The organism is Commensalibacter communis (assembly GCF_947179105.1).
Classification (GTDB): Bacteria; Pseudomonadota; Alphaproteobacteria; order Acetobacterales; family Acetobacteraceae; genus Commensalibacter; species Commensalibacter communis.
Genome location: NZ_CAMXCK010000007.1, coordinates 57,672 through 115,342 on the forward strand (window position 1 = coordinate 57,672; position 57,671 = coordinate 115,342).

Sequence of the window (57,671 nt, forward strand, 5' to 3'; positions counted from 1 at the left end):
AAAGCAGGGGCAAGGCCAGAGCAAATCCATATGATTGCAAAAGCAGATGGTTCCGTTCAAAAAAATGTGGTTCAAGTAACGATCCAATAACATACTATTTAATAATAAAGCGCTTTACATCTTAATAATAAAGCGCTTTACATCGTTATGCACTTGGGAAAGAGTCTTTATTATCTTTATAGGAGTAAGCTTCAGTGACAGAGCATGCGAGACCAGCGCATCCTTTTTACGCATATTGTCAGACCGCATTACAAGAAATCGAAGAGCAAGGACGTTATCGCCGATTTACCTCGTTAAGCAGACGATCCTCACAATATCCTGTATACGATCAAGGAAACATCAAACAATCTGAAAAACCAGTAACAGTATGGTCGTCCAATGACTATCTAGGAATGGGTGTTGAACCCGAAGTCATGAATGCAGCCATCTCTGCGATCCAAGAATATGGTGCGGGTTCTGGCGGAACCCGTAATATTGCAGGGACACATCCTTTGCATGTAGCTTTAGAAGCTGAATTAGCCGATTTGCATGGAAAAGAAGCTGGCTTATTATTCGTGTCTGGCTACGTTTCGAACCATGCCAGCCTGCAAACGATCTTGACCAGCATGTCTGGCGACTGGATAACGTTTTCTGATCAGCAAAACCATGCCTCTATGATTGCTGGAATCAAAGGCGCTAAAAACTCGCAATGTATTATTTTTAAACATAATGATTTAACTGATTTAGAAGAAAAACTTGCCTCAGCACCCACATCTGCACCTAAATTGATCGCATTTGAAAGCGTTTACTCAATGGATGGGGATATTGCTGATATTAGTGCAATTTGTGCATTAGCACGCAAATATAATGCACTGACCTACCTTGATGAAGTTCATGCGGTTGGATTATACGGCAACCAAGGTGGTGGTATTTCTGAACGAGATCAAGTCGCAGATCAAGTCGATATAATCGAAGGCACCTTGGCCAAAGGATTTGGCGTTCATGGTGGATATGTGACTGCGAAAAAAGAAATCATTGAATATTTAAGGTTGGCTGCTTCTGGCTTTATTTTTACCACTGCACTGCCCCCATCGATTGTTGCCCCAGCCCTGGCCAGCATCAAGCTGGTTCGCCAACAGCATTGGCGGCGCGAGAAATTATTTGAACGCGTTCATACGTTTCAAAAGAAGCTAAAAGCCGCTGGTATTCCCTTTATACAAACAGAAAGCCATATTGTGCCCGTCATGATTGGGGATGCTGAACGCTGTAAAGAAATCAGCAGACGCTTGTTGGGCGAATATGCTTTGTATGCAACTCCGATTAACTATCCGACCGTTCCAAAAGGAACAGAAAGGTTACGGTTAACGCCTAATCCATTTCATACTGATACCATGATGGATGATATGGTCAACGCATTAAAAGCACTGTTATAAAATAAGAAAGCGACTATACTCTTTCGAGTTAGTCGCTTTTTTTAACTCAACCCTATCAAGTAATTAATTACTTTCCGCAGGTGCAGCAGATTTATCTTTCAAAATCGTTTTCAGCGTATCATAGCTGACTGCACCAGGAATAATCTTAGACGCATTAATCACCAATGCTGGCGTTCCGTCAATGCCCAAGTCACGCAATAATTTAACATTGTCTTCTAATGCTTGCGTTACAGAGGCTGCTTTCATGTCTTGGACTAAGCGATCACCATCAAGCTTTTGTTGTTTAGCAATCGTTTTAATAGTGTCTTCAGTAATTTCTTCTTTTGAATCCATGATTGCTTTCATCATCAAAACATACCCATTTTGACGCGCAGCAGCAGCAATGGCTCTTGATTGAAGTTCACTATCTTTTCCAAGAATAGGAACCACTTTAAAGATAATTTTTACATTTTTGTCATCTTTTGCCAATTGAATCAGCTCAGGAAGCACTTTTTTACAGTAAGGGCAACGTGGATCAAAAAATTCTACGATCGTATTTTTAGCATTTGGATTGCCGATAATTCCGTCGGTTGGTAACACATTGTTCAGAACATTCTTCTTATCAGCAAGTGTTTTCGTTGCAGATTCTGCTTTTTGTTGTATTCTGGCTTTCTGAGCAGAAACGACGGCATCTTCTAATATAGTAGGATCTTTTTTTAACGCATCACGAACAATAGAAACGATTTCTTTGCGTTGCTCTGGACTAAAGCTATTCGCATTTTGCGCATGAGCAGAAAGCGACGTAAAAGCTACACCCGATAATAAAGTGAGGGATAGTGGCAAGTAAAAATAGCGCTTTAACGGCGACAATATCATTAAAAATCTCCTAGAATGGGTCAGTAAATTTATTTTAAGTTATATAACATTATACAGGATTATCATTGTTATGTTATAAAAAAAAACTTATCAATAGAATTGGTATTCTATTTACTATTTACGGTAAATTTTAAACCTGATTTTTATCTGGTTATTCATCGGAGAGCAACCGCGTGTCTAAGCGTCATCATACCTTGTATAGTCATTCTTTTTTTAAAGCTTGCACCTTTTTAAAACAGCCTGTTCATTCTTTTCAAACCAGCAATAATTGGTTTAAAAAAACAGGAACGATTGCCTTATGCTCAATCATGGCTTTGTCTGTCACTGCCTGTGGTGGTGGCACGGGGCATAAGCCTTTAAAAAACAAAGCCATGCAAGATCGAGTCACTGGATATGTCGGCAGCATCGCTGCGGATGAACCCCAAGCAGCAATGGTTGCTCGAGATGTTTTGATCAGAGGTGGAAATGCTGCTGATGCAGCCGCTGCACTAGGGTTTGCACTGACTGTAACCCTTCCTTCCCGTGCGTCTTTAGGCGGTGGTGGTGCATGTGTTGCATATCGTCCAGAACAACCTGCTCAATCTTTCCTTTTCCTTCCTCAACCAGGGGCGATCAAAGGAAATGCCGACCGACCCGCTGCAATCCCAATGATGGCACGTGGATTATATTTACTGCAAGCCAGCAATGGTAAAGCTGATATTAACGATATTTTACAAGTAACCAGTAATTTAGCTGCCAATGGCGTTACTGTGTCCGATATTTTTGCAAGTGATTTAGCTTCTGTTCAAGGGCCTTTATTCCAAGACCCAGCCATGCAAAAATTGTTTACTCGCAGAGACGGTGCAACTTTACAAGCGGGTGACATGCTATATCAACCTCGTTTAAAAATTATTTATGATCGCTTAACTACTGCTGGAATTTCTGATTTATATATTGGTTCTTTGGCACATAGTTATATTCTCGGGGCACAAAATGCTGGTGGTGGCTTGAGTGGCGCTGATTTCCGAAATGCGTTACCTGCCACAGCTCCTGCTTTATCCCTTGCGCTTCCCAACAAAGAAACGCTTTATCTAGTCGCCCCACCTGCTGACGGTGGTCTGGGTATGGGCATGGCATGGAAAGTGCAAAGCAACGCTTTGACCACTTCTCAAGGAACGGTTGCCTCTTGGCGTGCCAATAATCCAGTCTCTTTCAGTAAGAAAGATATCTTAGCACAAGAAGAAAAAGCACAAGCGTTACTGAATGAAGGTCAGGCCGGGGACGGAACGTTGCCATCACTTCCTGCATCTACCTCCTTTACCGTGGTGGACAGAAATGGCGAAGCAGTTTCTTGTGCCTTAACTATGAATAACTTGTTTGGAACAGGTCGTATTGCAGGAACAACAGGCATTGTCATAGCTGCTTCTCCGAATGCTGCCCCTCAACCATTATTAACTGCTGGCATTGCCACTTATAAAAATCGCTTCCTTGCTGCAATCAGTGCATCTGGGCAAAATGATGCCGCTGCCGCTGGAGCAGAAGCCTTAAATAACTTACTCAGTTCAGGCAAAAATACAGAAAACTCTGCGATCGCACATCCAAATACACCACAAGGACGCGTGAATGCCGTGTATTGTCAAGATGGATTACCTGGAAATACCAACAAATGCCGTGCTTATACGGATCCTCACGGTGCAGGATTGGCGTTAAGTAAACGATAAATAGTTTATAATTTTATGCTCTTTATAAATGTCACTTTCTGCAAAAATGAAAGTGGCATTTTTTATAGTTATAATGTTTAAGTATTCTAGTCTGACCTGATTTTCTAAACTTATTGAAGGGTTATATTTTTAAAACTTTAGCAAATTCTGCATCGTTAAATTATTGCATCCAGCATATTGATACCTATATATAATCAGATATTAAACGACTATTATTATTACACTTTGGTTTATTATTAATGGGGCATATAAATCCCTTTGTTTTTTATTTTTGCAAAATATCAAAAAGAAATCTTCTCTATTTCTTAAATAGTGAATTAAGACTATACTCTATTCAAAATATATCGTGAAATATCCAACGCTCACGGTCTTAAAATCTCTTTTCTTTGAGTAAGATATAATCGTCAACGTTAATAACAAAAGAGCATTGAATTAAATGGATAAAAATAAAGCATTAGATGGCGCTTTGGCACAAATTGAACGTGCTTTTGGTAAAGGTTCCATTATGAAAATGGGTGAGAAACCATCTATTCAAGTGGAAACCATTTCAACAGGGTCTATTGGATTAGATATCGGGTTAGGAGTTGGTGGGGTTCCCAGAGGGCGAGTTGTCGAAATTTATGGCCCAGAAAGCTCTGGTAAAACAACCATGGCCTTACACATCATTGCCGAAGCTCAAAAATTGGGTGGAACATGCGCGTTTATCGATGCGGAACATGCTCTAGACCCTGTTTACGCTCGCAAATTAGGTGTCGATATTGATAATTTATTAATCTCTCAACCTGATGCTGGTGAACAAGCCCTTGAAATCGTCGATACATTGGTGCGCTCTGGTGCTGTTGACGTTCTGGTCGTTGATAGTGTTGCGGCCTTGGTTCCTCGTGCAGAATTAGAAGGCGATATGGGCGACAGTCACGTTGGACTACATGCCCGTTTAATGAGCCAAGCGCTTAGAAAACTGACAGGATCTGTTTCTCGTTCTAATACTTGTTTAGTGTTCTTGAACCAAATTCGTCAAAAAATCGGTGTTATGTTTGGATCTCCTGAAACAACAACAGGGGGTAATGCCCTTAAATTCTATGCCTCTGTGCGTATGGATATTCGTCGTATTGGTCAGGTCAAAGATAAAGAAGAAATCTCTGGCAACCAAACCCGCGTTAAAGTGGTTAAGAACAAAATGGCTCCTCCTTTCCGTCAAGTTGAATTCGATATTATGTATGGCGAAGGCATCAGTAAAACAGGCGAGCTGATTGACCTTGGGGTGAAAGCTGGAATCGTTGAGAAAGCTGGATCTTGGTTCTCTTGTGACGGTCAACGAATTGGACAAGGGCGCGAGAATGTCAAACAATTCCTGCGTGATAACCCAGAGATGGCGCAAAGTATTGAACAGCGCATCCGTGAAAAGTCTGGAATTGTCAATGATGCATTGATGACCGATGATAGTGAAGACCCCTCAGCAGATCTATTAGATGAATAATTCTGCTTTGGCCTAAAGCGGCATCATTTATCATCATAAAAAAAGCCGATTATTGGATCGGCTTTTTTAATATCAGCATTGACTTTCTATATTATTCTTCTTTTTCTTCAACAACTTCAGTCGTCGAAACTTCTACATTCGTATTGCCAACTAATCCTGCTGCAAATTCTTCAGCCGAGAAATCACGCAAATCTTCAGCTTTTTCACCAACGCCCACAGCATGGATAGGCAACTGAAATTGTTGAGCCAACGCAATCACAATCCCACCACGTGCCGTGCCGTCTAATTTCGTAATAACAAGCCCAGACACATCGACCATTTCTTTGAAAATACGAACTTGTTCAATCGCATTTTGTCCTGTAGTAGCATCCAACACCAGCAAAACAGAATGAGGAGCAGTCTCATCAAACTTCTTTATAACACGAATGATCTTTGCCAACTCTTCCATCAACGCACTTTTGTTGTGTAGGCGACCAGCGGTATCGATAAACAAAATATCCGCAGCTTCATTCTTGGCGCGTTTTAGTGCTTCAAACGCCAATCCCGCAGCATCCGCACCAGGCTTGCCAGAAATCACAGGGGCACCGACACGATCACCCCAAATCTGTAATTGCTCAACCGCAGCCGCACGGAACGTATCCCCTGCCACCATCATGGTTTTTAACCCTTGATCGCCAAAATATTTAGCCATTTTGCCGATTGTTGTTGTTTTCCCAGTACCATTCACCCCAACCATTAAAACGACATGAGGTTTTAACTCTGGATTAGGCTTAAAAGGAACGGTGACAGGCTGTAGAACCCTGGCAATTTCTTTGGCCAACGCGTCTTTGATTTCTTTATCCGTAACCTCTGATCCAAAACGGGTTTTACGAAATGTCTCAATCACATTTTCCGCAACTTCTGGACCGAAGTCAGCGGCGATCAGAACTTCTTCTAATTGGGCTAAGGATTCTTCGTCCAATCGACGCTTTGTAAACACAGAAGTCAGGTTCGTACCTAACTTTTGTGTTGAACGAGATAAGCCTTCTTTTAACCGTGAAAAAAACCCGAGTGCCATTTATCTTCTTTCCACCACTATACCATCAGAATTACCCGCAATTACACGGGCAGAAATTATTTCACCGGGGGTTGCGAGTTCCCCTTGCAAAGTCGCAAATGCAAATTGTTCGGAATGCCCATGATCTGGGGTTTCCATTAAAATATGAACGTCTCGACCAATCAAAGATTCATGAAATTGTTTTGATGAGTGACCCCCTAATTCTCTTAATTTTGCAGCTCTTTCTTTACGTACTGCCACTGCGACCGCAGGCATTTGTGCTGCGGGTGTGTCTTTGCGCTCGCTGTAGGGGAACACATGCAAATAAGGGAAAGCTTGTTCTTTCAAGAAGTCATAGGTTTCTTGAAAATACACATCATCTTCGGTTGGGAAACCTGCAATAATATCGACACTTAACCCAATATCTGGACGAATAGAGCGTAATTTTTGAACCAATTGATCCACATCCGCTGTCAAATGACGACGCTTCATACGTTTTAAAATCATATCAGAGCCTGCTTGCACAGAAAGATGCAAATGAGGCATTAAACGAGGTTCAGTTGCCAAGAGTTTCCATAATGTCTCGTCAAAACCAATCGGGTCTATTGACGATAGACGTAAGCGTTGTAACTCTGGCACGGCTTTTAAAACAGCCTTACATAAATCCCCCAAAGCCAGCCGATCGTCTTTGTCACTTTTCCAAGAGGCAATATCAACCCCTGTTAACACTACTTCTTTGTAATCCCGTTCCACCAATGCTCTGGCTTGATCGATTACGCCCTCAATCGTTACAGAGCGAGACGGCCCACGACCAAAAGGGATCACACAGAATGTACAACGATGATCACATCCTTGTTGGATTTGCACGAACGCTCTGGTGCGACCTGTAAATTCTGTTACAACTTGAGCAGCCGTTTGCTTAACAGACATAATATCAGAAACTTGATTTCCAGAAGCAATTGCTTCGTTCGTCCAATTTTCTGCCTGTAATTTATCCTCATTCCCCAAAACTTGAACCACGCCAGGAAGTTCTGACCATTTTTGAGGATTTAATTGTGCGGCACATCCCGTGACGACAATTCGCTTTTGATCATCTTTACGATTCAAACGTCGAATAGCTTGTCGTGCTTGTCGTTCTGCCTCGGCAGTCACCGCACAAGTATTCACAACAACAACATCCCCCAGCCCGTCTGCGTATTGCCCCATTACTTCACTCTCGTAACGGTTCAAACGACAGCCAAAGGTCAGAATTTGAGGTTTTTGCGGTGTCTTATCGCTCATAAAGGATAATTATCCAAATCAAATTGACCTGTGAAGGAGAAATGAACTGCGCCAGTCATTAACACATTGTTGGTTTCTTCGTCCCACTCAATAATTAAATTGCCACCGTCCATTTTGACTTCACAATAACGATCTGCAAATCCACGACGAACCGCATTTACCACAGACGCGCACGCACCAGAACCACAAGCCAAGGTCAATCCTGCCCCACGTTCCCAAACACGTACACGCATGCTTTGGCGATCCAGCATTTGCACAAACCCAATATTGGCACCTTCTGCAAATAAAGGATCTTTTTCCAACATTTTGCCAGAAAAAACAGGATCAACTGTCGATAAATCTTCTACAAAGAATGTCGCATGAGGATTCCCCATAGACACGGCTGCTGGATCGCCTGACAAAGGCAGATTCAATGTATCCACGTCACGAGACAATGGAATATCTTGCCATTTCGTTCTGGGTTGTCCCATATTGACTTTCATCGTATGGTTATCGATCACCTCTACTGGCAGTAATCCTGCATTGGTTTGCAAGGTAAATTCTTTACGTTGATATTTATGATGCAGCCAACCAGCAACGCAACGTGATCCATTACCACATGCGCCAGCTTCATCGCCGCCTTCGTTAAAAAAACGCACATAGATATCAGCGTTACTGTCCTTTGGTTTAGAAAGAACGATTAATTGATCACAACCAATCCCATAACGACGATCGCATAAAGTTTTGATTCGACGTTCATTCAATTCGATATTATTAACAGAATTATCGATAATGACAAAATCATTGCCAATACCGTGCATTTTATAAAAAGGAATGTTCATTATTCTTCTAAATACAGTTATAGACTATAAATTCAATTTACCAACAAATTATAAAAAGCGCTAACTTTTTACATCATGAACCACTTAAAAGATTTTCATCCCCGATCTTTCGACATCGCAAGTAACGAAAGTGACCTTCAATATTTTACAAAGCACTCTGTTCCTCCTATGTTGGATCAAGGTGGTTATAAGGCAATCGAAGCCTTATATCACACTCTGATACAAGAAAGCGATACTATTCTTGATCTTATGTGTGGTTCCGACAGTCATATGCCCAGTGAGGTTCTTTGTGAAAACTTGATCGGCATTGATTTAAACCCTCAGGCTCTAAAAGAAAATAGTGCGTTAACTCGCAAAATCACACAAGACATCAACGATAAACCAGAGCTTCCCCTGAAAGATAATAGTGTAGACTATATTTGTTTATGCTGTGTTTTTGAATATCTGCGTCATCCGTTTACCACACTGGAAGAGTGCTTACGGGTATTAAAACCTGGTGGGCGGATTATTATTTCCTTTACCTCACGATTTTTACCATTGCGTGCCACGGCTTTGTGGCAAGCATTAGAGAATCAAGATCGTCAAGGGCTGATTAAAGTATTGTTGACCCGCGCAGGATTTACAGACTGCGATCAAGGTGAAGTCCACCCCCCAGAGGATCAGACAGTTTGGAAAGATCCGATTTATAGTGTGGTGGCGAGGAAGGCTTAAATCAATATTTTTATTAGGGAGATTTAATCATGTTTTTAGTTTCTACATGCCCACACTGCCAAAGTAGTAAAGTAACTTTAAATGTCAGAGGAGCCCATCAAAGCTTTTCTGACCCTAACAATATTTATATTTTTGCAATATGCAAACATTGCTATGAGCCTACTATATTTTTAATACACGACACCCCTCATACTGCCTCATTAACTCCAGATCAAATTATTGCACACGACCATACAAGTTTAGAAGATTTCTACACAATCGAAAAAATCATTCGCCTACCAGAAAATATATTATATCAATGTCCAGAACATGTCCCTGATAGCATTAAAGCCAAATTTAATGAAGCTGCAAAATGTCATGCGTATGACTGTTTCTGTGCAAGCGCTGCAATGCTACGACTTTGCTTAGATACAGTTACAAGAGATTTATTGACGGAAGAAGCAGATAAAAAGAAAAGTTTATATAATCGAATAAACACTCTATTTAATACCAGAATTTTCTCTGAAAGATTACACGTATTTGCTGAACAAATTCGACTAGACGGCAATACTGCACTTCATGAAGGATTAATAAATACGAATGATTTGGAGGATCTTTTTGATTTTACTATTTTCTTATTAGAAGATTTGTATACTTATCGCAAAAGAATGAATCTTATCATAGAGAAACAAGCACAACGTAAAAATCAAGGAAAAACCTCATGAAACGCCAACCCACTTTCTATATCCCTCATGGTGGAGGGCCTTGTTTTTTTATGGACGATCCGCATGATGTATGGACAAATATGGGGAATTTCCTTAATAAACTGCCTCAGCTATTGCCGCAAACGCCTGACAGTATCGTGGTTATTTCAGGACATTGGGAAAATACACCAATTAAAATCCATGCTGCTGAAACCCCCTCTCTCTATTATGATTATTATGATTTTCCTACACATACCTATGAGCTGACCTATCCTGCTTCTGGCAATCCGCAACTGGCAGGGAAAATTCAAGCTCTCTTTCAAAATCAGAATATCGAAACAGAGTTTGAGTATAAACGCGGGTGGGATCATGGGTTATTTATCCCTTTGAAAGTGATGTTTCCCGAAGCCAATATTCCGATCGTTCAAGTCTCTTTGCATCATTCTCTTGACGCACAAACTCATATTGAAATGGGTAAGATTCTAGCACCTTTACGTGATGAAAACATCCTTATTCTTGGCAGCGGAATGAGTTACCATAATTTACCGTATCTCTTTTCTCGACAAGAAACAGAACAAGCAAAGCAATTTCACCAATGGCTGACGGATACGATCTCAACGCCTGATATTCCACAACGAAATCAAAATCTTGCAAACTGGCTGCAAGCACCAAAGGCGCTGTCTTGTCATCCTCGAGAAGAACATTTACTCCCTTTAATGGTCGCTGCTGGAGCTGGGAATGAGGACATAGGGCAATGTATTTTCAAAGATACTATTTTCCATAAACCCATCACGGGATATCAATTTGGATGAATAGATTACTCTATGAAGAAAATGATTTTATTCCTTTTATTGTTAGCACCGATGGCTTTTGCGTTTGCAAAACCGACAAATATGACGATTGTCGTTGATGCCGCGTCGTTCAAAAAAGCACAACCTGAGACAATAACATCAGATGGCAAAGCCTATGCAGACATTGATAATGACACGATAAACGATGTGATTGAGTATTCTTATAATGCATCAGCACCACCCGTGGCATGCGCTGACGATAATCACTGTATTGTTCAAAATCAGGCTCTGAATTCATACCCCACATTGACCTTTCATGTTATTCTTAAAGGGCCCAATGCAACGATTCCTGTCAGCTATATGTGTACAACCATAGGAATTATGAACTCAATACATAATGGGATGAAAGATATCTTTTGTGGCCCGTCATTTATTTTGCAATGGAATGGCGAAGATTATATCATAACAAAATGAAAATTCTGACCATAAGGTCATATTCTCCATGAATGCTTCAGATACTGACAACAAAAAGAGTATGAAACAATGGTATTTTCATAAATACTATTTTACATGAACTTATCATAGGATATTGATATAGAGGCATCATGATTAATCAGATAAAAACATTGATACAAAAAATAAAGAACATGATGATGAAGTAGAAACTGGGCAGCCCGTTGATCTTACTACGATTCAGCAAGCTGAAACGATTTTGGGGATTTCTTTTCCAAACTCGTACAAAATATTTTTACAACATTTTGGATGGCTTGGTATGGGTGGTGGAGCTGGTTTATCTGGAGTGTTTCCAAACCAAGTGGATACTTCTGGTGATGTTGTTTGTTTTATAAAATATTTAAGAGACGATATTGACCTGCCTCATCACTTTATCGCTTTGGAATTTGACGAGGGGGATTTAGTACTTTGTATTGATTATTCTTAATTAAATCAAGAAACACAAGAAGTCCCTATTTGCTTTTTTGATCCTGGCCGAAAACCTATAAATAAATTGAACAATTCGTTTAAGGATTATCTAATAGAATATTTAGCTGCTGGTCTGCAATAATAACATTCCTATCATCCTACAGCTAACTCTCTTTACTATAAGATCGATAGACATATAGCTTATTGATGAAGATTATTTTGTATATTGGCTGGTAAATGAATAGGTTTTGGAGCAACTGGTTTTTCTGAAGGATTCAGATAAAGCTCATTAATCAATCCACCGATCAGCACTGCAACAGCAAGCACTGCTATCTTTACAAGATGTTTTATTAACCTAAATTCGTTTCCTTTTTTCGCTGCTTGTTTTTTAGCAAAAGGAATAGCAAGTAGCCCGAAAAGAATCACTGCGATAACAAAGATCATATTCAACACATCCAACTCATCTTCAATAAGAAAAGCCTTATTCATTACAGGCTTTTCTTTGCTTCAATCATTAATTAGCATTTGGATATTCTGTGCATAGTAAACGATAAGGTGCTTCATCCTCTTCAATTTTAGGAAAACGTCCCATCTCATCATAAAAACGATTATCATGTTCATCATCATTACACATAGAAACTTCGCCCAATAAAACTGGGCCTGTTCCTTTTTCAATCTCGAAATCATGATACATATAAGGATAGACGGTAATGCTTTCCCCTGGTGTTAATTTAACCTGAGAACCTGCTGGAACTTCTCTTTCCCGACCGTCACAGTGAACTTTGACTGGATTGACTTTGTCTAACGCTCCATCTTTGGTAGAATTGTACACACGAATCAGCACGTTCCCGCCTCCGCGATGAATAATATCTTCCATTTTATTCCAATGGAAATGCATAGGGGAATATTGACTTTCCTCTAAATAAAGTAATTTCTCTGCGTAAGTTTTCGTATATTTTTTATTTTTTAAATTACCATTACGCAATGTAATTAACGAAAAGCCAATCTTGTTAAAATCCCCTTTGCCATAGTCGGTAACATCCCAACCCAATAAATTATCACGAATCTCATCATATTCTTGATTTTTATCCGCCCAATCTTTGGGGGTAAAATGACAAAATGGAGGTAAAGAAAAGCCAACCTTTTCAATCATTCGTTCCATTGCTTTGATCGCTTGATTAATTTCTGAACGTTTCATGAGGGTTACTCCTTGATATTTCTTTAAAAAAAATATATTATGCAGTAATCTTTGCAGATTAATTTAATCTATCACATTTTGGTAAAATCGATTATAGATAAAAAACCAAAATATTTCATATGACATTTCAGGTTTTAATGTATTTGACTGCTCCCACAATCATCCTGCCTTTGCATTTGACGATCACCTCTCCTTGGATCATCACTTTTACAATAGTGACTTATCCACTTATGTCTCTCTTTTCTTAAATTTTAAGAATAAATAAACTTTATCGGATTTTTAGATGCCGTTTACACAAATCAATTCCTCACTTGCTCAAGCTCTTGAAAATAAAGGTTACAAAACGCTAACCCCAGTTCAGCAAGCTGTTTTAGAACAACAAGATCCTCATCAAGATCTGTTGGTTTCTGCACAAACAGGATCAGGAAAAACCGTAGCTTATGGTATTGCTATGGCCCCAACTCTTTTGGGAAACAAAACACATTTTAGTGCACCCAGTGCACCACAGGCGCTTATTATTGCCCCTACTCGTGAACTTGCGCTGCAAGTTCATCAAGAGCTTACCTGGCTCTATGCAGATACAAATGCAAAAATTATTACCTGTATTGGTGGAATGAATGTTCGCAAAGAATCTTTTGCATTAGAACGTGGCTGCCATATCGTTGTTGGAACGCCTGGTCGTCTATGCGACCATGTTCGCCGCCGCCATTTAGATTTGTCTGACTTAAAAGTCATGGTTCTGGATGAAGCAGATGAAATGCTTGATCTTGGTTTCCGTGACGAGCTTGAAGAATTATTATCTGCTTGTGCAAATGAACACAGAACGTTGTTGTTCTCTGCAACCATTGATAAAGCAATTGAATCATTAGCAAAACGCTATCAAAATAACGCAATTCGTATTAATACCGTTTCAACAGCTCAACATATCGATATTGAATATCATGCCGTTGTTACTCATCCTAAAGAAGTCGATAATGCTGTTGTCAATCTATTGCGTTACATCGATAGTCCAACAGCAATGGTATTCTGTGCAACTCGTGAATTAGTCCGCCATATGCAATCTGCATTGATCGAACGCGGATTTTCTTGCGCTGCATTGTCTGGTGATTTAGGACAAGAAGAACGCACCCAAGCCATTAAAAGCCTACGCACAGGACAAGTTCGTGTCTGTGTAGCAACCGACGTTGCAGCACGTGGTTTAGATTTACCAACATTGGACTTAGTTATCCACGCAAGCCTTCCAACCAATCACGCAACATTACTTCACCGCTCCGGACGTACAGGGCGTGCTGGACGTAAAGGGGTTTGTGCATTAATCGTTCCAAACAGCCAACGCAATCGTGCTGAACAATTATTACGCAAGGCCAAAGTGGCTGCTACTTGGGAAACAGCACCAAGCATCACTGCTATTCATGAAAAAGATAATGAACGTTTGTTAAATCATCCTTCTTTATTAAACAGCAAAGAGGTTCTTGGTGAAGATCAAATCTTAATTGATCAACTTACTTCTAAATTTTCTATTAATGATTTAGCGAATACTGTTATTTCTTTATATCGTACTACAATACCTAACCCAGAAGAAATCACCCCTATTTCTCTTGAAAATAGACGCTCCGTTGGTTCTGACAGAGAAAGATCAAGGGATGACAGAGGCCGTGATCGCGATGGTCGATCTGATTCACACTCTTTTGAATCAGGCAGCTGGTATGAAATGCCCGTAGGACGCAGTGATAATGCCGATCCAAAATGGTTAATTCCAATGCTTTGTAAAATTGCGAATATCCAGAAAAAAGATATTGGTTCTATTCGTATTTCTGACAGAGCAACTAAATTTGAAATTGCTGCTGATAAAGTCGCTGACTTTAACAAATCTATTTCAAGAATCAAAGATGATGAAGTCCAAATCTCTCCATCCACCCCTGCTGCTCCCTCTGAAGGAAGAAGAGAAGGCGGATATAAAGGCCGTGGCGGTGGTGACCGCAGAAGAGATGGCGGCGGAGGAAATGGACGCGGAGGATATGGCGGCGGCAGAGGCCGTGATAAAGAAAGAGGTGAAAGAGGCGCTGAAACAGGCGAAAGAAGAGAAAGAAGTGGTGGTGGCGATCGCAGAAGATCAGAAGGTGAACGTTCTGGTAAAAGAAGACCATCTGCTGCTGCACCATCCGCTGCAAGAGGTAGCGCAAGCTCCTCTCGTAAAAGAAGAAAATAAAAATTTAGCCTTTAAAATCGGTTAGATTTCAGAGCCTATCAAAAAAACCATCTATAAAGAATTATAGATGGTTTTTTTATAGATATTATCAATATCAACGCCTGTAAATGCTTGAAAAACAAATAATCATATTGTTTCGGAACATATTGTCTTTTCAAAGTATCTATATAAATTTTTCTCTGCTGTACCATAGACCGCTTTGTATAAGCTTTATTTTGATTTCTAGTAGTTTCAAGAGTTTATTTCTTGCTCTAGGCTAATTATACTATCAGCTATCCATACTAAAAGTAACAATCGCTACTATAAAAACTCGTCTATTGAACCCATTTGTTCCATCAATCTATTCATATAGACGACACAAGTCTTTATATAAAAAGGCCTATTTAATATAGGCCTTAATAATAAGTTGTATTTCAATAATTAACTAACTTATTTTTGTTGTGCTGGGGTCATATTTTGGATCTGCACACCCATTTGCTGTTTAGCTTTTTCCATATAGACTTTTTTCTGTTCTGGAGTCATTTTATTAAAACGTTCCATTTCAGCTTTTGCCTTAACTCTTGCTGCTTCAAGCGCTGTTTTTTGTTCTGGTGTTAAATTCTTTGAAATACGATCAAACTGTTCATCCGCTTGTTTTTGAGCTTTTTCCATGTATGCTTTTTGTTCTGCTGGTGTCATTTTATTAAAACGATCCATCTCAGCTTGTGCTTTTGCCTGAGCGGCCACAACTTCTTGTTGTTGTTCTGCTGATAATGCAGGCATTTTCTGTGGTGTTGCAGAAAGAGTAGCAGATGGCGCTTGACTTTGAGCCTGAGAAGAAACAGTGCTAATGGTTACGAACGCACTGAAAACACCAGCCAAAAGGATCGCATGTTTTGATAACTTTGTCATAAACAATTACCTTATAAAATAGAATGAGAACAAAAATTCGAAATGAATACCAGATCAGCTTTATTTAAAAACTTCATTTATTCAATAGAAAAATGAAGCTTTTAAATTTTTATTTTGGCTAAACTAGCGACCAAAAGGACTTGATAGATCTTTTACATCACGTTTTGTGTTATTTTTCAGATCTTTCCATTGCTGGCGTTGTTCTTTTTGTCTTTGCACAGATTGTTCTTTTCTATCTTGCATATCTTTTTTGAATTGATTTTTCTTATCTTCAAATTGCTTTTTTTGATCTTTTAATGGATCTTTATAGCGATCTAGTTCTTCTTGTCTTTGTTTTTTTTGAGCTTCGAGTTTATCTTTGAATTCTTTTTTTTGATTTTCTAAACGTTCTCTTTGATCTTTACCTGCATTTTTATAACGATCTATTTGATCTTGTTGCTTTTGCATACGATCTTGAACATTTTTATTATGTTCCGTAATTTTATTATGCAAATTATCTTCTCTTTGTTGCAAATTCTGTAACACACCTTGGGCATTTGCTTGAGATACAGCACCCACTGCAATAAACGCACTGAATAGACTTGCTGTTAATAAAACTTTTTTTGATGTCTTTGTCATAATTTAAATACCTTATTCTCTAATGAACTTGTGCATAGAAAAGTCTATAATTTAGGCGACAATAAGGCACTATTGTAACAAATCCTCTAAAAATATAGTGAACCGTAACGAACTATTATCATAATAATAGTTTTTGATTGGTCTATTTTTTTAGATTTATTCTGATAGGATATTATTTCCAATTATCATTTTTACTAATCTTTAATGTTCTTGTCATAGGTAAGCTTAATCCAATGAAAAAACTTTTCTTCACGTCATGTCTTACCAGTGCCTTGATATTATCTTTGAACCTCAATTCATTTGCACAAACCATTTCAAAATCTTCTTTGAAAAATACACCTTATGTAGAAAATACCGATACGCAAACTGCCCAAAATCGCTTTGCCCTCTTACCCCAAGACACAATCACGCATCATAAATTAACCCTTGCAGATCAAACCATTCCTTATACAGCGCATGCAGGCACTTTATTCATCCGTAATGACAAAGCAGAAATCACCGCAAAACTATTCTTTGTCGCCTACACAATGAATAATATCAAGGACTCTAATCGCCCAATTTCGTTCTTTTTTAATGGTGGGCCTGGAGCAGGCAGTTCTTTTTTAAATTTGGGGGCCGCAGGGCCAGAAGTGATTAATTTTCCGCAAAATAACCCCACAGATGGCGCCCATGCCATCAGAGAAGCCAACAAAGATAGCTGGTTACCTTTCACCGATATGGTTTTTATTGATGCCGTGGATACAGGATATAGTCTTTCTGCGGATCCAGACAAAGCCCCTAAAGATTTTTATATTTCAAAACAAGATTCAAAGACTTTTGCCAAAGCGATTCAACTCTATTTATCCAAATCTGATCGAAAAGACCCACCTGTTTGGCTAGTCGGGGAAAGTTATGGTGGGTTACGATCTATTTTGGTCGCCAATGATTTGCAAAAAAATCAAAATATTTTTGTCAGAGGCATCATTATGATTTCCCCTGCCATAGAAATGGGATTTTTAGATCAATCGGATAACCCTATGGCAAACGCTTTTATCTTGCCCTCTTACATTGCCAGCCATCTTGAAAAGACTCAGCAACTTACAAGCGATAAAATCAAAGAAGCCTATCATTATGCGATGAACGACTATCTTGCAAAAATCATCAATCCCATTCCCACCCAAAATCAACAAAATTTTTATCAAGAACTCAGCCAAAAAACAGGATTGCCTACCGAAATCATAGCGCAACATAAAGCTGTATTAGATCCATCTGCACATGACATTCGCAGCCGCGATGGGAAATTACACAGCCTTTATGATTATACACTGACCATTAATGATCCTTATCCGGATGGGACGAATAATGAAGACAGTCCAGAGCCTGTTTTATCAGGGTTTGGCAAGGCTTATGGGGGCATGTTTGCAACCTATGCAGCGCAAGAGCTTAGGTTTCAAACCCCTTTAACGTATAATTTATTAAACATGCCTTTGAATAGTAAATGGAGTTATACAGATAATGGATTTTCTATCGTCCGTGGGATGCCTATTCTGCGCAAACTAATGGCGTTAAATCCATCAATGAAGCTCTTTATTGCCCATGGTTATTTTGATTTAGTTTGTCCTTTTGCCTCTTCTCAATGGATTATCAATCAGATGCCTGTTAACCAAAACCGTATCAATTTAAAGCTCTATAAAGGCGGTCATATGTTATATACAAATCCTGATAGCAGAGCAGCTTTGACCCATGATGTTCAGCAACTTTACCTGCAAGATCAGCCTGCTGCAAAATAATGTTTAATCGTTTTTTGAACTCTATCCCATTGTTGATTATGAGGTAAACCGAAGCGCAACCAATGCTCATTATATTCAAACTTTCGTACCCAAATGCCTTGAGTGGCAAGATATTCCCATAATGCTTGTGCCTTTGGGTATTCAATCAATCTAAATAAATGCGTGCCTCCAACAACTTGACATTGATGCGTTTGAAAAAGTTGGTCTAGCTGTTTTACTTGCAGTGATAATTGATGCTGAGACTCCAAAAACCAAGATTGATCTTGCAAAGCTTGTAATCCGATCTGTAAGGCTACCCCACTGACAGCCCAAGGCCCTAACATTTGTCTCACTCTTTCTATACGATCAGGGTTAGATAATAAAAATCCTAAACGCACCCCAGCCAATCCATATGTTTTTCCAAATGAACGTAATATCGTCAATGCAGGATGAGGTAGCAAACTGCCTGCACCCTTCCCTTCAAAATCCATGAAGGCTTCATCAATAATCAAATGGTTCTTAAACTGCGCCCAGTAATTCGCAATATCTTGAAGCTGAGGTTTTGAAAATAATCGCCCATCAGGATTATTGGGATTACAGATAACGCCTACCACTTGATCTTGTGACGCAAACTTCATCAATTCTTCTAACGAAGCCACTTGATGCACTGGAATCCCCGCCTGCTGCCAAGAGTTAACATGTTCCATATAAGTCGGACATAATATACAAACCTGCTTTGCCTTAAAGATATAAGGCAATAAAGAGATCAGAATTTGCGTGCCAGGGGCTGCAATCACATAGTTTTCATCCTTTGCCCCGTAACAGTGTGCTGCAATTTTTCTTAATTGTAATTCATCGTGAACACTCGGTAATTCTGTCCAACGTTCAGTCGAAATTGATGAAAATGAATAAGCATAAGGATTAATCCCCGTGGACAAATCAATCCAAGGCAACACAGATTCAGGAAATTGTTGTTTAGCTTCTTGTAACTGTCCACCATGAATCATTGTGATTTACGCATCCTTTTTATAAAAATCTGATATAGTCCATCTATCGAACTTTTTGCATCATGTCATATCAGAACTAATGAAAAAACTATTTATTTATGTTATCCAAACACTGCTTTTACGCCATTTAAAAATAATGGCTATTGCTATTTTAATTGACGCAATATGGGGTGACCCTAAACAAATTTATAGTAAAATTCCGCATCCCATTGTGTGGATAGGCAATTTGATCGGTTTGTTAGATAAAAAATTCAATCATCCCACAGAGGCACCTCAACAACAAAAAAGAAAGGGATTTATTGCTCTCGGGTTGGCAGTAACCATTCCGAGTATAACTGGTTATTTGTTACAAAAAATCATCTTTAACTTTCTGCCAAAACCGATTGCATATCTTATTTCTGGAATGATCGGCAGCATCTTTGTTGCCAGACGATCTTTACACGAACATGTTCAAAACGTAGCAAACGCACTTGACCAATCTGATATTAACCTTGCCCGTCATGCAGTCAGCCAAATTGTCGGCAGAAATACTGAACAATTAGACCAATCAGGCATTGCCAGGGCTGCTATCGAAAGCCTTGCTGAAAATTTCTCAGATGGTGTTACTGCCCCTATATTCTGGGGGTGCGTTGGTGGATTACCTGGGATTATTGCCTATAAAGCCATTAATACAGCCGATAGTATGATTGGACATAAAACCAAAAAACATTTATTTTTTGGATATGCTGCTGCTAAAACAGATGATTATGTGAACTATCCAGCATCTAGACTTTCTGCATTATGGATTATTTTGGCAGCCAGCAAACACCCAATCGCTGATTTTCAATTTATTGTTCATGAAGCTAAAAAACATAATTCGCCCAATGCTGGATGGCCAGAGGCAGCAATGGCAACTTGTTTATCCATTTATCTTGCAGGGCCACGTCAATATCAAAATACCGTGATTAATACCCCTTGGATAGGCAGAGGAAGAAAAACAGTAAGTAAAAGTAATCTCAACAATGCATTAAAACTATTTTCATTAGCTTGTAATTTATATTATTTATTTGTTTTATTATCGTTGTATGTCTTAACCAAAAGTATAATTACTAAAAATTAATATTTTTATCAAGTAATTAAGATTTCATTAATAAATATTACATTTTATTATTACAAATAATTAATTAATACCATATAATAGTTATTGACAAACTGTAAATAATGAACTTTTTTATCTTCTTTATCGAAAAAATCTTATTGCCAAACTACATAAAATAAGGATATACATAAATATGGTTATCATTTACTGGCTTTTATACCAGTAATCAATAACTGCAGACTACTTAGAGATTACCATCTATTTCCTTTACTTAATCTCTTTTATTAACTACCTAACTACTTAACTTGACCTCTCTAATCATTTAGGGAGGTTTTTTACATCAACTATATTGTAATAAAGTTTCTATAGTTAGATTCTGTTCAATGTGCTGGGCCCACTGATCTAAATGATCTTCGATTTGTGATAAAAAATCACAACTGCTCGTGCAAACACCAAAATAATGCAACAAAGCTTGACGTGCTTGATTATGGTGAAAAATTCCATGTAGGTAAGTTCCTAAGACCCGACCGTTACTTGAGATAACCCCATCTAATTTTTCTTGTTCTAATCTAGCAAAAGGGGTGTAAGCACCATGATGGACTGTTGTACCTAAATGCATTTCATATCCTGAACAATATATGCCCTCAATAAAAAGCTTGCCTTTCACTTCATTTAACTTTTTAGAACGCTCTAATCTCGTGGATATATTTATTAATTCTAATCCTTTAATCTGAGGCACTTCCCCTTCGATACCATGTGGATCAACAATCTCTCTGCCCAGCATTTGATATCCCCCACAAATCCCCATCACATAACCGCCCTGTCTTACATGAGCCTTGATATCAACGTCCCATTCGGTTTCATATAAAGCTTGTAGATCATTAATTGTTGTTTTAGATCCAGGAATAATAATCACATCCGAGTTTTTAGGAATAACATCCCCTACTTTTACAAAATTTAATTGAACGTTTTCCTCATATTTTAACGGATCAAAATCATCAAAATTTGAAATCGTTGGTAAAAGTAAAACAGAAATAACGAGCTTGCCTTGTTGTTTTTGATGAGTAACAGATTTTAAATCTGCAGCATCTTCGGCTGGCAATTGACTGAGTTGAGGAAAATAAGGAAGTAATCCAATATTTTTCCATTGCGTCTGTTGGCTGATCCATTCCATTGCTTCTGTAAATAAAGAAGGATCACCCCGCATTTTATTCACGATAAATCCTTTAATTAAGTTTAGATCATCTGGCGGTAAAACTGCATGCGTACCAATAAGGCTCGCAATAACGCCACCGCGGTCAATATCCCCGATTAAAAAGACAGGTGCTTTGACGGCTTGAGCAAACCCCATATTGGCAATATCATGTTCTCTTAAATTAATTTCTGATGCAGACCCTGCCCCTTCGATTAAGACAATGTCTGCTTGTCGCGATAAAATTTCAAAGCTCTCTAATACATAAGGCATTAACTGAGATTTTATAACTTGATATTCTCTGGCTTTGGCTGTCCCCCACACTTTACCTTGAACAATGATCTGTGAACCAACTTGACTTTGCGGTTTTAACAGAACAGGATTCATATGCACACTGGGTTCCACACCACAAGCCATCGCTTGTAATGCTTGCGCACGTCCAATTTCACCACCTTCTTTGGTGACAGCAGCATTATTAGACATGTTTTGAGGCTTAAAAGGTAAAACCTTAAAGCCTCGTCGCCTTAATGCTCTGGCAATTCCAGCAACCAATACCGATTTACCAACACTGGAACCTGTTCCTTGGAACATCAAGGCACGTACCATTAAAATTCAACTCCTTTTTGAGCTTTTACACCTGCTTCAAAATGATGTTTAACCAAGCTCATTTCGGTTACCAAGTCTGCTGCATCAATGAGCTCTTTCTTAGCATTGCGCCCTGTAATAACCACATGCTGCATGGAAGGTCTATTCCGCAAGCCATCTAAAACCCTTTCCATCGCAATATAATCATACCGTAATGCAATATTCAGTTCATCTAAGACGACCAACGCAATTTCTTCATCTTGCAAATACTTCAACGCAACATCCCAGGCTTTGGCACAAGAGGCAATATCTTTTTGCTTATCTTGCGTATCCCATGTAAAGCCCTCACCTAACGTATGCCATTCTAATAAATCGGGGAACCTGTCTGCCATTTTTCGTTCACCCGTTTGCCACTCTGGAGCCTTAATGAACTGAACAACGGCACATTTGCGACCATAGCCTAGATTTCTGAATACTAATCCAAAGGCAGCTGTCGATTTCCCTTTGCCAGAACCTGTATGCACCATCACCAGCCCTTTGGTTTCTGTTTTAGAAGATACAAGCTCTGTTTGTAACTCTTTTCTTTTCTGCATTTTCTTTTTATGCAACTCAGCATCATGGTCTGTCATTATATATCCCTCTCTTGTGATTTCATCTTCATTGGATAGCCCGCCACGATAAACGTAAAATCATCCGCAATCGAGGCTATTTTTTGATGTAATATCCCTGCATAGTTCCGAAAAGCCCTTGCCATGGGTTCAACGGGAACAATTCCTTGCCCAACTTCGTTACTGACGATAAAAATATCCCCACCGTACGATTGCAAGGCGTCAACGAGCTGTATGGTTTCTTGTTCTATATCTCTTTCATCCATCATTAAATTCGTTAACCATAATGTTAAACAATCTATTAAAATAGGCGCATGATTTGGTTGCTTTAAATAATCTGCTATTTGAATAGGCTCTTCAACAGTAATCCATCCCGTTCCTCTACGCTCTTGATGATGTTGTATCTTTTGTTTCATTTCATCATCCCAAGCTCTGCCCGTTGCTAAATATATCCAGGGTTGAGCATATTGTTTCATTTGCATTTCTGCATATTGGCTTTTCCCTGATTTAGCACCACCAAGAATAAAATGAATCATCACATTCAACTTACTTTTTAATTAAATTTACAAAGAGGCTCATAATATGCCTATAATTAACCAACATTCAACATGAACATTTTATTCCGTTTAATAGATTAAGGACAAATGAATAATGAAACCAAATATTTTACAACTTGTTCCGATGAATAAATCTATCCAAGAACAAATCAATCAACAATTTACCAATCATATTCATATCGACGATCTGCCTTCTGCTGATATTTTAAGCAAAGTCGAAGCAGTGATTACGAATGGGGTTATTGGCGCGCCGACTGAAATGCTAGATCAATTGCCTAATCTAAAGCTTATTACAGTTCATGGGGTTGGGTATGATAATGTCAACATAGAGCTCATTAAACAAAGAAATATTAAACTGAGTATCGCGACCAATGCCCCCACACAAGACGTTGCAGACATGGCGATTGGTTTATTATTGGATGTGGCACGTCAATTAACATTACGGGATCAATTTATCCGTGCTGGACGTTGGGAAAATGAACGTTGCCCTTATCAAGGCACTTCTGTTTCCAATAAAAAGATCGGCATTATGGGCATGGGCCCAATTGGCAGAGCCATTGCACAACGAATTGCTGCGTTCGATAACGACGTTTCCTATACGGCACGTCATCAGCACACGGATGTACAATGGAATTTCGTGCCATCTTTATTAGAGTTAGCTAGACAATCCGATATTTTGATTATAGCAGCCAGCGGTGGGGATAACTCTCGAAAAGCCGTCAATAAAGAAATTATCGAAGCCATCGGTGAACGAGGCTTTTTAATTAATATTGGTCGTGGCGTAACCGTTGATGAAGAGGCTTTGGTCGAATGTTTACAACAAAAGAAAATAGCAGGTGCTGGACTAGATGTATTTGCCAATGAACCGCATGTTCCACAAGCATTAAAAGACCTGCCAAATATCGTAATGGCTCCACATTCTGCAGGTGCAACCTATGAAACATCTAAAAAAATAGCAGAAAAAATATTAAATTCATTGGGATTATTCTTTGCAGGAAAACCATTGCCTGATGAGGTAAAATTATAATATCACATGTTACAACCTGATATTATATCTAGCGTAGCAATTTAATACATCAACAAAGCCATCTGAACTTAGGAATGGCTTTTTCTATTGTTTCCTGTAAATATAGTAAATAGCGATTTTTTAAATAAAAGCAACAAACGTTAGTTATTATTATATATAAAATAGTCATATGACTGGTTCTAGCTACTTTCGAAAGGCCAGTTTTTTAAATCAAAATATTTTAGATAGACAACATTATTTTTTAATAATATTTATTAATCACAAATTTTAATATTGATCTCTAAAACCTCGAGATGTTGGATATTTAGTGAAAAAATACATTTTATTATCTTGAGGAATAGACAAGTTAAATATTCTGGTTTTACTATTATATAAAACCAAATCATACTTAGTATAAATTTTCTTTTCGATGATATCAAGCAACGAAATGACCATATCTTCAACGATACCATTATATTCAGTAATTAATGTCATTAACTCCTCAGGAAAACAATATTCTAAAAGATTTGCACTATAATAATAGTCAATATTCCCTTCCTTTTGATAATTAATTTTTGCGTAAACTCTTTGCTTAGTTAAAGAATATATATAATCTATCATAATCCACTCTTCTATTTACGACATTGGTCAAAACCATCTGCATATTTCTGATTAAATGATAATTTAACGGGATGCTCGTTTAAATCTGCTGAATTATTCCATAGAATATGGTTTGCCACATCATATTTAATCCAACCAATAGAGGTGAAACTCGAATTATCTGGTTGTCGAGTGACATCATAAATCACTTGTGCTGTAATCATGCTAGGTTGATCTTCATCAATCAATAAATTGATTTTATCCTTAGTCACTTCACGCACAGGAAAATTACTGCTCCTAACCATTTCAGTGAGATAGCCATAACAATGAACAGGCTCTTTTGCTTTGGCTATCGTCGTAAACATTAATAATGTTACAATACTTATCCTGATTGTTGGTTGGCAAGTCATCATTCTATCCTTACTTCAAAACAAACTATTTTATTCATATCACAACCATAAAAAATCATAAAATCCCTATAGTCTTTTAAAATAATAAAGACTATAACCCCATTTGATGGTTCCGTTGGAATAATAGGGAATATAGTGCAAATCTATAGCTGCCCCCGCAACTGTTAATAGTTGGTTATTTCTGTAATCCCACTGGAATATATATTCTGGGAAGGGTGAAATAATGTGCATACTATGAAGTCAGGAGACCTGCCATCATCATTCGTCAACGTGAAACCATTGGGCGGGGTGCCTCGATGGGATAAAAAGATGCCATTATTGCCTCTTTTTTCTTTTCATAATGACATGAACATTACCGTAAGGCATATTTCATGTTTACCGCTATTAAACAACTTTTTGATGAGAGCTCACCGAATTTAAAAGCTCGCATCATCACCATTTATATTATCTTGGCCATTATTAATCTTGGGGCTTGGATATGGGCATTCATCGCTTTTTATGACAGTCCGACTTTGCTCGGCATTTCCTTAACCATTTACTGCCTCGGGCTACGACATGCCGTGGATGCCGATCATATCGCGGCGATTGATAATGTCACCCGAAAATTAATGCAAATGAACCAAAGACCTGTCTCTGTTGGTTTCTTTTTTGCCATGGGACATTCAACCGTCGTTTTTATTGCCGCAGCCTTGGTTGCGATTGCTGCCAATACATTAAATAATTTTGGCAGTTTTCAAAAATATTCAGCCATCATCGGAACGTTAGTTTCATCGACCTTTTTGCTGATTATTGCAATTATGAATATCTATATTTTTATCTCAATCTATAAAACTTATAAACGCGTCAAAGCAGGTGGCAATTATATTGATGAAGATATGGATCTTTTATTGAATAATCGTGGTTTCTTATCACGACTATTTCGTCCAATGTTTAAACTGGTAACCAAAGGATGGCATATGTTTCCTTTGGGGGTATTATTTGGCCTCAGCTTTGATACCGCAACCGAAGTAGCCATGTTTGGTGTGTCCGCAGCCCAAGCTAGCAAAGGCGTTCCTATTGAATCAATTTTGGTCTTTCCTGTTCTTTTTGCCGCAGGAATGTCTCTGGTGGATACATCTGATGGCATCATGATGCTCAAAGCCTATGATTGGGCTTTTGTGAAACCCATGCGTAAATTATTCTATAATATGTCCATTACATTGGTTTCAATTATTGTCGCTATTTTTATTGGCGGTGTCGAAGCTTTGGGATTACTGGCCGATCAACTGGAATTAACAGGATTTTTCTGGGATTGGATCAGTGCGCTGGGAAGTAACTTTAATGATTTAGGCTATGCCATTATTGGATTATTTATTATCGCTTGGCTGATTTCTTATATTGTGTATAAAAGACAAAACATAGAATAATAAAACAACCGTCTATACAGGATAGAAAAATGCTTTATCCTGTATAAAATAAAGGATCATTTGATTGATCTTGGCGTATAAAACCATGTTTTTTGTTGGGTCGTCAGTAATTGACTATATCGACTGCCAATCAAAACAAGGGTCTGCATATTCCCCATAGAGGCTTTGGCATCTTTCAAATTGGTAATTTCAATATGCTCATTTTCTCTGGAAATCGCCTGACAAAATGCTACAGGAATATCCAAGGGCAACTCTTCTCTTAACAACTCAAATGCTGTATCCAACTGCCAAGGACGTGCTTTGGAAACAGCATTATAAAGCGCAATGACAAAATCAGCTTGAGCAGCCAATCTGAGGCGTTTGAGAATAACTTCCCAAGGCTTTAGATTATCAGACAAGGAAATCGCACAAAAATCATGTCCTAATGGTGCACCCAACCGAGAGGCAGCCGCAAACATGGCAGAAATTCCAGGTAAAACCGTCACTTCGGTTTCTTTAAACGATGGATCACCATGGTCAATCGCTTCAAAAACAGCACTCGCCATCGCAAAAACGCCTGCATCGCCAGAGGATACTACACCAACACGATGCCCTTGCTGTGCCAATAATAATGCATGACGCGCACGGTCTAATTCTTCACGATTGTCAGAGCTATGTTTTTGAACTGTATCGGGCACCTGAACACGCTGCACATAAGGACCATAGCCAATAATATCGGTTAATGTTGGTAATAAATCAGCAACCTCAATGGTTAGTAAATTTTGATCCCCAGGACCTAGACCAATAATATAAATATGTCCACTCATCAGCGTTAAGATCCAGCAATCAAAATTAAAGAGAAATACGGCGCTTTAGGTTCTGTGTAGTGTGTTAGAGGCATCATTTTCTCTGCAGCTTGAGTGCCACGTTCAATATAAATGGCTTTATCAATTAAACCTGTTTCTTGTAAGGCTTGTTTTACTTTGGATAAATTACGCCCCATTTTCATAATCACAGCCGCATTACAAAGACGAAGTTTAGCAATAAGCTCTTCCAAAGGTAATGTCGCAGGCAAAACAGTGAGCGTCTGTTCATATTTCACGATCGGTAATTGAGCCGCGCTCCAACATCCACTCATCGCTGTAATACCTGGGACAATATGCGTCGTATAATTGGGCTGTAATCGTTCTAAAATATACATAGCTGAGCCATATAGCAAAGGATCGCCTTCACATAACAACACAACATCTTGATTTTTTTGTAGATATTGCTCGATCGTTTTTGCTGACTGATCGTAAAATAAACAAAGAGCCTGCTTATATTCATCACTTTGATGAGGAATTTCGGTCGTGATGGGATATTCAAAACGCAATTCGTAATGATGTGAAGTTAACATATCATCCGCAATTTTTCTTGCGTGACCAATTTCACCTTTTTTAGCAAAATAGGCATAAAGCGTGGTTTGTCGTAAAATTCGTTCTGACTTCCGTGTTACCAACTCAGGATCGCCCGGGCCCATGCCCAGAATATATAAATGCCCATGCATCCCTTTATATTTCCTGTTTCTGTGCCAACGCATTAATTGCAGCTACCGCCATCGCACTACCCCCTTGACGATCCTTCACAATCAAATAAGGGACTTTTCCCCATTCTGCCAAAGCATCTTTTGATTCCATTGCCCCCACAAAACCAACAGGAACCCCAATAATCGCCGCAGGATATGGAATTTTCTTTGCTTCCAAAAGATTGATTAAATGAAATAAGGTCGTTGGGGCATTTCCAATTACAACCACCGCGCCTTCCAAAGCATCTCCCCATAAGTGAATCGCAGCCGCGGAACGCGTATTTTGTAAAGTTTGTGCAAGCATTGGCGTATCAGGATGGTTTAATGTGCAAATAATTTCATTATTTTTAGGTAATCGCCGTTTCGTAATTCCATGCGCCACCATCTCGGCATCACAAAAAATCGGTTTGCCTTGTTGTAAAGCATTCTCTGTCGCGGTAATGACATCTGGATGAAACATAAGTTGTTCAGTAATTTCAATACGACCACAGGCATGAATAATCCGCACAGCAATCCTCGCTTGATCTTCTGTAAATTTGGATAGATTAGCTTCACGACGAATGGTTGCGAAAGATTGCTTATAAATTGCTTGTCCATCATGGATATAGTCATATAAAGGCATCAATAACTACTTTTCTTAATGAGAAGAAAGAAATTCTGTTTGTAGCAAATTGATAATTTCTGTCAATTTGAGATTTTGATAAGGCGTTTCTTGATCGGCTTTACCATTAAAGATCAGATTATATCCTTCTTTCGTCGCACAGAGGGTAATAGGATTTATCTGAGGTGAAGCACAGCCTTTGGCGCAGCCAGATATATGAATCATGCTTTTCTGATTTTTCCAAATTGGAACCAAAGAAGAAACAGCGTCCATCGTTGCTTGTTGTCCTTGTATACAAAATGGTTTTCCTGGACATGTTGTCATATACAATCTGGGATCGTCTTGGGTAATTATGAAATCAGAAAGAGCAGGCAAAGCCTCTGGAGAACAATGAGGCAAAATAATGCTACGCCATGGTGTAAAGCGAATAGTCCTGTTTCCATATTGATCTGCTATAGCTGCCAAATGCAATAACTGACTTGCCCTCAACAATCCAAAAGGAACCCCTAAATGAACGATTGATGTTGCAGAAAGCTGCGATGAACCAATTGGTAAAGCATTATGTTGATGAATATTTATATACTTAATGGTTGGGTGAAAATTTTGCTGTAAATAAAGTTGCACATTTCCTGAGTTTAATAAGCGTTTTAACTGATGCTTCCTACAAAATTGTATGATTCCTAAGATGATTTTGACTAAGTCTTGGCGTGAACATTGTATAACTTGTTCGTTCTGCCCAAGTTGAATAATCCAATGCCCCTCATAAAATCGAATATTCACATCTGCATAAATGTTTTGTAATCCGTAATACTCTCCACCATCAATCAAAAAGCTGAATTTTCCTGTTAAAGGGTGAATATCTGGATGATCTTCTAATCCATTTTGTAATTCAACCGCAATAGCATAGGCTTCAGGATTCCGGGAGGAATCAAGATCCCACAACGGCGAGATCATAATATTGCGCTTTTCCTCCATCATCGCATCATTTGATCCCAAATGTGCTTTGATAATCCGAGGGATAGCAAGATCAATATTCTCACGCGTGAACCCACGCAATTGTAAATTTCCTTTTTGGGAAAGGTTTATATATCCATTCCCGTATTGTTCAGATAATTCCGCAATAATCTTTGCTTGTTCGCTGGTCATTGAGGAAAAAAAAGGTTTAATCCTACACAGGAAACCATCCCCTGTTTCCATCGGCTTATACAAAGAAGGACACCATCCTCGACGAATATGATTCATGTCTTATTCTTCGTCCAAGATCATTGCCACGCTGTTTGAACGCGGATGCCATAACCCACGGTCTCGTGCTTCTTTAAAACGATTTTGTATGGATTTTTTAGCTTCTTTATTGGCGTGTTCTAAAAAATTATTCACCGTTTCATTCCCTAACGTTGCTTCAAAAACCAAATTAAACTGTTGATCAAAACGGTGGGATAACGTTGCTGCAAAACCAAATAAAGCATCGACTGAACGTGCTATTTCCGCAGCCCCTCGATAATGATGCTTCATCATAGAATTAATCCAAACAGGATTAGCAACGCGCCCTCGTGTAATGCGATTGACCTCTTCCACCAACAATCGGATTTTAGGCGTTTCTGCTTTGGAAGTATCGGCATGATATAAAGCTGGGCGATTATCAAATAGCTCGGCTGCGGCTGCAAATCCCCCTTCGTGAGCGGCATAATCAGGACTATCTAATAAATCAATTTCAGCATGATCTTGACTATGGAAAAAGGCTTGCGTCGTTTTTAATCGATCAGAAAGCCCTTCTTGGTTATATTCCCCCGCTTTATCTCGACCATAAGCATAGGCAGAGTTCTTTAACCATGATTCACCAAGCTCTTTTTTCTCTTGCCAATTGCCAATCGTTAAAGGTTGCTCAATTCCTGTGCCATAAGTACCCTGAGCCGTACCAAATATACGCGTTAATACCTGATGTTTATCTTGATCAGGTGTCGTTTGATAAAGACCTGCCAACGGATTCCATTCCGCAGGTTCTTCTCTTTTTGCAATTGCTTCAACGGTTTGATCAAAATTATTGATTTGTGCTTCGAATGCATCTCTGAAAAAACCAGAAATTCGCAAAGTTACATCTACACGCGGTCGATCCATCTCTGGCAAAGGAATAATCTCTATGGCATGCACTCTGCCTGATGTTGGGTCCCATAACGGTTTGGCACCCATCAGAATATAAGCCAAAGCAAGGTCTTCACCGCCAGTTCTAAGGTTCGTGCTTCCCCATAAATCGATGACAAGATGGCGCAAATGATCGCCATTTTCTTGCATATATCGCAGCAATAATTGTTCGGCTGCTTTTTGCGCCAACAAATAAGCGGTTTGAGTGGGAATAGATCGTGGATCAACTGTATATAAATTACGCCCTGTTGGTAAAACATCCAAGCGTCCTCGTGTGGGCGCACCCGCAGGGCCTGGTGCTATAAACTGCCCTGATAATGCGTTTAACAGAGCCGATTTTTCTTGCTCTGCACATTGGCCAAGTTTTTGTTCAAGTTCATGAATTTTGCCAGGCGCATAGGCTTTGATATTCTCTAAAAGTTGATCTTTTTTGACTGGAGGCATGCCAAAAATATGCAAGCCTTCTCTGATCTGTAAATCTTTCACATCGCATAAATACGCATCAAGATGGCTTAGCGCAATTTCATCGCCAGTTTCCTGACGGTTAATGCCAGTTTCACTTAGTAACCCGCAAGTTTCCGCCTTATCTAAAATCGCACCAATAAGAAGCTGACTACGCCTGCGATCCAATCCATCCGCCTCGGCATAATCGTCAATTAGCCGTTCTAATTCCGCTGCCTCACCACTTAATATCGCTTTATTCACAGGGGGGGTCAAATGACCAATCGTCACAGCACCCAGTCGTCTTTTCGCACATGCGGCTTCACCTGGATTATTGACAATAAAAGGATAAATCACTGGCACCCCACGCAATAAAGCAGCAGGCGCACAATTCTCGGATAAAGCAGTTGCTTTGCCAGGCAACCATTCCATCGTGCCATGCGTGCCAAGATGAATCATTGCATCAATCTTCTGCTTTTGTCGTAACCATAAATAAGTGGCAATATAACCATGCGATGGTGGCGTATCTGGATCATGATATAAAGTTTTATGATTGTTTAATGTGGCACGTTCAGGTTGAATAGCAATAATAATATTTCCAAGGGTAAAATGACGTAAACTAAAGCACCCATTTTGAACGGTTTCATCATCTTCGATCAGAGGCCAGGTTTTTAAAACAGTGTCTTGAAACGCTACCGGAAGTTCAGAAAAAAGTTGTTTATACTCATCAATCGTTAAAATAACAGAAGCTGCTTTTTGACATAAACTATCGGTTAACTCGGTGATCGAAAGAATAGGCTCGGAAAGCTCATATTGCTCCTCTTTTAACCATTGTAAAATATAGTACAAGCTGGCAAAACTATCCAATCCCACCGCATGTCCTTCTTGGCCACCAACACCAGGATAATTGGATAAGAATAACGCTATTTTTTTATCTTTGTTTGCTTTCGTGGCAAGGTTCATCCATCCCATCACACGATCAGCAACCAGTTCAATTCCTGCGGGATAAGGATCATACTGGATTTGATCATTTGTCTCTTTTTTGAACCCAATAGCTGTCGTTAATAACTTTCCATCCAACTCTGGCAATACGACCTGCATCGCAAGATCGGTTTGAGACAAACCACGAAAGCTGCTTTCCCATAATTCTTTTGTATTTCCTGGTTGTAAAACTTGTAACACAGGCACGTTTGTTTGTTTAAAAAGCGAGAATTCTGCATCTTGTTGAATAGAGAAATAAGTCGCATTAACGATGACTTTTGGATTGATTTTAAGAAAAAAATCTGCAACCCAGCAAGAAACCATCGGATCTTTTAAAGAAGAAATATAGACCCCTTTGATATTGACATTTTTCTCGGCAAGCTGAGCAGCCAATGCAGCAATGGGCTGGATATTATCAGCCAATAAATGCGTGCGATAAAATAAAATAATGACAATTGGCTGATTTTCTTTTTCGGGCAATGAGAAGGAATATTCGCCGACCATTGGTAGATTTTCAGGGGTGGCTTGATAGGATTTTTGTGCAAGATAATGTGTTGTTAGTTGCAAGATATGCATAAAATTATCAATCCCGCCTTCATAAAAGAACCGTTTATATTGCGCTAATAATAAAGGAGGGAGCGTGCAAAGCATATCTAATTTTGGATCATCATATCCTTCACCCGAAAGAACCAATAAAGGGATGTGATGGGCTTTACAAGTGGCAACCACTTCCTCTGTGCCATAGCGCCAATATTCAATGCCACCCAACAGCCGAAGGATCACAAATTTTGCTTTTTTTAAGGTCTCTTCAACATAAATATCCACCGACATTGGATGACGAAGCCGCTTTAAAGGCACCAATCGAATGGAAGCATTTTGAAACTCTGACTTTTCCAAACAATGCCCCATGATATTGAGGTCACTGTCTGAAAAAGATAAAAACAAAATATCCGCTGGCTCGTGTTGCAAATCCTCAGCAGGCGCTTGCTCATCCAAAGTTTTAATTTCACGAACCAGTAAATGCATTTAGAGTCTCTTTTAAAATATTAAGTAACTCATTAAAAAAACGTCCAACCTTTAACATTTTCAAATTGAATATACGGTTTTATTTTTGTTTCAAGATCCATAAGGTTTTTCTCAAACTCCCTCAAAGCATTCACAGAATCTTTGTGAAAAATATCCGAATTAACTTTACTTCTATTCGCATTTTGGCTGATATATTCTCGATAACCCTCAATTATACCACCATTTCTGTGCATTTTAGTTAAAATTTCATAAATAACATCATCTTCTTTAAAAAGAAATTGTGCTTCCCTACACGATTTCATTAACTCGTATGTATACTTTGCTATTTCCTCAGGTTGTTTTTTATAAAGTGCCCGATAACAATTTAACGCAGTTACATAAATGTTAAAACGCCGTTCGTATAAATCAAGTTTGACTTTTGCACTCGCTATTTTCATTTGAGAATAGGCAATAATACAAGTAATCATACCTATAAAACCAGTTGAAATAGCTACAGCTAAAGTGACATAATTACCCATTTTCTTTAGCCTTTCTTAAAATAAATCACATTTAATAGCTATTTCGTTTTGTTTTGATAATAACTAAAACTACTCAAACACTATTGCAACGCAGCTTGAATAGCATCTTGATCTATCCCTGTTTCGCCAATAATAATCAATTTACTCTCACGACTTTCATCTGCACGCCATGCGCGATCAAAATGATAGTTAAATCGCTGTCCTACACCGTGAATTTCTAAACGCATAGGTTTGTTGGCAATATTCACATAACCTTTGATCCGTAGAATATCATGTGTATTGGCAACTTGGATTAATTTTTGAACCAATGTTTCTGGATTATCCGCAGTTGGAATCGTTACCACAAAACTGGTGAAATCATCATGCTCGTGATCTTCACCTTCCCCATCATGGTGAGATGGACGAGACTGTAAATCATCTTCTGCACCCGCATTAATACCCAAAATAATTTCAGGATCAAGTTTTCCATTCGATGCTTGGATGATTTTAACTGCTTTAGGAATTTCTTTTTGAATATCTTGCGTTAATTGTTGTGCTTGTTCTGGTGTAATTAAATCAATTTTATTTAAAATAATCAAATCAGCAGAACAAAGTTGATCTTCAAAAACTTCATGCAAAGGATTATCATGGTCCAAAGAAGGATCTTCCGCCCGTTGCTGTGCCACGGCCTCAGGATCATCCGCAAATTGTCCAGCTATTACTGCAGGAGAATCAACTAAAGTCACCACACCATCAACGGTCATTCTGGTTTTAATACTTGGCCAATTAAACGCTTTGATTAAAGGCTTTGGCAATGCCAATCCAGAAGTCTCAATAATAATATGCTCTGGTGGATCTTCGCGATCAAGTAAAGCTTCCATCGTTGGCAAAAACTCATCGGCGACTGTGCAACAAATACACCCATTTGCCAATTCCACGATGTTATCTTCGGTGCAGCCAGGAACACCACAATTTTTTAAAATATCCCCATCAATGCCCAAGGAGCCAAATTCATTCACAATAATCGCTATTCTTTTATGCGTTGTTTTTTCCATTAAAGAACGCAACAATGTGGTTTTTCCTGCACCTAGAAAACCAGAAATAATGGTGGCGGGAATACGAGTAGATTGCATCTGTTGATCCTGTCTTTGTCAGTAAAATATTAATCAATGAAGTTTACTGTTTTTATGTCGGGAATAAAAGAGAGGATTACCATGTAATTTTTAAAGAAACATGTATTCATTATTCTATGGAAAAAATTGCTAACTGCGATTTTATATTGTTGTTTCACATTATTTTATAGATAGGTAATTTTTTCCCAGTTATATTTACTTTTTAAAATCATTTTCATAAATAAAATCATAACAGTCTAACAATTTTCATTTTGGTTGCTTCCTTACAAAACGATTATACAACATAATGATGGAATTATCCCTCGGTCTATCTCTGAAGATCAATTTAATAATATTGACTGGTTTACCCAATATTGCTCTGAAAACTTCTTAAATTCAATTACGTATCTTCCCCCTGAACAACATTGGAACAAAGACATCCTCTTTTTTGGAAACTATGATTCAAATTCTATTACTATTTCTTATAAATATCATCAAATCCGTGAAATTTATTGCAGAATAGATATTCGATCATCTTATACCGAAATAGTGAATAAGATTAATAATACCGTTCAGTTAGGTTCATTGATTACATTCAATGACTCATTAAAAATTATTGGTAATACAGAACATTCTCTGCTTGATGCAATCGAAGAGTATTCTGAATATACTGTAAGGTTTTTTAAAGAAAGAATATCAAATATACAATGATTACATTTTCAGAGAAAGCTTTGATATTTATAATCTTACTGGATCAATATTGTAAAACTTCAAAAATTCTTTAACCAGTAAGTATTTAATTTCTTGTTCAAGAAACGATTATATTTATTGCATAAATAGAATGTAATTATAGCAATTATATTACTATAAATAAATATATTTTAAAATTTCAATAAAAGTGATTTGAAGTCAAATATGCAAATGTTACTTTTATAACAAGGGTATTCCTTTATTACTTGCTGCATAAATTAACATTTCATTATGGGTTGATCTGTATGGTTACTAAATATTGTCTGAGAACTGTATATATATATTCTGCTTTTCTATTAAGCTGTCATTTTACTACGAGTGCATTTGCAAAAACAGATTTTGCAACGAATAAAGACAACATAACAGGGGCACAAACTTCCAAAGATAAAGAATCCATTATCAAAAATAATGTTACCCCACCCGCAGAACCCATACCTTATCATATTGATACAGCCTTTGACCCGGACGAAGAATTATTTTTTACGGGGGCAAATAAATATCTAGAGCAATATGGTGTACAATTTGGGCTGAGCTACATCGGTGAAACCGTCGGTGTGGTTCGTGGTGGTAAGAAAAAAGGGGCTGATTATGCGCACGAAGTTGAATTTGCATTGGATATGGATTGGGACAAATTGATTGGTTGGAAAGGATTTTCAACCCATTTAATTTTAATGAATCTTGCGGGACGAAATGCTAGCACAGATTATGTTGGCGACCCATTCATGCAAGCCCAAGAAATCTATGGCAGCAGTAACGATCGTTTTTTACGCCTATATAATTTATATGCAGAACAAGCATTATGGAATAATAAAATTAACTTAAAAGTAGGACGTTTTAATCCAGGTGATGATTTTGCCGTCAGTCCCTTTGCCTGTGAATATGTTACTGCTTCGACCTGTAATCAGATGACCAGTATGGGTTCACAACAAGGATATTCCGCATGGCCAAACAATGTATGGTCAGGCAGGATAATATATAATTTTTCTGAACAATTTAGCTTTGCAGTTGGTGCATATGAAAGCACCCCCTTTGGTGAAACAGGACAAGGCGGCTCAGCAGGACTATCATGGGGAACGAAACATGCGACAGGCGCCTTTATTCCCGTTGAATTTAGCTATATCTCTAATTTTGGCAAGAAACAATTAAATGGATATTATCATATTGGTGCTGGGTATGATACCACCAAATATGATACTTGGTCATCTCAAGTTTCGGAAACTGGCAAAAGGGACAATGCTTCACAATATTGGATCATGTTTGGACAAATGATCTACAGAAACGACCCAATGGACAATCATGGTTTATATGTCTTAGCCAATTGGAACCATCAGTCTCCATCTACAAGCAGTTTCAAAGATTTTTATAATATTGGTTTGCTAGATCGTGGTTTTTGGCATGCACGGCCTTATGACCAAATTGGATTTATGATGACCTATTATACCATTCCACGCTCTTTAAGACGTGCACAACGTTATCAAATGTCCCAAGGAACCACCTTTATGGAAAATGGCACGTTCAGCCTATTGAATAATGCCGAAGCCGCACAAACGAATGCTATGGTATTTGAAGTTAACTATGGCGCGGCGGTATATAGAGGAATTAAAGTTATGCCCGTTTTTGAATATTTTCATAAAGTTGGAGCCTACAAAAATTTGTATAATGATGCTGTCGTGCTGGGTGTTCACGTAAACGTTGTCTTTTAATAAAAAGATTGACCTCAACACAATTAAGATAAACAAAATATCATTGTATCTTGTTTATCTTAACTTTTATTTTTGTTATTGGCATTGATTGTTTTCTTGAAATACACTGACTCTACTTTCTAGAACATTCCGTTTTAAATAAGCAGCTCTTTTCAAGCGACCTTTTTTTTGCTCTATTTGTCCAAGTATTCATTTAGTTCCCGTATCATCAGATATATTCGTCGTAGGCGACAAGTAATGTTGACCCACAATTGTAATATTTTTATCGAATAAATGAATTGCCTTTTGATAATGTCCAGTAGCTAACAAATCATTTGCTACTTTCAAATCGGCAAGTATACCAAGGAATTGCTGGCAACTTAACTGTTTTTGTGAGGCTTTGGAAATAACAGATAATTGAGGGAAAGAAGCATTGTGATATATTGCTATATAATCCATGATTATTCCTTTATAAATATAATTTAATATAATCGATTTAGTCTTAACCACACGACATCTTGCTAATTTAAAATACGCAAGCCATTTTCTGTACCATGGAATCACATCGGTTCCTAATAATGACAAGATAACGTTGCATCTTTATCTTGTATAAAATATTTTCATCCCCACACAACGTGATACTTTACAAAAAAAAATATTTTAAAATTTGAATCTCAGTGTGAATTAAACATTAAAACTACTGAAAAAATTTATTCATTTTAAATCGTTTTATCAATCACAGGTTGATTCAAAGACAAGAATACTATTTAATTGTAAAAAGATATATTTTATAATAATTGCATGATAGTAATATATAAAATATATTTATTACAGATACATATACAATGATCTTTATCGTGATCGTCAATAATCCATATTTAATTTTTTCGTTTGATTAAATAGAACAAAACTTTATCATCAATGATGTCAAGAAATAATACCGACTGCTTTCTTTATTAAAAACAACCTAAGGAGCATACCAATGAGTAAAAAACTTACAGGTGCCAGTGGTACCCCAATCGCAGATAATCAAAACTCTCGCTCAGCTGGGCCCAGAGGCCCAGTCCTTATCGATGATTTTCATTTGATCGAAAAATTAGCACATTTTAATCGTGAAAATATTCCAGAACGTCGTGTCCACGCCAAAGGCGCAGGTGCGCATGGTACATTCACAGTGACCAAAGATATCTCAAAATATACTTCTGCAAAATTATTTGATACAATTGGTAAGAAAACCCCTATTCTCTCACGTTTTTCGACTGTTGGTGGGGAAAGAGGATCTGCAGATACTGCCCGTGATCCCCGTGGATTTTCGCTTAAATTTTATACCGAAGAAGGCAACTGGGATATTGTTGGAAACAACACGCCTGTATTCTTTATTCGTGACGCGATTAAATTTCCAGACTTCATCCATACACAAAAAAGAGTGCCTCAAACAAATCTCAAAGATCCGAATATGATGTGGGATTTCTTCTCTCTCTCCCCCGAAGCATTACACCAAGTCACGATCCTATTCTCTGATCGTGGGATTCCTGATGGGTTCAGATTTATGCATGGTTACGGCAGCCATACCTACAGTTTGATTAACAAAGACGGTGTTAGAACATGGGTGAAATGGCATTTCAGAACACAACAAGGGATCAAAAACCTTGATCCTAAAAAAGCCGCTGAATTAGATGGCAGCAACCCTGATTACGCAACCGAAGACTTGTTTAATGCCATTGAAAAGGGTGATTATCCGAAATGGGGTGTCTATATTCAAATTATGACAGAAGAACAAGCAAAAAATCACAAAGATAATCCTTTTGACGTGACCAAAGTATGGTCTCAAAAAGAATTTCCTTTGCATGAGGTTGGTTTTTTTGAATTAAACCGTAACCCAGAAAATTATTTTGCCGAGATCGAGCAAGCTGCCTTTGCACCAAGCAATGTAATTCCTGGCACAGGCCTTTCCCCTGATAAAATGCTTCAAGGTCGTGTATTTGCCTATGCGGATGCTCAACGTTATCGTATTGGTACCAATTACCAACAATTACCAATTAACGCGCCCAAATGCCCTTATGCAAATTATCAACGTGATGGTGCAATGCGTTTTGATAGTAATGGTGGTTCAAGCCTAAATTACGAGCCAAACAGCGACCCCAATGCCCCTAAACAAACCAATGATCCAAATCCATTATTTCCTGCTGATCTTTCTGGGGCAGCTGGTATCTATGACAACAGAACTGATGGCGATTACTATAGTTATCCCGCAGCATTATTTAAATTAATGAATGCAGATCAAAAAGAACTGCTGATCAATAATATTGCTGAGTCTTTGCAATCAGTTAAAAAAGAAACTGTGGAACGTGTGTTGGCACATTTTGTAAAAATTGATCCAGAATATGGCAATGGCATTGCAAAAAAACTGAACATAACACTTAAATAATTATCGTCTATATTAGAATATACGAATCAAATTTTCGTATATTCTATAAAATTATCCAAAAATGTTGTATGATTACTACGTAACTTAGATAAATTACAAAGGACAAATATCTATGAGTACCACATTTTTTATCCCTTCAGTCAACGTTATTGGGGAAAATGCTTTAAGCGATGCCGTGCCACATATCCAAGGTTACGGCTTTAAACACGGGTTAATCGTGACAGATACTTTCATGAATAAATCTGGTGCGGCACAACAAGTTTCTGACTTGCTTGGAAAAGTAGGCATTAAAACATCCGTCTATGATGGAACCAACCCAAACCCAACCGTAACAAATGTGAATGATGGGCTAAAAATCCTTAAAGCAAATAACTGTGATTTTGTTATTTCTCTTGGGGGTGGATCGCCTCACGATTGTGCAAAAGGGATTGCCCTTCTTGCAACAAATGGTGGGGAAATCAAAGATTATGAAGGTTTAGACGTTCCCAAGAAACCTCAACTCCCACTTGTCTCGATCAACACAACTGCTGGCACTGCCAGTGAAATTACTCGTTTCTGTATTATTACTGATGAAGTGCGCCATATTAAAATGGCAATTGTGACTTCTCAGGTCACCCCTATTTTATCTGTGAATGATCCTGCACTAATGGCTGGTATGCCTGCTGGACTGACTGCTGCGACGGGTATGGATGCATTAACCCATGCTGTGGAAGCTTATGTTTCTATTGCTGCATCCCCAATTACTGATGCTTGTGCATTAAAAGCAGCCACTTTGATTTCTGAAAACCTACGCACCGCTGTTAAAGACGGCACAAATATGGTTGCACGTGAAAACATGGCTTATGCACAATTATTAGCTGGTATGGCATTTAACAATGCTTCATTGGGCTATGTTCATGCGATGGCTCACCAATTAGGTGGCTTTTATGGTCTTCCTCATGGTGTATGTAATGCGGTTCTTCTTCCTCATGTCGAAGAATATAACGCACCAAAATGTGCTGGTCGCCTAAAAGACATCGCCAAAGCAATGGGTGTAAATGTTGATAATATGAGTGACGAAGAAGGGGCAAAAGCTTGTATTGCCGCTATTCGTGCATTGTCAAAAGATGTCAATATTCCTGCAAACTTAACCGAACTTAAAGTCAAAGTAGAAGATATCCCAACATTGGCAACAAACGCATTAAAAGATGCTTGTGCGGTTACAAACCCTCGTGTGGGTAACCAAGCAGAAGTTGAAGCAATCTTCAAATCTGCGATGTAATTTTTAATTACATAAGTTAGTAAAGAGCGTCATATTCGAGAGAGTATGGCGTTTTTTATGATATTTGTATTTGTGGTATAATTATAGTTTCTAATTGTGCTTTTGTAATGTCAATTTTTTTCAGTTGTTGTTCTATACGATTATCATGAAAGTTACATAATCCCTTAAATATATTATAATCAGTAGGATTATATTCATATGAGCTAGAATGATTAAACTTTTTATCCTTGAAATATGAGCTTCCACATTTATATACAACACCGCTAGAAGCATCAAAAGTCCGATTTATACTTTCTTCCCATCTAAATCGGGTATTCTCTATATCTACCATATCATTTTTCATAGTTGCGATATGATCTACAATGAAAGTATTTTGACCAAAAGAGTAAAAAATCTCTTCAGAGATTGAAAGCAATTTACTTCTAGCATCAAAAAATATGTTGTCAGAAATATTCACCTTTGAATGATCTTTAAAAAAGAAATAAGCCTCATTCCACCGTTTAAATACTTCATACCTTCTATCTCGAATATCTAATTCAACTTTCTTCTGGGCAATATCGGCTTGTTGCTTCTCCAAAGCTAATTGCATCTGAGATATTTTACTTTGACGCTTTGATATTATAAATTGGCCGAAAGCAATCGCTATACCAAAAACACTAATAATAATAGGGCCAATTGCCTTAATAACATTAATCCATAAATACAAAGACGACATAGAAATATTCATTTATTTACTCTTTTCAAATCAAAAGTAGCTTCACTCAATTATAAACGATACCATAACAAAATAGCCACGGCTAAGATAACCGTGGCTACATAAAATAACTCAACAAAAAAATAAATTAATCAGCCAGATTCATTTTATTAATATGAACCGTTGTTTTCACGCCTTCATTAGAAAGTGCGTCAGGTTTCACAGCAATCGTATAAGTACCTGCTGGTAATTCCCAATGATGGGCTTTGGGTTCATAATTCGCAATCGCTTGTAAAGCCAATGGAATTGAAACTGTTTTTGTTTCCCCTGCCTTTAACGCAACTTTATCAAATCCAAGCAAACGACTGGTTGTGCCATCTGGTATCGTGCCATATACCTGAACCGCATCCGCACCATCTTTGTTACCTGTATTTTCAACCGTAACTTCGGCTGTCATAGTTGGGTTTTTACCAGATAAATTATTATTCAAGGTGATCTTGTTGTATTTAAATGTCGAATAAGATAATCCATATCCAAATGGATAAAGTGGCGTAATCTTTTTATCTTGATACCAGCGATAGCCAACATTGGCTTTGTCGACATCCAAACTAAAAGTCTTAATGCCTGATAAATCAGGCTTATCTTCTTTTACAGGATCATCTTCGTTCCATCTTTGCCCAGCATTGGTAATTTTAGGATATGGAACTTGTGCCAAAGATTTAGGCCAGGTAATAGTTAAACGCCCAGATGGATTGACTTTACCAAATAAAATATTAGCAATCGCTGTCCCGCCAGAGGTTCCTGGATACCAAGCTTCAACCACTGCATCGACGTTATTTAACCAAGGCATTTCAACAGGATTTCCTGTTTCCAAAACAACTATAACGGGTTTTCCTGCTTTAGCAACCGCTTCAATTAACAGATTTTGATTGCCAGGCAAGCTCATATCTGCATTATCGAAACTTTCAGCACTCCATTTGGTTGCAAATATAATCACAACATCTGATTGGCTGGCTAATTTAACCGCTTCATCAATATTGTTTCCTTCAGCAAATTGTATCTTAGCCTTTGGAGCCAATGCTTGAATTGCTTTCATGGGTGAGGATGGGAAATAAGATGCAGGACCAGGCCATGTTTGCATACTGGTAGGATCAGTAATATTCCCCCCTCTTGCTGTGACTTGAGAAGAACCACCACCAGACAGAACACCTTTATCAGCTTTACCACCAATAATCGCAATATTCTTCACTGTTGCTGCTAATGGTAAAATATTCTGTTTATTTTGAAGGAGTACAATCCCATTTTCTGCGACTTTCTGTGAAATAGCCTCATGCGCAGCGACATCTTCGGATTGAGTCGACTTTACGGCTGGATGGTCATAAGCTCCAACTTGAATTAACCCATATAATACACGATATGCCATGTCATCAAGACGGCTTTGTGGAACCTCACCTTTAGCAATGGCTTCTTTTAAATCTTTACCAAAATAGATCTTATTATCAAACTGGTCGGCAGCAGATTCTTGGTCTAATCCTGCATTGGCAGCTTTAACTGTACTATGACCCGCCCCCCAATCGGTCATAATATATCCCTGATATCCCCATTCTTTTTTAGGAAGTTGTAATAAATAGCTATTTTCACAACTATAATCCCCATTCACTTTATTATAGGCACACATAATCGAACCAGGATTACCTTTTTTAATCGCAATTTCAAAAGCAAGTAAGTCTGATTCTCTTCCTTCTTTTTCACCAACCTTCATATCAATTTTTTTGCGGTTGGTTTCAATATTATTAAACGCAAGATGTTTAGCCGTTGAAACAACATGTTGACTTTGAACACCTTTTATTTGCTCTGCACCGATATTTCCTGCCAAGATCGGATCTTCGCCAAGATATTCAAAATTACGACCAATTCTTGGATCTCTGGTTAAGACCATACCACCGCCTAATAGAACATTAAAGCCACGATGAAATGCCTCTGCACCTGTCATCTTCCCCGCTTCATAAGCAAGGTTTCGATCAAATGTTCCAGACAAAATTTGACCACTTGGTAATGAAGTAGCAGCATCGTTTGGACGAATATGATTTGGATTAGTGACCCCTAGTCCAGCATCAGTGATTTGTTGTGCTGGGATACCTAATCTAGGGATACCCGCAACATAAGCTGCACTGCCCAGAGCGCCCTTGGGAATAGGTAAATGTTTAGACCCATTATCAACCGCATACTGACTAGCAACTAGTTGCAATTTTTCATCTTGTGTCATTGCCTTAACTAAGGCTTTTGCACGAGCTTCTGCGGAAAGAGATGTGTCTTTCCAACTTGCTTCTTCTGCATGTCCAATTGATGGAACACTAACAAGAATAGATGACAGTAAAAATAACTGAGATAATTTCACAAGAATGTCCTTCTATAATCAAAATATATTCTACTATTAGCTTATATTTATTTCGAACAGTCAATATTGATTGAGGGTTGTACACGTTATGTTGTTATAAGAATACAGCCACGGCTAAAAGAACCGTGGCTGCATAAGAATTCTACTTAATAAAGAATATGATCAATCAGGCAGATCAATCTTATCCAAGTGCATCGTTGTTTTTAAGCCATCAGTAGACAGCGCATTTGGTCTGACAAAAATTTCATAAGACCCTGGGTTAATTTCCCAGTCATGTTTTTCAGGAAGATAATGAGACAAACTGGCCGGAAACAAGGTCACTGCAACAGTTTTTGTTTCACCTACTTTCAAATCAACCTTTTTAAACCCAAGTAAACGACTTGGTGTTCCATCAGGCATCTTTCCATAAACCTGAATAACATCAGCACCGTCGCGCTTTCCTGTGTTTTCTATCGTCACATTAGCCGTAATTAAATGTTGATCTGATGTGAAATCTTTAACAACGTTAATTTTTTTATACTTAAAAGTTGTATAGGATAAGCCATACCCAAAGGAATAAAGAGGCGTTAAACGTTTTTGTTCATACCAACGATATCCAACATTCGCACCATCTTCATTTAAGTTAACCGAAGAAACCAGTTGGTTATGTGCAGAATATTGTTTCACATTTAACTTTTGTATCGCAGGCATATGCCCCGCACCAGCGATATACGGATAAGGAACTTGACTTAACGCTTTTGGCCATGTGGTTGTCAAACGTCCAGATGGGTTTACTTTGCCAAATAAAATATTAGCAATAGCTGGCCCGCCAGAAGTTCCCGGATACCAAGCTTCAACAACAGCATCAACATTATTTAGCCAAGGCATTTCCACAGGGTTACCCGTTTCCAAAACAACAATCACGGGTTTGCCTGTTTTCGCAACGGCTTCAATTAGTTGATTTTGATTACCAAACAATTCTAGATTGGCACTATCAAATCCCTCTGCACTCCATTTAGTGGCAAAAACAATCGCCACATCAGCATGACTTGCCAATGCAACAGCTTCTTGAATATTATTTCCTGTCGCAAAATCAACTTTTGTATTTGGTGCCAGTGCTTGAATCGCTTTCATCGGGGAAGATGGAAAATAGGAAACAGGCCCTGGCCAACGTTGTGTTCTTGTTTGGTCAATGATATTACCCCCTCTAGCCGTCACCTGAGAAGATCCTCCTCCTGACATTACGCCCTGATCGGCCTTACCACCAATAATCGCAATCTTTTTAATTTGAGGAGATAAAGGTAAAACATTATGAGAATTCTTTAACAAAACAATCCCATTTTCCGCAACTTTTTGTGAAACAGCTTCATTTGCTGCAACGTCTTCGGGTTGATTTGATTTATAAGATGGATGATCGTATGCACCAACATCCATCAAACTATATACAATCCGATAAACCATATTATCCAAACGACCCTGTGATACTTCACCTTTTGCAATGGCTCGTTTTAAATCTTTACCAAAAAACACTTTTGTATCGAATGAAGCACCAGATTCCTGATCCAAACCTGCGTTGGCAGATTTTTCAGTACTATGCGTTGCGCCCCAGTCTGTTAAGATATATCCTCGATATGCCCAGTTTTTTTTCGGTAATTGCAGCAAATAACTATTTTCACAACTATAATCCCCATTGACTTTGTTATAAGCACACATAATTGCACCAGGTTTCCCTTGTTTTACTGCAATCTCAAAAGCCAACAAATCTGATTCTCTTGCTTCTTTCTCACCAATACGCATATCAACCTTCATACGATTGGTTTCAATGGCTCCAAAAGCAAATTGTTTTGCTGTGGCAATTACATGCTGACTTTGCACCCCTTGAATCTGAGCTGCTGCCATGTTGCCTGCAACCAATGAATCTTCACCTAAATATTCGAAATTGCGACCATTTCTGGGGTCTCGAACTAATACAGCTCCCCCACCACCAAGAAGGACATTAAATCCTCTGTGATAAGCCTCTTTACCCATCATCTGACCCGCTTCGTAGGCAAGATCTGGATCAAAAGTTCCTGATAAAATTTGTCCACTGGGCAACGAAGTCGCAGCATCACCAGGTCTTACATTTTGGGGATTTGTAATGCCCAAACTTGCATCGGTAATTTGTTGCGCTGGAATACCTAAACGAGGAATACCAGGCACATATCCCGCAGAACCTAAAGCTTCTTTCGGAGTAGATTCGTTTCCTGGCCCACCATGAACCCCATAACGACTAACTACTAATTGTAGTTTTTCCTCTTGTGTCATCGCTTTGACTAATGCTTTTGCACGAGCTTCTGTAGATAATGAAGAATCTTTCCATACTGGCTCGACAGATAATGCTAAACTAGGCATGCTTACAAGCATAGAGGACATAAGAAAAATATGGGATATTTTCATGATGGCAGCCTTTATAAAATAATTAATAACGTATTGATATATTCTACTCTTAAAATTAAATAATCGACTAAACAAATCAACAAAACAATTTAAAACCTTTTTCGCAAAATTTATAAATAAAAAAGGCTTTAATAACTATTTTAACTATAATTATTAAAACCTGTCCTTTTATTACTTATGTCTAAACAGTTTGAATTAGAAATCTATACGACTTTTAAATCCTAAGAATGCAGCATCTTTGATATTTTTTTGCGCATTCGGATGAATTTCATACTGGAAATCTGGTTGAAAACGAACACCTCTATATACATGTATAATATAGGTTGCTTCAAAACTGGTTTCAGAGGTTTGTATTCCCGTTGCGTCACCAATATTTTGAATAGGGAAACCATGCGCCAAATTATAACGCTGTGCATCACGCATTTTACCACTCATAATTTGGTGTATAAATAAAAGACCAAAAGCATCCATCGGTCTGGCTTTCCAAAAGCCTGTATTAATCATCCCAACAATGACTTGATTTTGACGTTGAAATGTCAAAGGGTTACTGTGAACAAAGCCAACATAACCAATAACACCATTTAAATCGCCAGGACCATTACGATGAAACATCTGATCCAATAGCAACCATTCAACATCACGACCACGTTTCCAACGTTGATCGGAACCGTTCATTGCTGTAATTTTTTTTCCATTCAATCCGCTCCCCCAAACAGGATAAGAGGACGTATCATAAGCAAAACCAGCTTTGTAATGACCAACCAGATCATTTTTCCCCCAATGTGGTTCATATCCAACTTCAAGTGGGAATTCACCACCAGCGTCACTGCCCGTTCTGACCAATGAAGCCCAACCAGCACGATGTCCGGAGGCATTACCATAGGCCGCACGACTGACTTGAAATATTCCAATACGAACATAAAAATGCTCTATAGGACGAAATAAAGTTGTCATGCCCCATGTTGAATCTGGCCAAGCATTAAACCCAGCTGCTTGTCCGGTTAAAGGTTTGGGGTTACCGCACAGACCGTTATTCATAAAGTAACAGTGAATTGGACTGGTCGCATAAAACCCGCCCACACTTGTACGTCCAAAAGAGGTAACGATCTTACCATCCATAAAATATTTGTCATTATAGAGGTTAACAAGTTTGGCTACAACATTTCCACCTGCACCATATATTTCTTGAACAGAGGTAATATTTTCACCAACCAATTTACTGACGGGTGATCCATAACGACCCAACACAGTCATATGAGAAACTAGCCCATCTGTTAGCCAGTTTTTGCCAACAAGGGTACTCCAGTCAACATCAAGGTTGGCATCTACAGCGCCTGCATTTGTTGCGCCCTTTTTCTTTCCTCCAGTAATATTGCCTGCAAATTCGTTTTGATTATCTAAATTTAAGTTAATACCACGTTTATAAAGCCAAGGATTAATCCCACCCCACGTACCAAACAAATGCTCTGGTTGAGGAAGCAAAGGATTACCCTCTGTTTTTAAACGTTCAATATCTTTGGCGTTACTTTGGACACGACCGATTGCTGTTTTCCAGTCTCCACCCCCACCTGCTGGCACTAAATGCCAATCTGTTAATCCATTCAAGGGTGAGTTATCATCTGTGAACTCTTCTGTTGATGGTTTATTCTTTTGTCCATCTGCTTTTGCAGCAGAATCAAATAAAACCATTCCCCCCATAACTAGCAAACAAGACAGAAAAGAAAATTCTTTTTTCCGCAAAAGGCTGGGTTTATTCCAAAATAATGCCATATTTACCTATTATCGTCTTTAGAAGTTAAAAAATCACTAAATTAACAAAGCAATAAAGACAATCACTCTTTATACAGGTGCTTTATTATCTAGAATGAGCCAAGCATTATATAAATATAGTTTGCTCAACTGTCATAGTAAAATTAATGTAATTTCAGATCATTAAAACGAAATAAAAACATACAGTGTTAAAATAGAAACAACCATATATTTACATAAATTTAATGGCAACAACTTTGAATATAGGTGGGGATAAGTTGATAATTCTTTTAAAGAACATATGGCTCCCGAAGTAGGACTCGAACCTACGACCGAGCGATTAACAGTCGCTAGCTCTACCAACTGAGCTATTCGGGATCAGCCATGCACACTCTATAGCCTAATTTGATATTAATGGTAAAGTGTTTTTTTTAATTTTTTGTATTTTTTTTTAAATTTTAGTAAATATATCTTATGAATATTCAGAACAAATCTCAGAAGTCTTTAATAACACGCAGAAAAACACTCCTTGGTCTTGCTGGAACTTTTTTCCTTGCAGGCGGAAGTGGATATACATCTTACCATTTTATTACTCATAAAAAAAATTTGATTGGTGAATACAAACCTCAATCTATTCGTATTGCATGGCCAAAAAGTGAAATCGATTCACTGCTAACAATTGCCCAAACAGAAGATTTCTTTCAAAATTATGGTTTAAACGTAACAATCCTGCCCAATATTCAAAACCACCTACAAGCATTGGATGCTTTTAAAAATAATATGTGCGATGCAACCGTTTTATCTGTTTTAGATTGGTTACCTAATCTTTTAGCTGGAATGCAAGCTCGGCTATTGGTTGGCATCAGTGGTGGTAATTTCCGTCTTCTGGTTTCTAAAAAAAGCCGAATCGACAGATTAGTTGATTTAGCAGACTTAAAAATCGCAACACGCCGTCATGCAGAAAAAGAACGTCTTTTCTTTTCCATTTTATTAAGGCGTAAAGGACTAAACCCTGAACGAAATATCAAATGGGTTGAAATGGAAAAAGAAGAATTATTACCAGCATTACTGTCTAATCAAGTACAAGCTATTATTGGATATGACCCTTTTATGTGGGAAATCTTAAGTAATGCCAACAAACAAATCTTTGAATTGGCTGGCAGCCAGACTGGCAGCTGGAGCTCCAGAGCCAATCGGATTCTTGGCATCAGCAACCAATTTTTAGAAAAGAATCCCGATATTGCTGTGCCTTTGGCATTGAGTATCCGACAATCTTCGAAATGGCAAACGCAGCATTTACAAGAAACTAGCATATTGCTTGCCGACGAATGGAAGGGTATGAACTCTAAACAAATTTTACAAATGTTAAAAAATGAAAATCAAAACATTGCCCCGATCAATAATCAATTATGGGAACAAATAGCTCAATATATTGATGAGTTTAAACTGTTAGGAAAAGTTCCAAACAATCTGAGTTCAAGTCGTACAGCCAGACAATTTTGTTTGCCCATCAAGACATAAAAAATCCTCTTTCAGATTACTTTGAAAGAGGATGAAAATGAATCATTCAGATTATCAATCAATTTGTTTGTTTTTAATCTTTTCTGGCAAAATACGTAATAGTAATTTTGTTAAAAATGGTGCTGTCTTGGGTCTGACCAAGCGACGATCATAGCCGGCAAAACGACGATCGTTTTCAGCAAGACATAATTTTAAAAATTCTTTAAGTGTCGTCTTTTCTTTTCCCAACTCAGCAACACCATTAATGGTAAAGTTATTGTCTTCGTAATATTCCTGTCCATCAACGTCGACATCTTTAATTAACCCCATACGTTCATAAATTAAAAATGCATGGACGGCCCATAGTTTAACTTCGAATTTTGCCCTTTTTAATAAAGGCATATTTTTACGATGCCAAGCAAGCCAATTCGCAAAAAGCAAGATATGACGACACTCTTCTTGCATTACGGGTTCAAACGTTTCAATAAGCTCTTTTGTAAAAAAACCAGACTTTTCAGCAATAGCAAATAAACCAAAAGCAAAAAAACTATCCCAACATTCGCTAAATCCTGTAACCATATAGGCCCATTCTGCATCTTTGGGTGCTTGGTATTCCTGCTCTTGAGCTAGGGGAATACCATAAAATTTGACCATATCCTCAAGAACTTCTTTATGGCGGTTTTCTTCCCAAGCATTTCTGGCGATGGCATCTGCCACTTCGGGATCAAGCAATTCATTTACAAAAGCTGCCATTCTAAGACGTGCTTTACCTTCTGTGTGAACAGCAATATCCCAGATCGGCAGACTTTTTAACCGATTAATTTCTTCTTCGCTTAATTTTGGCCAATCCATAAAAGTAGGTCTATAGGGGTTAAATGTCTCACGAAACATCTGACACATTGCCTGCTTGTGCTCTTTACTACCGATTTTTATCGAGCCAGGAATAGCACTCATCCAATGGCGTACTCGATAATTCATTTCCTCTAACTCTTTATCAGATTTAGGCTGAGGTAAATCGTGCAAATTTTCAGGTAACTGCGTGTAAATCACTTCTAAATTAGACATTTAACCAAATCTCCCTCAATGAAATTATTTTAAGTCAGACCATGTATGAATAATTTTGCTGACTAATCCATATTCAATTGCCTCTTTTGCGGACATCCAGTAATTGCGGTCTGTATCTTTTGCAATTTTTTCATAAGAATGACCAGTTTCCTTGGCAAAAATATAGTTTAAACGCTCACGCATTTTAATAATTTCTCTTGCTTCAATATCAATATCGGTCGCTGGTCCTCTGACCCCACCCATAGGTTGATGGAGTAAAAAACGCGTGTTAGGCAAACAGAAACGACGTTCTTTGTGACCTGCAGCAAAAATCAACGCGCCAGCAGATGCAACCCATCCTGTACCAATCATATTCACAGGCGCATGCGCATCAACAAAGCGAATCATATCGTGAATGGTATCGCCACTTTCAACATGACCACCAGGTGAGTTCACATAAACATCAATTGGACGATCAGAATCATATGCCAAAGCCAACAGACGCGCGGTTACTTCCTTGGCTAATTTGTCATGAACTTCACCAAATATTAAAATTTTGCGCTCTTTAAAAAGTTTGCTTTCCAATACTGAACTGGATGGGGCTGAATTTTCTTCCTTTTCATTTTTTTCTGAGGGATTTACGGGTTCTTCTGGATCATTATCATCTAAAATTATCGCATCATGCGACGTCGTTTGCATAAAATTCATTTATCTTCCCCTTAATATTACAAAGTCAATAAAACATATAAACTGCATATAAATACATTTGTTGCTAATCCTTATACACTTCAACAATCAGAATAGAAAATAATTTAGTGTTCTTTATATAAAAACCACTATTTTTTTAATATATTTTCTTTTGGCCATGATTTTTCATGATTATTTTCCAAGTGTTGCAAAAGGAAAATAGCGTATTCGTAAAAAAACCTATAATACTATTAAAATTATTTAATGCTGTTTTTAAATTTAAGGTTCAAAAGAGTGTCCTTTATCCGTCAACCAGTTTTTCGATATAGTTTATTCATCGGTTTTTTAGGGTTAACAAGCTGTGCAAATAGTCCTGTTATTAAAACGCCCGTGGGCTGGTACCACAATATTGAAGGCGGGATCGTCTCACAACCTCGCCTGCCTGTCCCTGGAAACGATCAATCTTATCCTTATGTTGGATTAACACCAACCCAACCCCCTGCGCTGCCGTCCCCTGCGTTAAGAAATGAAATTACGAACTCATTAACCAGGGATAGAACCTTATCTGATTGGCAAAATACGGTTACACCTCTTGAAATTCCAAAAATTCCAGCTGCACCTCAACAAGTAGCAGACAATAAACAAGCACCCCGTACAGACCAATCAAAAACAACAGAAAATAATCAAAATTCACAAACATCATCCGCATCCTTTGACGCTGTTGGACAGGATCCAACACCTCCTGATCCGAAGCAGCCAGATAGTCCACCACCTAAAGAAACAAAAAAACCAGAAGAAAAACCCAAAGAATCGAAAAAAGAACCCTCTCCGGCACCTGTGCCTGTGGTAATGCCCGCTCTGCGCGCACAAATTGATAATCAGACTGTTGTCATTCCTGAAATTCCTGTGAACCCACCTGCGCCCTCGAAATTTCCTGGTTTTAATATTCCTTCTGATGCGCATCTCCCCCCTGCATTTCAACCCGCAGCTTTACCTTTGGAGGCTCCAAAGGGAGATTTAATCACATTTCCTGTTGATTCAGATACACCCAATCCTAAACAAGATGGGCTTATCAATTCGATTGCTTGGCAACGCCATGGACGCACCATTTTTGTTCACGGATATGGCGATGCTTATTCAATTTCACCGGATTCACAGTCAAAAGCATTATCTTTGGCATTATTACGTGCAAAAACAGTTGCAAAAATGTTAATTGCTCATAATGTACCAGAATCGTCTATTGTCATTCGTGCACATGCTATCGGCCATGGTGTCCGAATTAGAATGGATGAATAATTTATTATTTTAACATTTTCACAGAATAGAGTTTCCTATGACCGAAGAATTTCATCGCATACGCCGCCTCCCTCCTTATGTCTTTGCAGAAGTTAACGCGGCGAAAAAAGCGGCACGTGCGCGCGGTGAAGACATTATCGATCTCGGCATGGGAAACCCAGACAGCCGCCCACCAGAACATGTGGTGCAAAAATTAGTTGAAGCAACTTCATCCTCTCGTGTGCATGGATATTCCGTAAGCCGTGGAATTCCTGGTTTGCGTAAAGCATTGGTCAATTATTATCAACGTCGTTTCAATGTATCTTTGGATCCAGAAAACGAAGCAATCGTGACATTGGGTTCCAAAGAAGGCTTGGCCAATTTAGCATCCGCTATTACCAGCCCAGGGGACACAATTTTAGTTCCCAACCCATCTTATCCTATTCATCAATTTGGATTTATCATTGCAGGCGCAGCAGTGCGTTCTATTCCTGCAACACCAGACGAAAATATGCTCGAAGCCTTGCATAGAGCGGTTCATCATTCAATTCCTAAACCCACCGCGTTGATTGTGAATTTCCCATCCAATCCAACATCTTATGTTGCAAGTTTAGATTTCTATCGCGAACTGGTCGCGTTTGCTAAAAAAGAATCCATTTGGATTCTATCAGACCTTGCTTATGCAGAGCTGTATTATGGTGACCAAATTCCACCTTCTATCTTGGAAGTGCCTGGCGCGAAAGATATCGCAGTCGAATTTACTTCTATGTCAAAAACCTATTCCATGGCTGGCTGGCGCATTGGTTTTGCCGCGGGTAATCCTAAACTAATCGCTGCTTTGACTCGCATTAAATCTTATCTCGACTATGGGGCATTTACCCCTATTCAGATTGCTGCGGTTGCTGCATTAAATGGCCCACAAGATTATATCCAAGAAATGCGTGATCTCTACAAAGATCGCCGTGATACCTTGATTAAAGGCCTCCATAATGCGGGGTGGGATGTCCCTTCACCACCAGCATCTATGTTTGCTTGGGCACCTATTCCAGAGCAATTCAAACATTTGGGCAGTGTCGAATTTTCCAAATTACTCCTGAAAGAAGCACAGGTTGCTGTCGCGCCTGGATTGGGCTTTGGTGAATATGGCGATGATTTTGTTCGTATTGGTTTGGTTGAAAATACCCAAAGATTACGACAAGCTTGTCGCTCTATTAAAAACTTTATGAATTCTCATTCGAAATAATAAAGTTAAACGAATATCTATATATCTATCGTAACCTGGAGAACATTTTATGAGTAACCCGTCTGTAAGCAAACCATTAAAACTGGGAATTGCTGGTCTTGGAACCGTAGGAGGTGGCGTTGTCCGCCTTTTACAAGCCAACGCCAATGCCGTCACCCACAAAGCTGGTCGTCCTATTGAAATCGTGGCGATCAGCGCTAAAAGCAAAGCAAAAGATCGAGGGATCGATTTATCCCATATTCAATGGGTTGATGACCCAATGGATCTTGTTTCCAATCCTAAGATTGACGTTGTTGTCGAGTTGATTGGTGGCGCCAACGGAATTGCTTATGATTTGGTTTGTGCAGCATTAAAAGCCCACAAAGGCGTGGTTACTGCCAACAAAGCATTAATTGCTTTACACGGCGATGAATTGGCAAAACTTGCCGAAGAAAAAAATGTTCCACTTTTATTCGAAGCAGCGGTTGCAGGCGGAATTCCTGTTATTAAAACCATCAAAGAAGCATTAACCCCAGACCGTTTGAAACGTATTGGTGGGATCTTAAATGGGACTTGTAACTATATTTTGACTGCCATGGCGAAGACAGGTTGCGCATTTAATGATATTCTTAAAGAAACTCAAGAACTGGGCTATGCCGAAGCAGATCCTTCGACCGATATTGATGGATTTGACGCCGCGCATAAATTGGCTATTCTAGCCAGCCTAGGTTTTGGACATACGATTCACTTTAAGGATGTGTTTGTTGAAGGTATTCGTGGCATCAATCCAGACGATTTACACTATGCCAAAGAGCTGGGATATACCATCAAATTGATTGGAATTGCACAACAACACCAAGATAACCGTATCGAATTACGTGTTCATCCTGCTTTGTTACCGTATGATACGCCACTTGCACGTGTAGATGGTGTGACCAATGCGGTCTTTACCGAAGGCGAATTTTCTGGCCGATTAATGTTAGAAGGTGCTGGTGCAGGAGAAGGGCCAACTTCCACCGCAGTCAGTGCTGATATTATTGATATTGCCAGAGGTTCAACCATTCCAATGTGGGGAACCGATTGGAAAGAGTTAACACCAGCGACCGTTGTCTCTCGCAATGAATTTGTCAAAGCCTATTACATTCGATTAATGGTTCAAGACAAACCTGGTGTTGTTGCGGATATTGCAACTATTCTAAAAGAACATAATGTGTCTTTGCGCAGCTTACTACAACATGGTGCAACCAATGATACTGATGATACACCTATTGTACCTATAATTTTAGTAACGCATAAGACCAAAGAAGAATCGTTACTGCAAGCCTTACAAGCCATTCAAAAACTACCAGTTATTACAGAAAAACATATTATGCTTCGTATTGAAGAAGCATAAGCAGTTATTTTAAGGATATCATTTACTATGCCTCTCTCTTCTCCTACGACTTCAACCTATACTGTTTCTGATCGCAATCTTGCATTAGAACTTGTCAGAGTAACCGAAGCTGCTGCTATTCAATCATTTAGCTGGATTGGCCGAGGGAAAAAGAACGAGGCTGACAATGCCGCAGTAGAGGGAATGAGGCATGCATTTGATACTGTTGCCATTTCTGGAACAGTGGTCATTGGTGAAGGTGAAATGGACGAAGCACCAATGCTTTATATTGGTGAAAACGTCGGTTCCGGTGGCCCAAAAATGGATATTGCTGTTGATCCATTAGAAGGAACCAATCTGACTGCTAAAAATCTTCCTAATGCGATTACGGTGGTTGCCTTGGCTGAAGAAGGCAAATTCCTTCATGCTCCAGATATCTATATGGATAAAATAGCAATTGGCCCTGATTATCCAGAAGGCGTGATTGATATTGATAATTCTATTGAAACCAATTTGCGTAATCTTGCCAAAGCAAAAAAAGTGGATGTTTCCGAAATTACGCTGAGCGCATTGGACAGAGACCGCCATCAAGAAATGATTGCCAAGGCTCGTGAAGTCGGCGTGCGTGTCAAATTACTTTCTGATGGGGATGTGGCTGGGATTATTGCCACTTGTATTCCTGACAGCAATGTCGATATATTCATAGGTTCTGGTGGTGCTCCCGAAGGAGTATTAGCAGCAGCTGCACTTCGATGCTTTGATGGGCAAATGCAAGGGCGTTTACTGTTTGAAGATCAATCTCAGATTGATCGTGCCAAAACAATGAGCGAAGGCGATCCTCAAAGAAAACTCTTTTTAGAAGATATGGCTAGTGGCAATGTATTATTCTCTGCAACAGGCGTTACCACGGGCGATATTCTAAAAGGCGTTCAATGGAGAGGAAATTACGTATGGACCAATTCTTTGGTAACACGTTCTCGCTCAAAAACGGTTCGCTTTGTGAATGCACGCCATAATATCTTAGCAAAACCAATGGATATTAAATAAATTTAACTGTTAGCCAGTGTCTGAATTATTAAAAAAACCTTCTTCTGAAGCACCGCTTGCCCTGAATATACAACAAAGCCTTTCTGGGCGGCGGTGGTTATGGCGTATGCCATCCTCTTGTGATCCAACTGCGTTAGATCGCCATGCTCAACATATCGCTCAAAAAGCCTCGCTTTACGACATCGTTGGCAGGATGATTGCCGTGCGTGGGGTATCGCCCCAAGCAGTGGAGCATTTCCTTGATCCAAAGTTAAAAAACTTATTGCCTAACCCTTCTTGTTTGAAAAATATGGACAAAGCAGCCGATCGCATTGCCAAAGCCGTTATTCAACAAGAAAAAATTGCTATTTTCGGGGATTATGATGTTGATGGTGGATGTTCTTCGGCTATTCTTACGCAATATTTTAATGATCTTCACCTCTCCCCTATCGTCTATATTCCTGACCGAATCAAAGAAGGATATGGACCCAATATCCCCGCCTTGCAAAGCCTCATCGATCAAGGCGTGACATTAATTATATGTGTCGATTGTGGGGCTGCTTCACATCAAGTATTTGATGCAATCCCCCAAGATAAAACTGACATTATTGTACTTGACCACCATAAATGCGAGACAGCACCTCATATTTTCGCCAGCGTCAATCCGAATCAATTAGATTGCGATTCAGGATTAGGGTATTTATGTGCTGGTGGGGTCAGTTTTATTGCTTGCATCGCCGTTACCAGAGCTTTGCAGCAGCAGCAATATTTTGAAAATCATCCAAAACCTGATCTTTTCAACTTATTAGACTTAGTGGCACTTTCGACAATTTGTGATGTCATGCCATTAACCGGCTTAAATCGTGCGCTTGTCACGCAAGGGTTGAAAGTTTTAGGGAAAAGAGAACGGATTGGCCTTGCTGCCCTTTTGGAAGTCTCGGGCGTACAAAAAGCGCCTGATGCATTCAGCTGTGGTTTTGCTTTAGGTCCAAGAATTAATGCTGGCGGTCGTATTTCCGAATCTGAT

At 38.6% G+C, this 57,671-nt stretch carries 51 protein-coding genes, 1 tRNA gene and 1 riboswitch (2 of these 53 cut by a window edge); of the genes, 23 read left to right on the forward strand and 29 right to left on the reverse strand.

The annotated features are described in order from the left end of the window. On the forward strand, positions 1-90 hold the final stretch of the coding sequence (locus PQG52_RS10160) for a hypothetical protein (protein WP_271829357.1). 360 nt of this gene lie to the left of the window's left edge; the window shows 90 of its 450 coding nt (coding positions 361-450); its start codon lies off the left edge, out of view; the stop codon is at positions 88-90. 104 nt (positions 91-194) lie between these two features. After that, entirely contained in the window at positions 195-1,412 is a 1,218-nt protein-coding gene (gene hemA / locus PQG52_RS10165) for a 5-aminolevulinate synthase (protein WP_271829359.1), read from the forward strand. Positions 1,413-1,475: 63 nt separating this feature from the next. On the opposite strand, the gene PQG52_RS10170 is transcribed toward hemA, so the two are convergent. Beyond that, positions 1,476-2,267, reverse strand: a complete 792-nt coding sequence (locus PQG52_RS10170) for a DsbA family protein (RefSeq protein WP_271790320.1) — start codon at positions 2,265-2,267, stop codon at positions 1,476-1,478. 173 nt (positions 2,268-2,440) lie between these two features. Here PQG52_RS10170 and PQG52_RS10175 point away from each other — a divergent pair, with 173 nt between their 5' ends. Together PQG52_RS10175 and recA are read left to right on the forward strand one after the other, a co-directional pair. Beyond that, positions 2,441-3,967 (forward strand): gamma-glutamyltransferase, encoded by a 1,527-nt coding sequence (locus PQG52_RS10175; RefSeq protein WP_271829360.1) that lies wholly within the window; start codon positions 2,441-2,443, stop codon positions 3,965-3,967. Positions 3,968-4,403: 436 nt separating this feature from the next. Further along, complete coding sequence (gene recA / locus PQG52_RS10180; RefSeq protein ID WP_271829362.1) at positions 4,404-5,444, forward strand: recombinase RecA; 1,041 nt, start codon at positions 4,404-4,406, stop codon at positions 5,442-5,444. A 91-nt stretch (positions 5,445-5,535) separates the two neighbouring features. On the opposite strand, the gene ftsY is transcribed toward recA, so the two are convergent. From ftsY to dapF, 3 genes are read right to left on the reverse strand one after another with little or no spacing between them, the layout of a single operon-like run. Beyond that, positions 5,536-6,501, reverse strand: a complete 966-nt coding sequence (gene ftsY, locus PQG52_RS10185) for a signal recognition particle-docking protein FtsY (protein ID WP_271829364.1) — start codon at positions 6,499-6,501, stop codon at positions 5,536-5,538. Continuing rightward, positions 6,502-7,761, reverse strand: a complete 1,260-nt coding sequence (gene mtaB, locus PQG52_RS10190; RefSeq protein ID WP_271829366.1) for a tRNA (N(6)-L-threonylcarbamoyladenosine(37)-C(2))-methylthiotransferase MtaB — start codon at positions 7,759-7,761, stop codon at positions 6,502-6,504. Next, positions 7,758-8,582, reverse strand: coding sequence for a diaminopimelate epimerase (dapF, locus tag PQG52_RS10195; RefSeq protein WP_271829367.1), 825 nt, complete (start codon positions 8,580-8,582; stop codon positions 7,758-7,760). The genes mtaB and dapF overlap by 4 nt, the downstream gene beginning before the upstream one ends. A gap of 75 nt (positions 8,583-8,657) precedes the next feature. Between dapF and PQG52_RS10200 the strand changes: the two genes are divergently transcribed. The 5 genes from PQG52_RS10200 to PQG52_RS10220 all read left to right on the forward strand — a co-directional run bounded on the left by PQG52_RS10200 (position 8,658) and on the right by PQG52_RS10220 (position 11,707). Further along, a complete protein-coding gene (locus tag PQG52_RS10200; protein ID WP_271829368.1) occupies positions 8,658-9,293 on the forward strand; it encodes a class I SAM-dependent methyltransferase in 636 nt (211 codons plus the stop codon). Positions 9,294-9,322: 29 nt separating this feature from the next. Then, on the forward strand, positions 9,323-9,997 hold the full coding sequence (locus PQG52_RS10205; protein ID WP_271829369.1) for a DUF4145 domain-containing protein: 675 nt from the start codon (positions 9,323-9,325) through the stop codon (positions 9,995-9,997). Then, on the forward strand, positions 9,994-10,788 hold the full coding sequence (locus PQG52_RS10210) for a DODA-type extradiol aromatic ring-opening family dioxygenase (protein WP_271829371.1): 795 nt from the start codon (positions 9,994-9,996) through the stop codon (positions 10,786-10,788). Before PQG52_RS10205 ends, PQG52_RS10210 begins: the two co-directional genes overlap by 4 nt. A gap of 12 nt (positions 10,789-10,800) precedes the next feature. Further along, positions 10,801-11,241, forward strand: a complete 441-nt coding sequence (locus tag PQG52_RS10215; protein WP_271829372.1) for a hypothetical protein — start codon at positions 10,801-10,803, stop codon at positions 11,239-11,241. Between the two features lie 151 nt (positions 11,242-11,392). Further along, entirely contained in the window at positions 11,393-11,707 is a 315-nt protein-coding gene (locus tag PQG52_RS10220; RefSeq protein WP_271829416.1) for an SMI1/KNR4 family protein, read from the forward strand. A 182-nt stretch (positions 11,708-11,889) separates the two neighbouring features. Here PQG52_RS10220 and PQG52_RS10225 read toward each other — a convergent pair whose 3' ends face one another. Continuing rightward, positions 11,890-12,177 (reverse strand): hypothetical protein, encoded by a 288-nt coding sequence (locus PQG52_RS10225; protein WP_271829373.1) that lies wholly within the window; start codon positions 12,175-12,177, stop codon positions 11,890-11,892. 25 nt (positions 12,178-12,202) lie between these two features. Continuing rightward, positions 12,203-12,886, reverse strand: a complete 684-nt coding sequence (locus PQG52_RS10230; protein WP_271829374.1) for a D-lyxose/D-mannose family sugar isomerase — start codon at positions 12,884-12,886, stop codon at positions 12,203-12,205. Between the two features lie 283 nt (positions 12,887-13,169). Here PQG52_RS10230 and PQG52_RS10235 point away from each other — a divergent pair, with 283 nt between their 5' ends. Beyond that, the gene (locus tag PQG52_RS10235) at positions 13,170-15,095 is read left to right on the forward strand and encodes a DEAD/DEAH box helicase (protein WP_271829375.1); all 1,926 of its coding nucleotides are present in this window, start codon (positions 13,170-13,172) and stop codon (positions 15,093-15,095) included. Positions 15,096-15,524: 429 nt separating this feature from the next. On the opposite strand, the gene PQG52_RS10240 is transcribed toward PQG52_RS10235, so the two are convergent. Both PQG52_RS10240 and PQG52_RS10245 read right to left on the reverse strand, forming a co-directional pair. Further along, complete coding sequence (locus tag PQG52_RS10240; protein ID WP_271790307.1) at positions 15,525-15,986, reverse strand: hypothetical protein; 462 nt, start codon at positions 15,984-15,986, stop codon at positions 15,525-15,527. 123 nt (positions 15,987-16,109) lie between these two features. Beyond that, positions 16,110-16,604, reverse strand: a complete 495-nt coding sequence (locus PQG52_RS10245; protein WP_271829377.1) for a hypothetical protein — start codon at positions 16,602-16,604, stop codon at positions 16,110-16,112. A 233-nt stretch (positions 16,605-16,837) separates the two neighbouring features. On the opposite strand from PQG52_RS10245, the gene PQG52_RS10250 reads away from it, so the two are divergent. After that, positions 16,838-18,373 carry a S10 family peptidase gene (locus PQG52_RS10250; protein WP_271829378.1) on the forward strand — a complete coding sequence of 512 codons (1,536 nt, stop codon included), beginning with the start codon at positions 16,838-16,840 and terminating at the stop codon, positions 18,371-18,373. Here the strand turns inward: PQG52_RS10250 and cobD are convergent. Further along, entirely contained in the window at positions 18,355-19,359 is a 1,005-nt protein-coding gene (gene cobD, locus PQG52_RS10255; RefSeq protein WP_271829379.1) for a threonine-phosphate decarboxylase CobD, read from the reverse strand. The genes PQG52_RS10250 and cobD overlap by 19 nt on opposite strands. A 79-nt stretch (positions 19,360-19,438) precedes the next feature. Between cobD and cbiB the strand changes: the two genes are divergently transcribed. Then, positions 19,439-20,458, forward strand: a complete 1,020-nt coding sequence (gene cbiB, locus PQG52_RS10260; protein ID WP_271829380.1) for an adenosylcobinamide-phosphate synthase CbiB — start codon at positions 19,439-19,441, stop codon at positions 20,456-20,458. A 319-nt stretch (positions 20,459-20,777) separates the two neighbouring features. Here the strand turns inward: cbiB and PQG52_RS10265 are convergent, their stop codons facing one another. The 3 genes from PQG52_RS10265 to cobU are packed head-to-tail and all read right to left on the reverse strand — an operon-like array spanning position 20,778 to position 23,358. Beyond that, positions 20,778-22,220, reverse strand: a complete 1,443-nt coding sequence (locus tag PQG52_RS10265; protein ID WP_271829417.1) for a cobyric acid synthase — start codon at positions 22,218-22,220, stop codon at positions 20,778-20,780. 14 nt (positions 22,221-22,234) lie between these two features. Continuing rightward, a complete protein-coding gene (gene cobO, locus PQG52_RS10270; protein WP_271829381.1) occupies positions 22,235-22,843 on the reverse strand; it encodes a cob(I)yrinic acid a,c-diamide adenosyltransferase in 609 nt (202 codons plus the stop codon). Then, positions 22,843-23,358: a bifunctional adenosylcobinamide kinase/adenosylcobinamide-phosphate guanylyltransferase gene (gene cobU, locus PQG52_RS10275; protein WP_271829382.1), complete on the reverse strand. Its 516-nt coding sequence runs from the start codon at positions 23,356-23,358 to the stop codon at positions 22,843-22,845. The genes cobO and cobU overlap by 1 nt, the downstream gene beginning before the upstream one ends. Positions 23,359-23,473: 115 nt before the next feature. Here cobU and PQG52_RS10280 point away from each other — a divergent pair, with 115 nt between their 5' ends. Continuing rightward, positions 23,474-24,406, forward strand: coding sequence for a 2-hydroxyacid dehydrogenase (locus tag PQG52_RS10280; RefSeq protein ID WP_271829383.1), 933 nt, complete (start codon positions 23,474-23,476; stop codon positions 24,404-24,406). A gap of 267 nt (positions 24,407-24,673) precedes the next feature. On the opposite strand, the gene PQG52_RS10285 is transcribed toward PQG52_RS10280, so the two are convergent. Together PQG52_RS10285 and PQG52_RS10290 are read right to left on the reverse strand one after the other, a co-directional pair. Continuing rightward, complete coding sequence (locus PQG52_RS10285) at positions 24,674-25,006, reverse strand: hypothetical protein (protein ID WP_271829384.1); 333 nt, start codon at positions 25,004-25,006, stop codon at positions 24,674-24,676. An 11-nt stretch (positions 25,007-25,017) separates the two neighbouring features. Further along, complete coding sequence (locus PQG52_RS10290; RefSeq protein WP_271829386.1) at positions 25,018-25,398, reverse strand: hypothetical protein; 381 nt, start codon at positions 25,396-25,398, stop codon at positions 25,018-25,020. Between the two features lie 87 nt (positions 25,399-25,485). Beyond that, positions 25,486-25,666: riboswitch (cobalamin riboswitch) on the forward strand. A 100-nt stretch (positions 25,667-25,766) separates the two neighbouring features. Between PQG52_RS10290 and PQG52_RS10295 the strand changes: the two genes are divergently transcribed. Further along, entirely contained in the window at positions 25,767-26,801 is a 1,035-nt protein-coding gene (locus PQG52_RS10295) for a HoxN/HupN/NixA family nickel/cobalt transporter (protein WP_271829388.1), read from the forward strand. Between the two features lie 56 nt (positions 26,802-26,857). Here the strand turns inward: PQG52_RS10295 and cobJ are convergent, their stop codons facing one another. The 7 genes from cobJ to cobW form a co-directional block, all read right to left on the reverse strand. Further along, a complete protein-coding gene (gene cobJ, locus PQG52_RS10300) occupies positions 26,858-27,607 on the reverse strand; it encodes a precorrin-3B C(17)-methyltransferase (protein ID WP_271829389.1) in 750 nt (249 codons plus the stop codon). Between the two features lie 5 nt (positions 27,608-27,612). Continuing rightward, complete coding sequence (locus tag PQG52_RS10305) at positions 27,613-28,326, reverse strand: precorrin-2 C(20)-methyltransferase (protein ID WP_271829390.1); 714 nt, start codon at positions 28,324-28,326, stop codon at positions 27,613-27,615. A 4-nt stretch (positions 28,327-28,330) separates the two neighbouring features. Next, positions 28,331-28,966: a precorrin-8X methylmutase gene (locus tag PQG52_RS10310; RefSeq protein WP_271829392.1), complete on the reverse strand. Its 636-nt coding sequence runs from the start codon at positions 28,964-28,966 to the stop codon at positions 28,331-28,333. Between the two features lie 15 nt (positions 28,967-28,981). Beyond that, complete coding sequence (gene cobG, locus PQG52_RS10315) at positions 28,982-30,187, reverse strand: precorrin-3B synthase (RefSeq protein ID WP_271829393.1); 1,206 nt, start codon at positions 30,185-30,187, stop codon at positions 28,982-28,984. 3 nt (positions 30,188-30,190) lie between these two features. Then, entirely contained in the window at positions 30,191-33,532 is a 3,342-nt protein-coding gene (gene cobN, locus PQG52_RS10320; RefSeq protein ID WP_271829394.1) for a cobaltochelatase subunit CobN, read from the reverse strand. 32 nt (positions 33,533-33,564) lie between these two features. Then, the gene (locus PQG52_RS10325; RefSeq protein ID WP_271829395.1) at positions 33,565-34,050 is read right to left on the reverse strand and encodes a hypothetical protein; all 486 of its coding nucleotides are present in this window, start codon (positions 34,048-34,050) and stop codon (positions 33,565-33,567) included. A gap of 80 nt (positions 34,051-34,130) precedes the next feature. After that, positions 34,131-35,162, reverse strand: a complete 1,032-nt coding sequence (gene cobW, locus PQG52_RS10330; RefSeq protein WP_271829397.1) for a cobalamin biosynthesis protein CobW — start codon at positions 35,160-35,162, stop codon at positions 34,131-34,133. A gap of 974 nt (positions 35,163-36,136) precedes the next feature. Here cobW and PQG52_RS10335 point away from each other — a divergent pair. Beyond that, entirely contained in the window at positions 36,137-37,594 is a 1,458-nt protein-coding gene (locus tag PQG52_RS10335) for a carbohydrate porin (RefSeq protein ID WP_271829398.1), read from the forward strand. Between the two features lie 189 nt (positions 37,595-37,783). Here the strand turns inward: PQG52_RS10335 and PQG52_RS10340 are convergent, their stop codons facing one another. Next, the gene (locus PQG52_RS10340) at positions 37,784-38,032 is read right to left on the reverse strand and encodes a hypothetical protein (protein ID WP_271829399.1); all 249 of its coding nucleotides are present in this window, start codon (positions 38,030-38,032) and stop codon (positions 37,784-37,786) included. Between the two features lie 523 nt (positions 38,033-38,555). Here PQG52_RS10340 and PQG52_RS10345 point away from each other — a divergent pair. Together PQG52_RS10345 and yiaY are read left to right on the forward strand one after the other, a co-directional pair. Then, on the forward strand, positions 38,556-40,001 hold the full coding sequence (locus tag PQG52_RS10345; RefSeq protein ID WP_271801847.1) for a catalase: 1,446 nt from the start codon (positions 38,556-38,558) through the stop codon (positions 39,999-40,001). A 112-nt stretch (positions 40,002-40,113) separates the two neighbouring features. Then, entirely contained in the window at positions 40,114-41,262 is a 1,149-nt protein-coding gene (yiaY, locus tag PQG52_RS10350) for an L-threonine dehydrogenase (protein WP_271829400.1), read from the forward strand. Positions 41,263-41,317: 55 nt separating this feature from the next. Here the strand turns inward: yiaY and PQG52_RS10355 are convergent, their stop codons facing one another. The 5 genes from PQG52_RS10355 to PQG52_RS10375 form a co-directional block, all read right to left on the reverse strand. Further along, a complete protein-coding gene (locus tag PQG52_RS10355) occupies positions 41,318-41,989 on the reverse strand; it encodes a hypothetical protein (protein ID WP_271829401.1) in 672 nt (223 codons plus the stop codon). 115 nt (positions 41,990-42,104) lie between these two features. Beyond that, the gene (locus PQG52_RS10360) at positions 42,105-44,354 is read right to left on the reverse strand and encodes a beta-glucosidase (protein WP_271829402.1); all 2,250 of its coding nucleotides are present in this window, start codon (positions 44,352-44,354) and stop codon (positions 42,105-42,107) included. A gap of 162 nt (positions 44,355-44,516) precedes the next feature. After that, a complete protein-coding gene (locus PQG52_RS10365; protein ID WP_271829403.1) occupies positions 44,517-46,769 on the reverse strand; it encodes a beta-glucosidase in 2,253 nt (750 codons plus the stop codon). Between the two features lie 195 nt (positions 46,770-46,964). After that, positions 46,965-48,539, reverse strand: coding sequence for a carbohydrate porin (locus PQG52_RS10370; protein WP_271829404.1), 1,575 nt, complete (start codon positions 48,537-48,539; stop codon positions 46,965-46,967). Between the two features lie 281 nt (positions 48,540-48,820). Continuing rightward, a tRNA-Asn gene (locus PQG52_RS10375) sits at positions 48,821-48,896 on the reverse strand. A gap of 96 nt (positions 48,897-48,992) precedes the next feature. Between PQG52_RS10375 and PQG52_RS10380 the strand changes: the two genes are divergently transcribed. Then, positions 48,993-50,039 (forward strand): ABC transporter substrate-binding protein, encoded by a 1,047-nt coding sequence (locus tag PQG52_RS10380; protein ID WP_271829405.1) that lies wholly within the window; start codon positions 48,993-48,995, stop codon positions 50,037-50,039. A 54-nt stretch (positions 50,040-50,093) separates the two neighbouring features. On the opposite strand, the gene PQG52_RS10385 is transcribed toward PQG52_RS10380, so the two are convergent. Both PQG52_RS10385 and PQG52_RS10390 read right to left on the reverse strand, forming a co-directional pair. Then, positions 50,094-51,083 (reverse strand): ferritin-like domain-containing protein, encoded by a 990-nt coding sequence (locus tag PQG52_RS10385; protein WP_271829407.1) that lies wholly within the window; start codon positions 51,081-51,083, stop codon positions 50,094-50,096. Between the two features lie 24 nt (positions 51,084-51,107). Continuing rightward, positions 51,108-51,770, reverse strand: a complete 663-nt coding sequence (locus PQG52_RS10390; protein WP_271790279.1) for an ATP-dependent Clp protease proteolytic subunit — start codon at positions 51,768-51,770, stop codon at positions 51,108-51,110. 273 nt (positions 51,771-52,043) lie between these two features. Between PQG52_RS10390 and PQG52_RS10395 the strand changes: the two genes are divergently transcribed. The 5 genes from PQG52_RS10395 to recJ all read left to right on the forward strand — a co-directional run. Then, a complete protein-coding gene (locus PQG52_RS10395) occupies positions 52,044-53,045 on the forward strand; it encodes a hypothetical protein (RefSeq protein WP_271829409.1) in 1,002 nt (333 codons plus the stop codon). Positions 53,046-53,082: 37 nt separating this feature from the next. Beyond that, a complete protein-coding gene (locus tag PQG52_RS10400) occupies positions 53,083-54,267 on the forward strand; it encodes an LL-diaminopimelate aminotransferase (RefSeq protein ID WP_271790277.1) in 1,185 nt (394 codons plus the stop codon). A gap of 49 nt (positions 54,268-54,316) precedes the next feature. Then, positions 54,317-55,639: a homoserine dehydrogenase gene (locus tag PQG52_RS10405; protein WP_271829411.1), complete on the forward strand. Its 1,323-nt coding sequence runs from the start codon at positions 54,317-54,319 to the stop codon at positions 55,637-55,639. 27 nt (positions 55,640-55,666) lie between these two features. Beyond that, on the forward strand, positions 55,667-56,665 hold the full coding sequence (glpX, locus tag PQG52_RS10410; protein WP_271790275.1) for a class II fructose-bisphosphatase: 999 nt from the start codon (positions 55,667-55,669) through the stop codon (positions 56,663-56,665). A 106-nt stretch (positions 56,666-56,771) separates the two neighbouring features. Further along, on the forward strand, positions 56,772-57,671 hold the 5' portion of the coding sequence (gene recJ / locus PQG52_RS10415; RefSeq protein ID WP_408869551.1) for a single-stranded-DNA-specific exonuclease RecJ. It continues 834 nt past the right edge of the window; the window shows 900 of its 1,734 coding nt (coding positions 1-900); it begins with the start codon at positions 56,772-56,774; the stop codon falls past the right edge of the window.

Bases quoted from the DNA above. Each gene is read 5' to 3' on its own strand.
- PQG52_RS10285 (WP_271829384.1), bottom strand. From the start codon at position 25,006: ATGATAGATTATATATATTCTTTAACTAAGCAAAGAGTTTACGCAAAA.
- cbiB (WP_271829380.1), top strand. From the start codon at position 19,439: ATGAAAAAACTATTTATTTATGTTATCCAAACACTGCTTTTACGCCAT.
- cobN (WP_271829394.1), bottom strand. From the start codon at position 33,532: ATGCATTTACTGGTTCGTGAAATTAAAACTTTGGATGAGCAAGCGCCT.
- PQG52_RS10400 (WP_271790277.1), top strand. From the start codon at position 53,083: ATGACCGAAGAATTTCATCGCATACGCCGCCTCCCTCCTTATGTCTTT.
- PQG52_RS10210 (WP_271829371.1), top strand. From the start codon at position 9,994: ATGAAACGCCAACCCACTTTCTATATCCCTCATGGTGGAGGGCCTTGT.
- cobD (WP_271829379.1), bottom strand. From the start codon at position 19,359: ATGATTCATGGTGGACAGTTACAAGAAGCTAAACAACAATTTCCTGAA.
- mtaB (WP_271829366.1), bottom strand. From the start codon at position 7,761: ATGAGCGATAAGACACCGCAAAAACCTCAAATTCTGACCTTTGGCTGT.
- cobU (WP_271829382.1), bottom strand. From the start codon at position 23,358: ATGATTCATTTTATTCTTGGTGGTGCTAAATCAGGGAAAAGCCAATAT.
- cobW (WP_271829397.1), bottom strand. From the start codon at position 35,162: ATGCAATCTACTCGTATTCCCGCCACCATTATTTCTGGTTTTCTAGGT.
- PQG52_RS10335 (WP_271829398.1), top strand. From the start codon at position 36,137: ATGGTTACTAAATATTGTCTGAGAACTGTATATATATATTCTGCTTTT.
- PQG52_RS10305 (WP_271829390.1), bottom strand. From the start codon at position 28,326: ATGCATGGGCATTTATATATTCTGGGCATGGGCCCGGGCGATCCTGAG.
- PQG52_RS10215 (WP_271829372.1), top strand. From the start codon at position 10,801: ATGAAGAAAATGATTTTATTCCTTTTATTGTTAGCACCGATGGCTTTT.
- PQG52_RS10325 (WP_271829395.1), bottom strand. From the start codon at position 34,050: ATGGGTAATTATGTCACTTTAGCTGTAGCTATTTCAACTGGTTTTATA.
- cobG (WP_271829393.1), bottom strand. From the start codon at position 30,187: ATGAATCATATTCGTCGAGGATGGTGTCCTTCTTTGTATAAGCCGATG.
- PQG52_RS10310 (WP_271829392.1), bottom strand. From the start codon at position 28,966: ATGCCTTTATATGACTATATCCATGATGGACAAGCAATTTATAAGCAA.
- PQG52_RS10345 (WP_271801847.1), top strand. From the start codon at position 38,556: ATGAGTAAAAAACTTACAGGTGCCAGTGGTACCCCAATCGCAGATAAT.
- glpX (WP_271790275.1), top strand. From the start codon at position 55,667: ATGCCTCTCTCTTCTCCTACGACTTCAACCTATACTGTTTCTGATCGC.
- PQG52_RS10225 (WP_271829373.1), bottom strand. From the start codon at position 12,177: ATGAATAAGGCTTTTCTTATTGAAGATGAGTTGGATGTGTTGAATATG.
- PQG52_RS10245 (WP_271829377.1), bottom strand. From the start codon at position 16,604: ATGACAAAGACATCAAAAAAAGTTTTATTAACAGCAAGTCTATTCAGT.
- PQG52_RS10265 (WP_271829417.1), bottom strand. From the start codon at position 22,220: ATGTTCCAAGGAACAGGTTCCAGTGTTGGTAAATCGGTATTGGTTGCT.
- PQG52_RS10230 (WP_271829374.1), bottom strand. From the start codon at position 12,886: ATGAAACGTTCAGAAATTAATCAAGCGATCAAAGCAATGGAACGAATG.
- yiaY (WP_271829400.1), top strand. From the start codon at position 40,114: ATGAGTACCACATTTTTTATCCCTTCAGTCAACGTTATTGGGGAAAAT.
- PQG52_RS10205 (WP_271829369.1), top strand. From the start codon at position 9,323: ATGTTTTTAGTTTCTACATGCCCACACTGCCAAAGTAGTAAAGTAACT.
- PQG52_RS10380 (WP_271829405.1), top strand. From the start codon at position 48,993: ATGAATATTCAGAACAAATCTCAGAAGTCTTTAATAACACGCAGAAAA.
- PQG52_RS10170 (WP_271790320.1), bottom strand. From the start codon at position 2,267: ATGATATTGTCGCCGTTAAAGCGCTATTTTTACTTGCCACTATCCCTC.
- PQG52_RS10250 (WP_271829378.1), top strand. From the start codon at position 16,838: ATGAAAAAACTTTTCTTCACGTCATGTCTTACCAGTGCCTTGATATTA.
- recA (WP_271829362.1), top strand. From the start codon at position 4,404: ATGGATAAAAATAAAGCATTAGATGGCGCTTTGGCACAAATTGAACGT.
- dapF (WP_271829367.1), bottom strand. From the start codon at position 8,582: ATGAACATTCCTTTTTATAAAATGCACGGTATTGGCAATGATTTTGTC.
- PQG52_RS10200 (WP_271829368.1), top strand. From the start codon at position 8,658: ATGAACCACTTAAAAGATTTTCATCCCCGATCTTTCGACATCGCAAGT.
- PQG52_RS10405 (WP_271829411.1), top strand. From the start codon at position 54,317: ATGAGTAACCCGTCTGTAAGCAAACCATTAAAACTGGGAATTGCTGGT.
- PQG52_RS10355 (WP_271829401.1), bottom strand. From the start codon at position 41,989: ATGAATATTTCTATGTCGTCTTTGTATTTATGGATTAATGTTATTAAG.
- PQG52_RS10280 (WP_271829383.1), top strand. From the start codon at position 23,474: ATGAAACCAAATATTTTACAACTTGTTCCGATGAATAAATCTATCCAA.
- cobJ (WP_271829389.1), bottom strand. From the start codon at position 27,607: ATGAGTGGACATATTTATATTATTGGTCTAGGTCCTGGGGATCAAAAT.
- PQG52_RS10295 (WP_271829388.1), top strand. From the start codon at position 25,767: ATGTTTACCGCTATTAAACAACTTTTTGATGAGAGCTCACCGAATTTA.
- PQG52_RS10370 (WP_271829404.1), bottom strand. From the start codon at position 48,539: ATGGCATTATTTTGGAATAAACCCAGCCTTTTGCGGAAAAAAGAATTT.
- PQG52_RS10235 (WP_271829375.1), top strand. From the start codon at position 13,170: ATGCCGTTTACACAAATCAATTCCTCACTTGCTCAAGCTCTTGAAAAT.
- ftsY (WP_271829364.1), bottom strand. From the start codon at position 6,501: ATGGCACTCGGGTTTTTTTCACGGTTAAAAGAAGGCTTATCTCGTTCA.
- PQG52_RS10290 (WP_271829386.1), bottom strand. From the start codon at position 25,398: ATGATGACTTGCCAACCAACAATCAGGATAAGTATTGTAACATTATTA.
- PQG52_RS10390 (WP_271790279.1), bottom strand. From the start codon at position 51,770: ATGAATTTTATGCAAACGACGTCGCATGATGCGATAATTTTAGATGAT.
- PQG52_RS10385 (WP_271829407.1), bottom strand. From the start codon at position 51,083: ATGTCTAATTTAGAAGTGATTTACACGCAGTTACCTGAAAATTTGCAC.
- PQG52_RS10365 (WP_271829403.1), bottom strand. From the start codon at position 46,769: ATGAAAATATCCCATATTTTTCTTATGTCCTCTATGCTTGTAAGCATG.
- cobO (WP_271829381.1), bottom strand. From the start codon at position 22,843: ATGACAGACCATGATGCTGAGTTGCATAAAAAGAAAATGCAGAAAAGA.
- PQG52_RS10340 (WP_271829399.1), bottom strand. From the start codon at position 38,032: ATGGATTATATAGCAATATATCACAATGCTTCTTTCCCTCAATTATCT.
- PQG52_RS10240 (WP_271790307.1), bottom strand. From the start codon at position 15,986: ATGACAAAGTTATCAAAACATGCGATCCTTTTGGCTGGTGTTTTCAGT.